The sequence below is a fragment of the Bacilliculturomica massiliensis genome, assembly GCF_900605495.1.
Classification (GTDB): Bacteria; Bacillota; Clostridia; order Peptostreptococcales; family Anaerovoracaceae; genus Bacilliculturomica; species Bacilliculturomica massiliensis.
Map to the genome: position 1 here is coordinate 497997 of NZ_LR027603.1, position 57671 is coordinate 555667.

Consider the following 57671-nt stretch of genomic DNA (forward strand, 5'->3'; position numbering starts at 1 on the left):
AGGACAATCATTAAAAAAAAAGGGGTTTCCGGCGGGCACGCGACCCGGTTCCCCATGCACCTTTCGGGGGGGGGGGTGCTGATTATCCCTCTGCTCAGGTCCTTCCTTTTATCCACGTTTGTCGGCGACACAGCGCCTGCCGGCGTGGTCGCGTTTGGTAGCGCGGCGGCGCCTGCCGGCGCAGTTTCGATTGTTGACGTGGTCATGCTTGCGGGAGCGGCGTCGGCAGAGCTCATACCGCCATAAGCGGATATGGGAAGAAGAAGCAGGCAGATCAGCGCCGCCAGACCGGCGGGGGAGTTCCGTTTCATCATATGTACCTCGTTTATCCAGAATGTGCACCGATCGACGCCGGAGAAAATCATTCTTTTGAAGTGATCAATATCCGATAACCGCGTCCGCGTATATATTCGATCGTCATGGGAGACAGATCGCGTCCCAGCTTAAGTTTTGCCCGAAGTCTGCTGATATGGACTTCCACCGTGCGGATATCTGCGCTCGTATTCATGCCCCAGACGCGGGAATAAAGCTCCTCCGCAGAGAGAAAGCGGTTCTTGCTGTGCAGCAGAGTCAGGAAGAGACGGTATTCTTTTGGATTTAACAGGAGATCCTCGCCGTCCCAATAAGCTCTCTGATTATTGGAGTCCAGCCTGAGTTTCGGGCTGACAGTCTGCATGTCCGATGCTTTAAACTGCTCCATGCGGCGAAGCTGGGCCTCGATGCGCGCCAGAAGTACGTCTATATTATAAGGTTTTGTAATATAGTCGTCTCCGCCGGCCCGCAGACTCTTTACGATCTGTTGCGATTCATTCAGGCTGGTGAGAAAAAGGATCGGGATCCTGGCTGAGGCGGCCAGCTCACGGCACAGTTCCAGGCCAGATCCGTCGGGCAGCATGATGTCCAGGACCACCAGGTCGGGGAATGTGGTTTTAAGGAGATCTCTGGCCTGACGGAGGGTCCGGGCGGTTAAGACCCGGTAGCCCTCCCGTTCCAGACACTTTTTATTATAGTCCAGAATGTCTTTTTCATCCTCCACAAGAAGGATGCTGTGTTTCATCAAATTCGATTCCTCCCGCGCAAATGTTGAATTTATTATGATCTTAGTCTCTGCTGCTTCAACGCTGCAGAGGGTGAAACGCAGTGGCGGAGCAGGACGTTAAATGCCGCAGGTCAGTAAGGATTACGGCAGTCTGCCTGCCGCCCGGGCGGATAAATGATCGGCGATGGCCCGCAGTTCCTCAATGTACTGTCCCATATCAGCGGCGCGCATATAGGAGGTGAGACCTGCCATGCTGATGCCGAAGATCGGTTTTTTCATCTGATTGACCACCACCATGCCCACACCCCGGATGCCAAGAAGACTTTCTTCATCATCCACAGCATAGCCCTGGTGACGTATTTTATGAAGCTCCCGCTTTAGGACGCTCTGATCGGTTATGCTGTTGGGCGTCAGGCCGCGGAGCGGGGACAGGCTCAGAAGCTGCTCCAACTCCTTCTCTGAGAGGGCGGCCAGAAAGGCTTTTCCTGATGAAGTACAGTTAGCTGGAGCTTTGGCTCCGATCACAGTGGAGGCCATCATGATCCCATAGGGAATCACACTTTCCACATATAGAATATCCATACCGCTCAGCATAGTGATATGGGTATTTTTTTTATACTTTTCTGAGAGCTTTCGAAGGGCGACCACTGCCTCTTGCTTCAGATTCATGCTGCTGTGCATGGAGCTGGCCAGCTCGATGACGGCCGGTCCCAGCCGGTATTTGCCGCTGACCGGGTCCTGCTCCAGAAAGCACTGGCTTTCAATGGTGGCGATCAGTCCGAAAGCGGTGGTCTTGGGCAGCGCCATCAATTCTGAAATTTCGTTCAGGCTGAGAGCCTCGTTATTTTGAAACAGCTTAAGAATGGAGAACGCCTTTTCAACGCTCAACACCCGGGCTTTTTTTGTGGTAATAAAAGTCACCTCCTGAAAAATAGTCAAAAAGACTAGATTGGCTGATTTGCATTCGGTATTTCCGAACGAAATGATGGGATAAGTATACCACATCCTTTGTCGATCTGTAAAGTATTCGATATTGCCGAACAAAAAACAGTTTTTCCTGACTAATTAGTAAAAAGAGATTGAAAAGTTTGAACCTTTCTTTTATTATTCGGTTATAAAGAATATCAATTCGTAATTGAAGAACGAAAGGAGAATCATTATGACTGCATTTATCAACTTGTCGCACCCTATTCACGAGGGAATGATCACGCCCCCCGCTCCCTGGCATCCCATCGTGGAGATCACACAGATGGGACGGCACTGTCTGGAGGGAAGGGAGAGCTATAAGCTGAGCTTCGGAACCCATACGGGCACTCATATCGACACGCCGCCTCACATGGTACCCAACTCGGGGCCGCGGGTAGATGAGATCCCGCTGACGACGCTGATCGGTCCGGCAAAGATGCTGCGGATTCCCAAAGGTCCTTATGGAAAGATCACAGTGGAAGATCTGGAAGGCTGCGGCGTGGAGATTGGTAAGGGCGACCGCATTGTGATCAACACAGGATGGTACAAAACGTGGCTGACCCAGAGCTTTTTCCGGGAGTATCCCTGCTTTACTCCGGAGGCGGCTCAATGGCTGGTGGACAGAGGGATCATCTACATTCTCATGGATATGCCCTCCCCTGACGATCCCACGGAAAAGCTGGTGGCCGGTCAGCCAAACCCCATCCATTACGCATTCCTGAGCAAAGGAATATTCATCTCCGAGTACGTGACCAATCTGGACGAAATTCCCGGAGTCGAATTCGATCTCATCGCATTGCCTCTGCTGGTGAAGGGGATGGACGGTTGTCCTACCAGAATCGTGGCAGCGGTGGAGGAATGATACGTCTGAATAACAGATAATGGAATGTTGTAGTGCCCGCTATGGTATGACATAATGAAGGAGAGAGAAAATGGTAACAGGCAATAATCAGGGAAGTTTATTTGAGACAGAACTGCTGAAGGAGATCCGGGAAAAGTTCTGCGACGTGGAGCAGGATCCCATCTTTGGCTGTGATCGGCTGTTTTTCGACAATGCGGGAGGTTCCTTCCGCTTAAAAGCAGCGTCAGAGGCGTTTCAGAAGGCGGACAGCATACCGGACTGCCCGGAACATCGCCAGAAACAGGCGCTGTGGCTTCAGGAGGTGCAGCGCAAAGGAACAGAGGACATCAAGATGATGTTCAACGCGCCGGAGGAGAGCAGCGTGGCTACGAACCTGACCGCGTCCATGATGATGTTTGAAATGACGCGGGCCATCGCCGAGGGCGTGCCGGGGACCAATGTGGTTACCACTGCGCTGGAGCATCCGTCGGCCTTCGATTCCGCCAAATATTTTGCTGAACGGACCGGAAAGGAACTGCGGGTGGCGCAGACCAACCGAGTGACAGGCGGCGTGGACGTGGAGGAGATCGTACGGCTCGTGGATCAGGACACCAGCTTCATCAGTGTGATCTATGGGTCCAACATCTCCGGCGCAGTGATCGATATGGAGGCCGTGGTGCGGGAATGCAGGCGAATCAAGCCGGATCTGTTCATCATCTGCGACGCGGTGCAGCATACGCCTCACGCGGCTATCGATCTGAGCAGGACGCCGGTGGACGCCGTCAATTTTGCGCCGTACAAGTTTTTCGGCGTAAGGGGTATGGGATTTGCGATTCTGTCTCCGCGGGCGGCGAAGCTCTCTCACAATCAGCTGCTGGCAAAACCCGCCGGCGACTGGGAGCTGGGCAGTCCGGCAGCGGGACATTTCGCTTCCGTCTCCGCAGTGGCGGATTATGTCTGTTGGATCGGTGAAAAGTTTATCGGCGCTGCAGACCGCAGAGCGCTCTATGAGGAGGGCATGAAGCAGATCAACCTGCACGAAAGAGCCTTGCTTTACCGCATGCTTGAGGGCGGCGGAGCGGTGCCGGGGCTCAGGCACATGCCCGGCGTCTCTGTCTATCTGGATTATGAGGATCTGAGCACGCGAGATTTTATCCTGGCCATAGGGATCGACGGACTGGATTATATTAAAGCGGTGGAGGAGTATGAGAAGGAAGGGGTCATCGTCTTTGAACGGGTGGCTTCCAGTCATTTCTCCGTGCGTATGCTGCATTCTTTCGGAATGGAAGGGGCTATTCGCGTGTCGCCGCTGCACTGTCATACAGTGGAAGAAATAGATCGATTCCTTCAGATTACTCAGAAGCTTGCATAAAGAGGAGGAACTCCGATGGAAAAACGATCACTCAGGGACAGACTCAAGAATATGGGACCGGCGGCCGTTATAGCTGCGGCAGTCATCGGTCCTGGATCCGTAACAGCCTGCGGGCTGGCTGGCTACCAGTACGGTCAGGTTTTGGGGTGGGCGATCCTGTTCGCGGTGGTCGCCGCCGTGGCGGTGCAGTCCATCACTTCAAGGATCGCGGTGGTGACGCGGCAGGGGCTGTCGGAAAACATCCGGACCATCTTTGCCAACTCGTGGATCAAGTGGCCTGTGGCTGTCAGTCTGATGCTGACGGTGGGCGTGGGAAACATCGCCTATGAGGCGGGCAACATCGTTGGAGCGGCCACTGGAGCCGGTATTTTTCTCGGAGATCACAGGGCGGCGACCTGTATAGGTATCTGTGTCGTGGCGGCGATCTTCCTCTTTTCCGGTAGCATGAAATATGTGCAGAATTTCCTGACAGCACTGATTATCCTCATGGCGGTGATCTTCACTGTCACAGCTGTTATCGTGCAGCCTGACGTCGGAGAGGTGCTTTCCGGCATGGTGATTCCAAGGGTCCCGGCGGGCGGACAGATCGTAGCCATGGGGTTGATCGGGACGACACTGGCGACCACGAATATCTTCCTGTATACTGCCTCCTGTGCGCTGGTGGCGAAGGAGAAGGCGAAGGATGAGCGGGCAGTGGATATTCTTTTGGAAGACAATAAGCTGGATATCGGTATAAATGGCTTTTTTACGGCGTTAATTTCCATCTCTATCATTACAGTAGGGGCCAGTTTGGCGCTTCGCGGCGTCAGCGTGACAGCTGTGGCTGATCTGGCGCAGGGGTTGGAGCCGTTGGCCGGATCTTTCGCAAAGGTTATCTTCGCCACAGGTATTCTCTCCGCGGGCATCTCGTCGGCGGTGACCTGTCCCATGGGCGCAGCCTATGTGATCACGGGGCTCATGGGCTGGTCCACGGATCTGGGGGATAAAAAATTTCGTATCATTTTAGGGATCGAACTGGCGCTGGGCTGCGTGCTGGCGATCTTTGGAGGAGCGCCTACCAATCTGATCATTATGGCGCAGTCCTGCAATGGTATTTTTCTGCCCATCATTATCATCGTGCTGATGGCAATCATTAACAAGAAAGAGGTGTTCGGCAGGCACGCGAACCGGCTTCCCATGAACCTGTTCGGAGCGGCGGTGCTGATTATCACTCTGCTCATGTCAGTCAATACATTTTATAAAATCTTTTTTGTATAGAGTCGCCGTACAGTTCTTTCCCGCGGAGACAGTGTTTCCGGTCATGATCGGAACTCTGTTTCAACAGGTCCTGGCCGCCTTCGGCGGCATATACGTGAACCGAAGAAAAAGCAGGCGGAACCTGGGGGAAAAGGTGGAGCCGCAACCCCCGATCCTATGAGGTTTTGCGCTTCTTTTAGAGGTATTGCAAATAAAGCAGCAGCGCCTTATACTGATAAGGCGCTGCTTGATCCCGGTCCATACTCTCTTCTATCATCCAGCAGACAGGAATTCGTGCTGCTGATCTAACCATATCGCTGTTCAAATATATTTTTTGGTATTGGAATAATACAAAAAGGATGACCTGAAGTATCTGTCATAACTTTCCAATTGTCAGAGAATTGGTTTTCCATCATTTTTGCTCCGCACTTAACTGCGTGTTCGATCGTACTTTCATACTCATCCATGCTGACGTAAAAATCCAAATGTATCATTTGCTGCTGTTCTTCTTTGCTTGATGGCCATTTGGGGCATTTATATTCGGGGTTTTCCTGAAATACTAAAGGCGTTTCACTGTAATCCTCTTTTGCTACGGTGATCCACTTTTCTCCATCCTGGACCTGGCTGTTTTTTGTCCATCCCAACATTCTTGCGTAAAAATCAGACAATTCTTCGATATTATCACTATCTAATACGATTGCACCTAATTTCATTTTGATCCCTCCATGTCAACATTACTTTTCTGCATTCTGATCGACTGTCCGATAAATATAACAGATCTCACGCAGCTCTTTTCCACCGATGTTATCATCTAAATAATCATCAGTCATTAAAAATCCAGCTTTTTCATAAAAGTGTCTGGCTTTTAAGTTTTCTTCAAGAACCCACAGAAAAAGATTTTCATGACCCATTTTCCTCATTTCAACAATAACGGAGTCCAAAAGAGCCTTGCCAAGACCTTTTCCCATATAGTCCGTCAGTAAGTATATGGAAATTATCTCTCCCCACCCGGGAAACTGCTGAAAGCGGGATCTGGAGAAACTACTCGTTCCCACGATCTTTTCATCCTCAATACAAACCAGCGTGCTCCAATCTGAATTCTCCAGATTTGTTATCCAACGTCCTTCTTGAATCGAGTCGAGATAATCCTGCGGTATCATGCCTTTATATGCATATTTCCAACTTTCTTCATATACCTTGCTGATTGATCCTCTGTCATCGGCAGGCGTAATATACCGGATTTTCATTCTATTCATCTCCTGTGTCGATTTAACGTTATACCCTACATTCTAAAGAAAAATAAACGCAGCGTCAACCTGTCCTGAAGGCAGAGTGACCACTGCGGGCGGAGCCGGACGGCGACGAAAACGATAAAAACACTTTGACACAGAGCGTATTTGGGGTATAATAAAGATACAAGAGTGCTGCCGGTAGACGGCTAGCCGCATGTGGTCAAAAAATAACCGCAACTGGCAAGAGTGAGCGGTTATTTTTTATGATTCCAATTCAGGATTGCAAGGATCAGTCCGGCAACGCCGAGGATGACCATGAATTCTTCATATGTACTCATAAGCCTCACCTCCTTTAAAGCGCGATTGGGATGAAACCCTCCTGCGGCGATAACGAGTGTGCGGCTGACCGCCTGCCGTGTCTCTGGCAGCACCATTTACAGTTTAAGGAAAAATAAACGCAGTGTCAACCAGCCTGAAAGGCGGGGCGACACTGCGTTTTTAAGTTGGCATTGAACTTGCGTATTACAGCGCGGGCCGCAGCGAGCTGAAAGTCGTTCAGCCGCAGCGGCGAAATATTATTTTTGGGTTACAGTATGAAATCCGGTTCGGCCAGTGTCAGGCTGCGGCCTCCTTGCGGAGCCCGACTCCGTATCCGCAGTTGATCTCACATCTGCGGGTATTCTACGTGGAGCCGGCCGGCGACGAAAAGGATAAAAACACTTTGACACAGAGCGTATTTGGGGTATAATGAAGTTACAAAAGTGCTGCCGGTAGACGGTTAGCCGTGGTTGGTTAAAAAATAACCGCACCGTGCTAGGGTTGAGCGGTTATTTTTTATGATTCCAATTCAGGATTGCAAGGATCAGTCCGGCAACGCCGAGGATGACCATGAATTCTTCATATGTACTCATAAGCCTCACCTCCTTTAAAGCGCGATTGGGATGAAACCCTCCTGCGGCAATAACGAGTGTGCGGCTAACCGCCTGCCGTGTCTCTGACAGCACCATTTACAGTTTAAGGAAAAACAAACGCAGTGTCAACCAGCCTGAAAGGCGGGGCGACACTGCGTTTTTAAGTTGGCATTGAATTTGCGTATTACAGCGCGGGCCGCAGCGAGCCGAAAGTCGTTCAGCCGCAGCGGCGAAATATTATTTTTGGGTTACAGCAGAAAAGCTGGTCCGGCCGATGCCCGGTCAATGCCGGCCGATGTCCGACCTGATGGATCAGGCCGGGTCAGCACCGCGTTTTTTGCCTGACGGCCGTTACGCGTCGCGCTCCTTCTGCGGGTATTCCACGTGGAGCAGGTGGTGGATGTCCTTGGGACGAATATCCTCGTAGATGGCGGACACCTGTGGATTTTCATCGGAATATTTCAGCTGGGCGATGCCGTCGGCGTCGTAGATGCTTTCCGCACGCTTTTCTCTGATCTCCATGTTTTTCATGACAGGCTGTCCGGCGCCCACGATGCAGCCGCCGGGGCAGGCCATGACTTCCACGAAATCGTAATAGATCTGACCGGCCTTCATCTGTTTGATCAGAGCGTCGGCGTTGGCCAGACCGTGGACCACGGCGATGCGCAGTTCTTTGTCTCCCAGCTCGACCACGGCTTCCTTGATGCCCTCCAGGCCGCGGACGCCGCAGTAGGAGATGGACTGGAGCGCTTCGGATGTCTTTTCACCCACGCATTTTCTGATAACGGCTTCCGTTACGCCGCCCGTTACGCCGAAGAGCAGTCCGGACCCTGAGGCCAGACCGAAGGGCATGTCGGGGGATTCCGGCGGCAGGTTGGGCAGGTCGATACCCGCTTCCTTGATCATGCACGCCAGTTCCTGAGTGGTGATGACGATATCCACGTCGCGTTTGCCGTTGTGGATGAACTCGGCCCTGGCCGCCTCAGCTTTCTTGGCGGTGCAGGGCATGACGGCTACCATAATGGTCTCCTTATCTTTGAACTTCGGCTTTTCCCAATATTTTCTTGAGACCGCTCCCAGCATCTGCATGGGCGATTTGCAGGTGGAGATATTGTCCAGCAGATCCGGATGCTTTTCTTCCACGAATTTGACCCAGGCGGGGCAGCAGGAGGTGAACATGGGGAAGGGACCGCCGTCCTCCAGTCTCTTGGTGAATTCATTGGCTTCTTCCACGACGGTCAGGTCGGCGGAGAGGCTGGTGTCGTACACGAAGTCGAAACCCATGCGGTTCAGGGCCGCAAAGGTCCGGCCTGTGACCAGGGAACCGGCTTCCAGTCCGAATTCCTCGCCCAGAGCCACGCGGACAGCGGGGGCCATCTGGCAGACCACGCGCTTGTCAGGGTCCATGAGGGCGTCCCAAACCAGCTGCGTCTCGTCTTTGATGGTCAGAGCTGCGGTGGGACATACGGCGGAACACTGACCGCAGGAAACACAGTTCGTTTCGCTGATGGGCTTGTGGAAGGCCGGCGTCACCACGATATCGGCTCCGCGGTGGGCGAAGTCGAGAACGCCCATGCCCTGCACTTCGGCGCAGACCCGAACGCAGTCGCCGCAGAGGATACATTTGCCGGGGTCGCGGATGATGGAGGGGCTGGAGGCGTCCACCGGACGCACGGGACGGCAGTCGTCGAAGCGCACGCTGGTGATCCCCAGACGGGAGGCCAGGGCCCGCAGTTCGCAGTCCTTGTTTTCCGCGCAGGTAGTGCAGTCTCTGCAGTGGTTCGCAAGCAGCAGTTCCATGATCATTCTCCTGTGCTTCAGGAGCTTTTTCGTGTTTGTTCTGATGGACATTCCGTCTCTGGGCAGCGTGGAGCAGGCGGCCATAACGCTGCCTCTCTCATCCTCCACCACGCACATACGGCAGGCGCCATATGTGGAGAGGGAAGAGTGGTAACAGAAGGTGGGAAGATTGATTCCCGTTTTGCGGATGACGTCCAGAATGTTCTTCTCGCCTTCCAGCTTTACTTTCAGGCCGTCGATCCACATGTATTTTGCGTTGTTGTTCGTCGCTATTTGCATTGTACTATTCCTCCCCTATGGCGTTGAAGCTGCAGGCGTCTCTGCAGGCTCCACACTTGATGCACTTGGCCTGGTCGATCACGTGGGGCTCTTTGACTGTGCCCGATATCGCGCCCACGGGGCAGTTTCTCGCGCACTTGGTGCAGCCCTTGCACTTTTCCGGATCGATGACCAGGGCGGTGAGGGCTTTGCAGACCTTGGTGGGACATTTTTTGTCCACCACGTGGGCCAGGTATTCGTCCCTGAAATATTTCAGCGTGCTGACGACAGGCAGGGAAGCCGTCTTTCCCAGACCGCAGAGGGCGGTGTCGGTGATGGTCTCCGCCAGTTCCTGCAGCATATCCAGATCTTCAAGAGTTCCCTTGCCCTGAGTGATCTTTTCCAGGATCTTCAGCATGCGCAGGGTGCCTTCGCGGCAGGGAACGCATTTGCCGCAGGATTCTCTCTGGGTAAAGCTCATGAAGAAACGGGCGACCTCGACCATGCAGGTGTCTTCGTCCATGACCACCAGACCGCCGGAGCCGATCATGGCGCCGGCCGCTTTCAGGGAGTCAAAGTCCAGGGGCAGGTCCAGGTGTTCGTGATCCAGACAGAGACATCCGCCGGAGGGACCGCCGATCTGAACGGCCTTGAACTTCTTCCCGTCTTTGATGCCGCCGCCGATATCGTAGATGATCTCCTTCAGGTTGGTGCCCATGGGGACCTCGATGAGACCCGTGTTGTTTACGTTTCCGGTGAGGGCGAAGGCTTTGGTTCCCGGGCTGCCCGGCGTGCCCATGGAACGGAACCAGTCCGCGCCGTTCTGGATGATCTTCGGCAGATTGGCGAAGGTCTCCACATTATTCAGGATAGTGGGCTTGCTGAACAGCCCCTGCTCTACAGTTCTGGGAGGCTTGACCCGGGGCATTCCCCGGTCTCCCTCGATGGAAGCCGTCAGAGCGCTGCCTTCTCCGCAGACGAAAGCGCCGGCCCCCTGATTGATGTGGATCTTGAAGCTGAAATCGGAGCCCAGGATATTATCTCCCAGCAGTCCCCATTCCTCGGCCTGCTTGATGGCGTTTTTCAGCCTTGTGACGGCCAGCGGGTACTCCGCCCGGACGTAGATGAAGCCGTTCTGGGCGCGGACCGCCACAGCGGCGATCAGCATGCCCTCCAGCATGCGGTGAGGGTCGCCTTCCATGACGCTTCTGTCCATGAAAGCGCCCGGGTCGCCTTCGTCGCCGTTGCAGACCACATAGCGTTCTTTTTCAGCCTGGCCGGCCACCTGCTGCCACTTCTTTCCGGTGGGGAAGCCGCCGCCTCCTCTGCCGCGCAGCTTAGAGAGGACCACCTCGTTGATGACTTCGTCGGAAGACATCTGGAAGAGCGCTTTTGTGAAAGCGCTGTAGCCGCCGATCCCTATGTACTCTGCAATGGATTCCGCGTCGATGAGTCCGCAGTGTTCGAGGACTTCCCGGCGCTGTTTTTTATAGAAAGGAATGTCTTTTTCCGTGGTGTGCGATTTGCCTTCGAATTGATAGAGAAGACGTTTTACCGGTTTGCCTTTGATGATGGTGGTCTCAAAGATCTCATCCACGTCCTCCGGTTTTACTTTTACATACAGGATGCCGTAGGGCTCGATGCGGACCAGGGGTCCCATCTCGCAGAAACCGTGGCAGCCGCTCTTCTTGACGGCCACATGGGGTTCTTCCTCTTTTTCCAGCTCCACGTCCACGAAGGTGTAACCGCCCGCCTTGATGCGCTCCTGAAAGGCGGCGAAGATATCCAGGGAGCCGCCGGCTACGCAGCCGGTCCCTCCGCAGACCAGGATCTTCTTGTGCTCCAGCTTCAGCGTTTTGGCGCATTCCATCTGTCGTTTCTGAAACGCGGCAAGGGATGACATTTTCATATTACTTGTCTCCTTTCAGCTCGTTTAAGAGGGCGGTGGTCTTTTCCGGCGTCATGGCCGGATAGACCTTATCGTTTACGGTGAGAACGGGAGCCAGACCGCAGGCGCCCAGACATGATACGATGTCCACCGTGAATTCCATGTCATCCGTGGTGTGCTTCTGATCGCTGAGACCCAGCTCTTTTCTCAGGGTCGCCAGGATCGGACCGGATTTTCTGACGTGACAGGCAGTGCCGTCGCAGACTTTGATGAGGTATTTGCCCTTGGGCTCCAGCGAGAAATTGTCGTAGAAGGTGGCCACGCTGTAGATCTTCGCTTCGCTCAGGCCGAGCTTCTCCGCCACATAGGTCAGCACGTCGGCGGGCAGGTAGCGATAGTACTTCTGAACATCCTGTAAGATCGAGATGACGGAGGATTGATCGGAACCGTATGACTGGAGAATCTGATCTACCTCGGGATAGGCGTCCTTTTTAGGCATGTTTCTTTGTCCTTTCTTTTGAGATGTGACAGCCGCGGATCATATCGATCTGTGCGGCGAAAGATGAGTGTATGCTGTTTTCACTGCCCGGGGATCCCCGGGTTTTGTAACGTCCAATTGCTGAAGATCAACTGCACGTTACACTAGTATAGGATAAGTATATATATAGGTAAAACTCTTGTCAAAGGAAAATGTGAAATAAAAGACAAAAAACAAATAATACCACATTTTCAGCTCGAAAACATGGTATTATAATGAATAATTTTGGAGATATAATCAAAAAAGAGATTTTTCTTCTGACATATATCCTGCTGCAAATGCGCCACAGACTGCGGTTTTTTTTCGTTTCGACCGCAGGGATTACAGAACGGGACCATGCCCGATCTATTCTATGGAGCTGATCCTGCGCACGATAAAGAGCTTGAGAATGGCTGCGATGGGCACCGCCAGAAGCATGCCCACGATGCCGAAATAAGCCCCGCCTACGGTCACTGCAAGCAGGACGAACACCGGGTGGAGTCCGATGCTGTCGCCTACGATCCTGGGGGCGATCAGCGTGCTGTCCGCCTGCTGGATCACGAAGAGGACCACCACCGCAAGCACGGCCTGCATGGGATTGCCCGCCAGCAGCCCGACGACGGCCGCTGGCACCATGCCCATGATGGGGCCGAAGTAGGGGATGATGTTGCATATTCCGGCGAAGCAGCCGATGAAGACGGCGAAGTCAAGATTGATCAGCGTCAGGCCCACAGAGGAGAGGACGGCGACGATGAGTCCGTCCAGCAGCTGGCCCCGGAGAAACTTGGCGATCACGATGTTCACGTCGTGGAGGTTTTCCGACAGACGGGCGTTTTTTTCCATGGGCAGCAGCAGGTGCAGAGTCTTTCGCCAGAGCCCCAGGAAAAAATCCCGGTCGATGAGGACGTAGATGCAGACCACCACGCCCAGCACCACGTTCAGCACGCTGCCGCCGAAGCCCGCTACCCGGTCGATGACGGCGCCGGCGTTGAAGTTGTCGCTGAGCCAGCCCGTGACCGTCTGAATGATCTCCTGCAGCTTGAGCTCAAGACCGCTGTTGGGCAGCTGTCTGATAATATCGCTGAGCATCTGCTCGTATTCTTTAAAATACATGACGATGCTGCCTACCATGCGGTCCATGCTGGTGAAGACCAGCTGGCCCATGATCAGCACGAAGAAGGCGTAGATCACCAGCCCCAGGACTGCAAGGATCAGCAGAAAGGTCAGCAGAATGGAGAGGGTCCGGACCTGCTTTTCCCGCTTCGCCTGCTTCAGAGGGTCGGCGTGCTCCACGTTGATGAGCCGCTTCATAACCCGGCGGTTTACGATATCCACCAGCGGACTGAGGAGGTAGGCGAGGATCAGACCGATCCACAGGGGAGACAGGGTGGCGGCCAGCCCGCCGATGATGCCGCCGGCGGTTCCCAGCACGGCGCCCAGATTGGCCAGAATCAGATAGACCGCGTAAAGCATTACCGCGGTGATGATGACGAACAGGCTTGTCTTTATGTATTTTTCATCGTCCAGAAGTTCTTTCAGTTTTCTCATTTGGAGGCGGATCCCCTTTCTGCTGCACCGGTTTACACGGATCTGTGCGGCGCGGTCCGGCGGCGGCCGGGACAAAGCTGCGGCGCCGCTGAAAATGCGTGTTGCACATTCCCCGAAAAAGATAGTATTATTATAATCAATAAGCAGAAAGTTAGCAATTTTTTTCGTGCGACAAAGACAAAGGAGCCGGCGGACCCGGCCGTCATTGCTGACGGCGGTCCGGCGGTTGCGGGCGCAGCCACCGCCCGCAGCTGGGACGCACTGCGGCTGAGAGGAGGAACGCGGCTTGAGCGCGATGGGTTATATCAATGTTTCTCTTGAAATATGGGGCTGTGTGCTGTCTCTTGTGGTGGCCGTGTGTCTCGTCGTGGGCCAACGGCCGCGGGCCGTGCTCGATCGTCTTTTTTTGAGACTGCTGGCGTGCAACGCAGTCATTTTACTGTGCGACGCGGCCGCCTGGCTGTTCAAGGGACGGCTGGATCCGGTCAGCTGGTGGGGCGTGCGGATATCGAATTTCTGTGTGTTTGCTCTGGGCTATGTGCTGCTGGCCTTTTTTACCCATTACCTCACCGTGTATCTCGGCCGGCGTGCCCGCGTTTCCACAGTTCCGCTCCGGCTGATCTGCATCATGTGTGTGATCTCCCTCGTCCTGGTGATCCTGTCCCAATTCAAACACTTCTTTTATATGATCGACGATCAGAATGTCTACTGCCGGCAGGAATGGTTCTGGCTTTCCCAGGTAGGCGGGATCTTTGGCATGTGCATAAACGCCGGGCTTCTGATCCGATACCGCAGTGCGGTGGATCATCGGGAGGCGGCTGCGCTGTGGTCCTATATCCTGCTGCCCATACTGGCCATGTGCGTTCAGATCTTTGTATACGGCGTAGCCCTGCTCAATTTATCCACCACCATTTCCATTTTAGTGATCTTTTTATTTATTCAGGTGGAGCAGTCCCGGCGCACGAGGGAGCGCGAGCTGGAGCTGACCCAGATGCGTATTTCGGTCATGCTCAGCCAGATACAGCCGCACTTCCTTTATAATGTGCTGTCGGCGATCAAAGGGCTGTGCGTCACCGATCCGTGCCGTGCTGAAAAAGCGGTGGACAGCTTTTCAGCGTTTCTCCGGGGCAATATGAATTCGCTGGCCGCTCAGGAGCTGATCCCCTTTTCCCAGGAACTGAAGCATTGTCAAACGTATCTGGAGCTGGAACAGCTGCGCTTCGGCGAGCGGGTAAAGGCGGAATGGGATCTGCAGGCGACGGATTTTATGATTCCCACGCTGACCCTGCAGCCCATTGTGGAAAATGCCGTGCGTCACGGTCTGACAAAAAGCAGAAAGGGCGGGACCGTGAGGATCCGCACCGAGGACGGGGGCGGGGGATGGAGGATCACGGTGACCGACGACGGGGTCGGTTTCGATCCGCAGAAGAAGTGCGATGACGGCCGGCGCCACACGGGGATCGAAAATGTGCGCATGCGGCTGAACGGCCAGTGCGGCGGCGCTCTGACCATACGGAGCGCGCCGGGCGAAGGAACCAGCGCGGAGATATATATTCCAAAGGAGATGACGAAAACGTGAGCATGACGATAATGGCCGTAGATGATGAGCCCATCGCTCTTGACGTGCTGTGCCGGGCGATCCTTGAGACTGAGCCTGACTGTTCGCTGTTCCCTTTTACCGATCCGTGGACCGCGCTGGAAGAGGTGCGCCGGGGATCCTTTTATCCGGACGTGGCCTTTTTGGATGTGGAGATGTTCGACATGACTGGGCTGGAACTGGCCAAGCGTCTCAAAGATATCCACGGCGGCGTGAATATCGTGTTCGCCACAGGATATCCGGAGTACATGGGGGAAGCCTTCCACATGCACGCGTCAGGTTATATTTTAAAACCCGCGGCGCCGGAAAATGTCCGTCGGGAGCTGGACGACCTGCGGCGCCCGGTAAAGCGTCAGGACGACGGGCGTCTGCGGGTGCAGTGCTTCGGCAATTTTGAAGTGTTTTTCCGCGGCCGGCCGCTGAACTTTTCCCGCAGCAAAACGAAGGAACTGTTGGCGTATCTTGTGAATCGCCGCGGTGCGGTGTGCACCGTGCGTGAACTGGCCGCCGTGCTTTGGGAGGACAAACCCAATTCCCCTGCGCTGCAGAGCCATCTGCGGCAGTTGGTCAAGGATCTCACCGATACGCTGGCGGCTGCGGATGTTCACGGAGTACTGCTTAAGAGACGCGGCCGTCTGGCCGTGATGCCGGACGCCTTTTCCTGCGACTATTATGACTTCATTCACGGGGACGTGCGGATGGTAAACGCCTATATGGGCGAATATATGGCCCAGTACAGCTGGGCGGAATTCGTCGTCGGCTATCTGGATCGGCGCTGAAGCCCATCCTGCTCGCTTTTTTTGGTCCGGCCTTATCTTTTTCAGGATAGGCCGGTTTTTTGTTACGCTTTTGTTACGGTAAAGGAGCTATGCTGAGACCAGATAAACCCATGTTTCATCGGAAACAGGCGGTAAGCGAAAAAGGAGACGCGTCATGAATATTTTGGTGATCGACAACGATCCGGCGGAGCTGGAACGGCTGACGGCGTGTCTGCAGGAGAAGGGGGCGGACGTAAAGGTGACGGCCTTTACCGATCCGCTGCTGGCCGTAAAGTACGGGTACAACAACCCTGTGGATGTGGTATACGCAAAGACCGACATGCGGGGACTGGGCGGAGAGGACGTGGCGCGGCTGCTGCGGAACATTCACCCGGACATTCGGATCGAACTGCAGGACACGTAATAAGGAGGAGAGGAAACTCCATGAAATCCATTCAAACCAAGTTTATAGCACTCATACTGAGCTGTGTGCTGCTTTCCTCCGTGGTGATCGGAGGAGCCGGCGTTCGCATTGCTCATACGGTGGTGGACCGGGATTCCGCCCAGATCATGAATCTGCTCTGCAGCGAAAAAGCCTGCGAGCTGGACGCCCTGTTTTCCCGGATCGAGCAGTCGGTGAAAACGCTGGCGCTTTATACTGCGGATCACATGGAGAGTCTGGAACGGTTGAAAACAGACGAGGCCTATATGCAAGAGTACACGTCGGATCTGAAGTCCGTGGCCGTTACCGCGGCCAACAATACCGACGGGGCGCTGGCGGTCTACGTCCGGTTCAATCCGGACTTCACCTCGCCTACTTCCGGCCTTTTCTGGAGCAGGACCACGCGCAACGGCAGCTTTCAGGAGCTGACGCCCACGGATTTCTCCACCTACAGCCCCTCTGACTCGGAGCATGTGGGCTGGTACTATATCCCGGTGAACAACGGCGCTGCCACGTGGATGGCGCCTTATTTCAATCAAAACATCGGCGTTGAGATGGTCTCCTACGTCATCCCCATCTACAAGGACAACGAGACGGCAGGGGTAGTGGGAATGGATATTGATTTCAGCATCATCGAGGATGTGGTAAACGGCACCCGGGTCTACGACAGCGGATACGCTTTTCTGGCGGATTCAGAGGGCCAGGTGGTATGCCACAGGGAGATACCCATGGGAACGCCCATGGCAAACGTGGACGCAAGCCTTATCCCGGTGGCCGCCGAGCTGGAAAACGGGACTACGGGCAGCAGTCTGTTCAGCTATAGCTGGAAGGGAAAAAAGAAGGAACTGTCCTTTCGAACCCTGCGAAATGAGATGCATCTGGCTGTCACTGCGCCTGTCTCAGAGATCGACGCGGCGAGAAACAGTCTGATCCTGCACATTCTCACGGCGCTGGCGCTGATCTCGGCCTTGTCCGTAGCGCTGACGGTGCTGTTCACGCGCCGTCTCATCCGGCCCCTGAAGGAACTCAATGAGGCGGCGAAGAAAATTGCAGAAGGCGATCTCAGCGTGACCATCAGCAATCAGACGAAAGACGAGGTGGGCACTCTGGCGGACAGCTTCCAGAAGACAGTAGACAGCCTGCAGAAATACATCACTTATATCAACGGGCTGGCCTATCGGGATCCTTTGACCGGCGTGAAGAATAAGACCGCTTATCTGGAGGCTGAACGGCAGATGGAAGAGCGGATGCGCACGGGTCAGCCGGAATTCGCCGTGGTAGTGATGGATATCAACGGCCTGAAAAAGGTGAACGATACCTGCGGTCACGATTTCGGCGATATCCTGATCATGAACGCCTGCAAACTGATCTGCAGGACCTTTAAACGCAGCGCCGTCTATCGGGTGGGCGGAGACGAATTCGTAGTCATTCTGGAAAACTCCGATCTGGAGCATTACGCCGAACTGCTGGAGGCCTTTTCCCGGGAGATCGAAGAAAGCTGCAGCGCCGGGGGCAGCGACGCGCTGTCCATCGCCCGGGGCATCGCCATCTATGACAGAGAGACAGATCTGGTGTTCGCCAACGTGTTTAAGCGGGCCGACGACGCCATGTACCAGAATAAAGCGGCGATGAAGGCTCAGCGGAAAGGAACGGTATGAATCAAGGGACAAAAAGGACAATAAGAAGACGGTCGGTCAGCCTTCTGTTGTGCCTGTGCATGGCGCTGACCCTGCCGGCGAGCTTATCGTTCGCGGAGGAGAATGTTGTGACCGGCGTGATTTCAGGAAACGCAACGTGGGGCGATGTGACGCTGGCCGGGGACATCGCGCTGGACCCCGGCGTCACCGTTCGACTGGCGGGGACGGTGACCGTCAGCGGGGCCGTGACGCTGCGCGGAGGTACGCTGATCCGAGAGACGGGCAACGAGAAAATTTTGTTTTCCATCGAAAGAAACGGCAGCCTGATCCTTGAAAACGTCACTTTGGACGGAGGCGGTGAGAAGAACGGCGGTCTGTGGAGCGGCCAGGGCGGAAACAGTATTCTGGCTGTGAAGGCCGGCGGCGTGCTGACGCTGAACAATGGAGCGGTGGTGGGCAACCACTTTGCCCCCTCGGGCATGACGCTGGGCGGCTTTGATTCCGGAGCGGCGGTCCACGTCTATAAAGGCGGCACGCTGACCATGAACGATGGAAGCGCGCTTCAAAATGGACGCAATGAGGCCGGCGGATGGGGCGCGGGCGTCAGCAACTGGGGTGACTTCTCCATGAATGGCGGCGCGATCTCGGGATTCACGGCGGAGGCCACGTATACGTCGGTGGGCCCTATCGGTGAAACAAAAACGGTGACCGGAGGAGACGGCGGCGGTGTGTTTAACGCCGGTTACTTCGCCATGCGCGGAGGAGAGATTTTCGGAAACGCTGCGGCGGAGTTCGGCGGCGGCGTGGCAAATTATGCTGTTGGAAATTCCCCTGCCTTCGATCTATATGACGGCGCCCAGATCAGGGGAAATATCATTACCGCCGGCGCCCTTAGCATCGTGGGCGGCGGAGGCGTATACAGCAATAAAGGAGCCGTTTTTACCATGCACGGCGGCAGGATCGCGGACAATAATATGGCGTCCATAGCCACCGGAGGATATGATGTCTATGGGGGCGGCGGCATTTTCCTGCATGACGGGAAGTTCACAATGGAAGGCGGCGCGGTCTCCGGCAATCACGCGGAGGAATATGGCGGCGGCATATTTGTTTACGGCAGAAATGCGGAGACGGAGATCAAGGGCGGGACCATTTCCAGAAACAACGCTGAAAAGTATGGCGGCGGCATTCATGATTATCTGGGCGCAGTCACCCTGGATCCGCAGACCGACGGCGATCTGGTGATCTCCGGCAACAGCGCATCGAACGGCGGCGGCCTGTGTGTTGAGGCAGGCGCGGTTGCCATGAACGGCGGCGCTGTCACCGCAAATACCGCCGCGGGAACCTCTGGGGGCGGCGTGCTTATTACGGGAGGAACTTTCACCATGAACGGCGGAACAGTGTCCAAAAACGCGGCCGCCCAGGGCGGCGGGATCTGCCATTACGGAGGGGATTTCGTCCTGAGCGGCGGCGCTGTCGCTCAGAATAATGCTGATTACGGCGACGGCGTTGTGACCCGTGCGCCTTCCAAACTGCTGGGCGGAGCGATCTCCGACAACAGTGCGGCCCTGTCCGGCAGTAATGTGTACGTGGCCGCATCCTGTTATATCGGAGGCGGTATTCAGGCCCCCTCAGGGCTGTACATTGCCAGAAACAAGGGCCTCGTGGTTCTCGATCCCCTGACCTCGGAGGCGGCGCTGGGCGTGATCCTGGAGGCCCCGCCCACAGTCCCGGGGGAGAAGGTGCGGGTGGCGGTGAATTCTGTAAACGACGGCAGACTGACGGCCGGCGATCTGGCCCGTTTTACCTATGACGGCAGATCCTGTGCCCTTGGACTGGACGGCGGCGACGGCAAAATTTACGCCTATGTTTCCGCGACCCAGCCTGCCGTCCGCATTGACTACGAAAGGGAAACGCTGCTGGATCTGCCTGATTCCGGCACCTATACCATCGACGGGGTGGAATATACAGCGGGCAGCGGCGGCCCCTCCGGGATCGAGACGGGCTGGTTTGGAACGACGCTGAAGATCGTCAGGAAAGGCGGAGGAGCGGTGCTGGACAGCCAGCCGCAGTATCTGACCGTCCCGGAACGGCCTGCGGCGCCCTCACTGACCGTGACCCACGGCAGCCGTGCGGACTGGAAGGACGGCCGGATCTCCGGCGTGGCGGATAACATGGAGTACAGCGCCGACGGCGGCGCCACCTGGAAAGACGTGCCGTCGGACGAGCTGAGCGGGCTGGGCGCAGGCAGTTATCTGGCGCGGGTCAAGGCCAGCAACGCCGATGAGAACTTCCGTTCCGCCACTGCGTCCGCCGTGATCTATACCGCTCCCTACGCCGTGACCGACGTGCCCCTTGGCATTACTTCTTCCTCTGCGATCCTGGGGGGAAGGGTCCTCAAGGGAACGGAGAACTACACAGCCTCTTTCCGCTACTGTGCAGCGGGAACGAATCGCTGGGTGGATGTGGCTGGAGATGGAACGGTCCATTCTGGAGATATCTCCTTTGGATCCACTACGATCTCCGGACTGACGCCGAACACCGAGTATGAAGTCTGCCTCACCGCCGAGGCTGAGTCCGGCGGTCTCAGCCACAGCGCCCGCATCTTCTTCCGCACGTCACCCTCCAGCCAGCCATCGGGCGGCAGGATCGACGCGGAGGTGACGGGGAGCACATCGCCGCAGAGCGTGACGGTTTCCGTCCAGCTGGGCGATACGGTGCTGGCCAGCGCTTCTGGAGAGGTATCGGACGGAGCGCCGTTTCGAACCTTCTTCCCCGGTCTTCCCGACGGAGTGTACAGTGTAGTCTGCGTCAGCGGCCACTTCATCGAGACCCGCAGCGTGACCGTGGAGAAGGGCGTCGTCTCAGAAAATCCTGAGTTTACCATTCCCTCAGGGATCATCAACACCGTGCTGAAGCAGGTGGGCGACGAGACGCCTCCGGCGGCGGTTCGGGGACTGCCGGAATTGGTCACGGACGATGATAAAAGGGCTGCGGCGAAAGGCATTGAGATCGAATATAAGTTGACCATAGCGAAAAACGATGAAGGAAGCGCGGCCGGAGCAGCTGATTTGAAACTTCTGGCGGCAAAAGAGGGAAAGTCAGAAAAACTGTATTATCTGGATATCACTCTGACAAGGACCACCGTCGCCACAGACAGAGCGGTGGAAGTGAAAGCGATAACCGATGGGAGCCTGATCCTGGAGATAGCGTTTCCCGTTCCGAAGGAATTGTCCGGCAGGAAAAATATCGTTGTGATCCGCCATCACGATGGAACCGCGGCCACGCTGGCGGCTTTTGACAGCCGCCAGCCGGGGAAGGTCTTCCCCGGCGAGGGCTTCTTTGTGGATAGCGGCATGGGATATGCGTTTATCTATGCAAAGAAATTTTCAACCTATGCGCTGGCATATGAGGAAGCGCCGCCCATAGGCGGCAACGGTTCCCACGGCGGCTCATCGGGCGGTTCCGCCCGCTATACGCTGACCTATGTATTAAACGGAGGGACAGGCGTTTCCAATGAACAGTACAACGGCGGCACGACGGTGCAGCTGGGCAAAACGCCTGTGCGGGAAGGCTGGGTCTTCACCGGCTGGTTTGCCGACGAGGGACTGACGGAGAAGATCAGTGAAATCACCATGACCTCGGGCAAAACCATTTACGCGGGCTGGCGGCGTGCCGGTCTGCCCGCCGTGCCGGAAATGCTCAACGGAGAGGAACATTTCGCTTACATGTCCGGCTATCCTGACGGTACGGTGCGTCCGGAAGCTCCGATCGCGCGGATGGAAGTGGCCATGATCTTCTATCGTCTGCTGCGGGACGATGTGCGCGATCAGTACGAAACGACGCACAATGATTTTTCCGACGTGAGCCCTTCGGACTGGTATGGCAAAGCGGTGTCCACTCTGGCCAATATGGGCGTGCTCTCCGGACGTGGCGGCGGAACTTTCAGCCCTGATTCGCCCATCACCCGGGCGGAGTTTGCAGCGGTGGCGGCGAAGTTTTGCGACGAGTATTACTCGGGCGCCGATGCGTTCTCCGATATAGGGGGACATTGGGCGAGACGCCAGATCAATCTGGCCGCGTCCGCCGGTTGGATCAGCGGGCTTGGGGACGGAACTTTCGCTCCGGAGCGGCATATCACCCGGGCGGAGGCGGTCACCCTGATCAACCGCATGCTGATGCGCCTGCCCCAGACGCCGGAGGCTCTGCTCGACGGCATGCGGACGTGGCCGGATAATCAGGATACGGAAAAGTGGTACTATCTTGCCGTTCAGGAGGCCACAAACGGCCACGGTTACAGTCGTGATGAGGACGGCCTTTATGAGCGGTGGACGAAATTGTACTGATATTCCGGCGAAAGTCCGCAGCCCGAATGGAGATAAAAAACAGGACTGCACACAAGCCGGAATGAAATATAAAATAGTGAGTTTCTGAGCCGTCTGATCTGACAAGCCGGGCTCCGCACGGGGCCCGCGGAATATCATTCATGTATGAGTAACAGGAAACTGAGCCTCAATAAAAACGTCCGGAAGATCTTTCTGATAGCAAAGAGATTCCGGATGTTTTTATTTGTCACAGGTTCATTTCATTTTCAGGAGCTTTATTGTTTCCGTTCAGTTTGTTAAAATGGCCGCGTGGCCGCAGAATTTAACAGAAAAGATTTTTTTAGATTTTAACAAGATGTGTTAAAATGAATGGAAATTGACGATTTTCCCGGGGCTTGATATAATACCATATCAACGATCCGGGGGGCCGGGGGCGTCGCGCGGGGGTCCCTTTCCACGGGGCGCACACGAAATATAAATGAGACAGAAGATCAATACAATAGAAAAGTACGTAAAAACAGGAGAAAACACATATGAATCGAATTCCGGAATTATTGGCGCCGGTGGGTGGACCGCGGCAGCTTCGGGCCGCTGTGGAGAACGGGGCGGACGCCGTCTACATGGGAGGCAGGCTGTTCAATGCCAGAATGAACGCGGACAATTTTACGGAGGAATCTATGGCGGAGGCTGTGGAATACGCTCACATGCGGGGCGTGGATATCCACGTGACCATGAACACGCTGCTGCGGGACGACGAGCTGCCGGCGGCCGTTGAGCAGGCCGCGAAGCTGTACGAGGCAGGGGCCGACGCCTTTATCATTCAGGATCTGGGCTTCGCGGCTCTGCTGCGAAAGCATTTCCCGGAGATGACGCTGCACTTGAGCACTCAGGGCACGATCTACAATCTGTCGGGTGTGAGACAGGCGGCGGAGCTGGGCTTTTCCCGGGTGGTTCTGGCCAGAGAACTGTCGCTGGAGGAGATACGCGCCGTCACGGCGGGGGCCGGCGTGGAGATCGAGGTCTTCGTACACGGCGCGCTCTGCATGTGTTATTCCGGTCAGTGCCAGATGAGCCGGATCATCGGGGGACGCAGCGGGAACCGGGGGGAGTGCGCCCAGCCCTGCCGGCTGGCCTATGAGATATACCGGCAGGAGGCCGGACTCTCCGTTTCCGCTGACAGCGCCGGCGCGTTTCGGGCGGAATGCGCCGGCCGGCCGGCGGAGCCCTGGGGACTTCGAAAGATGGGCGAGGGATATCTGCTCAGTCCCAGGGATATCTGCACGGTGGATCATCTGGGCCAGCTGTCGGAGGCAGGGGTGGCGTCGCTGAAGATCGAGGGCAGGATGAAATCACCGGAGTACGTGGCCGTGGTGACCGGGATCTACCGCAGATATCTGGATGAATACGCCCGAAACGGAGCATACCGGGTGTCGGAGGAAGATCGTCTGGCCCTGCATCAGATCTTCAGCCGCGGCGCCTTCACTGCCGGTTATCTGACGGGCAATCCGGGAAAAGATCTGCTGTCCGGCGATCTGCCCAAGCATCAGGGCGTGCGCATCGGAAAGGTGGTCTCCTATCATCCCGGAAAGCGGACCGCCGTGGTGCGTATCGACAAAACGGGGCGGGAGGCCGGAAAGGGAACTGCAGGAAAAGGCGAGGCCGCCGTTCTTTCCATCGGCGACGGCGTGGAGATCCGCAGCGCCGAGCTGACCGGCAACGTCATCACCTATATAAAAGGAAACGAGATCGGATACCTGACCGGACGGATCGAGCCCGGCGACGCCGTCTACAAGATCACGGACAAGGCGCTCATGGAAAAGGCCCGGGCCAGTTACGAGATGAAAAGCGGAAGCGAACAGAAAAATTCGCGCAAACGCGATATATTAATGAAGCTGTACGCGAGACCGGGTGAACATGTGGCGCTGACCGCGTGGGACGCGGAGCCTGCCGCAGGGACGGAAGGGGACGGGAAGGCCGGCGGCGAGGAAGGGAAAGCGGGCAATGCAGCGGCGGACAGAAACGAGACCGCTGCGGCGGCGGAAGCGCGGTCCGAAGCGAAGGCTGAGCCTGCGCTGAACCGGCCCCTGGATCGGGAGACCGTTTTGAAGCAGTTGGAGAAAACAGGCGGGACGCCTTTCCGGTTGGCCGGTCTAGAGCTGGATCTGGGTACGGAGCCGGTGTCTGTCCGTCTCTCCGTGCTGAACGAACTCAGAAGGAGCGTGTTGGAGGAGCTGGAGCGTCGGCTGAACCGCCAGGCACGGACCGGCCGCCGCCTGGCAGAAGAGCGGGTGTCCCAGGCCGTTGCCGCTGCCGCCCCGGGGAAAGCAGCGGAGCTTTCGCGCCCATGGGACTCCCCGGACGGGTCGGCCCCCATGGATCCACCGCAGCCGCGGCGGATCCCGAAGATATGCTATTATTTATTTGAGGCCGGCGTGGAGATGCTGGAGCTGGCGAAGACGGCGGAACGGGAGATACCGGGATGGGGCCGTCTGCCCGTGAGCCGGTATTATCTGCCCTACGAGATGTTTCTGGATCCCGAAGCCGCGGATGTTCTGGAAGAACTGCGGAGAGCGGGGAAGGAGACCGTTCCCTTCATTCCGGCGGTCACTCGGGGGCGGGAGGACGCGTTTATAGAGGAGAATCGGGAGAAAATCGTGGGCATCGCCCTTCAGTACGGCATATCTGTGGGAAATCCTGCGCACATTCGGATCTTCGCAGAGACCGGCGCCAGGGTGTACGGCGATTTTGGACTGAATTTTTATAATAGGGCCGATCTGAGGCTTGGGGCGGAGCTGGGATTGGCGGGAACAGTCCTTTCCAACGAGACGCTGACAGGAGCCGGAGCCGCCGGCGCGGAACGGAGCCGCAGCAGATCCGGCAGCCCGGGTTTTGACGGACAAAAGGGTTTTGACTACGCGGCGGCCGGAAAAGAAGCCCGGGATCTGGGCATGGAACTGGAGGCCGCAGCCGGAGGCTGGATCCCGCTCATGATCAGCGCTCACTGCCCGGTGGGAGATGTGGGAAAAGGCTGCGGCCGCTTCCGCTCCCTGGCCGGTCAGACCAGAGCGGCCAGGGCTGAGGCCCATGGAGATGGGGAGGACTTTTTCTGCGGCGAAAAGGACAGTTTTGCGCCAAAAAAGGACCGTTTCTACATGGAAAAGGGTCTATGCGACGCCGGACGGTATTACCTGAGAGACAGGAAAAGCCAGTTTTATCCGATTCTGACAAGGAAGAGGGATTGCCAGGTGTTAATATTTCGAGATAAAGATATAAACGATAGGGAAATTACTGGCGAAATCGCATCATCTGGGTTAGCAAACCTTAGATTTTACGGAATTGACAAAAAAATATTTTGCGAAGCCCCATAAACTTGATATTTTTGGACGTCCGTACTATAATAGACCCGTATGTATGTGTTCGTTTTGCTGTGAAAACGGCTGACATAATGAACCAACCATAGTTAGGTATACAAATACTTTCGGCCGGCAGAGGCATACACGAAAGCGTCTCTGCGCGCGGATATGTTCCGGCCGGCTGACAGTGGGTATATCGGTAGAGTCTAAATGTTAAAAGGAGAGAGTAACATGGGCAAAAAAATGAAAACCATGGATGGAAACAGTGCTGCGGGATATATATCCTATGCGTTTACGGACGTAGCGGCAATCTATCCGATTACACCTTCTTCCCCGATGGCGGAGGTTGTGGACGACATGGCTGCACATGGCGAGAAGAATCTTTTCGGCCAGGAAGTCAGAGTTGTCGAGATGCAGTCTGAGGCCGGCGCGGCGGGTACCGTCCACGGATCTCTGGCGGCCGGCGCCCTGACCACCACGTACACGGCGTCTCAGGGTCTTCTTCTGATGATTCCGAATATGTACAAGATCGCCGGCGAATTGCTGCCCGGCGTGTTCCATGTGTCCGCGAGAGCCCTGGCGACTCACGCTCTGTCTATTTTCGGCGATCACTCCGACGTAATGGCCACCAGACAGACCGGTTTCGCGCTGCTGTGCTCCAACTCCGTTCAGGAAGTAATGGATCTGGGCGCGGTCGCTCACCTGTGCGCGATCAAGGGAAGAGTGCCTTTCCTCCACTTCTTCGACGGTTTCAGAACATCTCACGAGATCCAGAAGATCGAACTGATCGACCACGAAGATCTGAGATCCATCATCGACATGGAAGCGGTTCAGAAATTCAGAGACAACGCCCTGAATCCGGAGCATCCGGTCATCAGAGGTACGGCTCAGAATCCGGATATCTTCTTCCAGGCTAAAGAAGCCAGCAATACCTATTACAATAATCTGCCGGCGATCGTCGACGAGTATATGCAGAAAGTCGCCAAGATCACCGGAAGAGAGCATAAACTGTTCGAGTACGTGGGAGCTCCCGACGCTGAGAATATCATCGTCGCCATGGGTTCCGTCTGCGAGACCATCGAAGAGACGATGAACGTTCTGATGGCTCAGGGCGAGAAGGTCGGCCTGATCAAGGTCAGACTTTACAGACCGTGGGCTCCGGAATACCTGAAGGCAGTCATGCCCAAGACGGTAAAGAAGATCGCGGTTCTGGACAGAACGAAAGAGCCGGGCGCTCAGGGCGATCCGCTCTACATGGACATCAAGACTATGTACTACGACGAGGAGAACGCGCCCAAGATCTACGGCGGAAGATACGGCCTGGGTTCCAAGGACACCACGCCGGGACAGATCGTCGCTGTGTTCAATAATCTGAAGGAAGCGTCCCCGAAGAATCAGTTCACCATCGGTATCGTGGACGACGTGACCGACAGCTCCCTGCCCACCGTGGACATCGCCACCGAGCCGGAAGGCACCGTTAGATGCAAGTTCTGGGGTCTGGGTTCCGACGGAACCGTAGGCGCCAACAAGCAGGCGATCAAGATCATCGGAGACAAGACCGACATGTACGCGCAGGGCTACTTCGCTTATGACTCCAAGAAGTCCGGCGGCGTCACCATTTCTCACCTGAGATTCGGAAAGAACAAGATCCAGTCCACTTACCTGATCACAGAGGCTGACTTCGTGGCCTGCCACAATCAGGCTTACGTACATCAGTACAATCTGGTGAAGGGTCTGAAGAAGGGCGGAAACTTCGTTCTGAACTGCATCTGGAACGACGAGCAGCTGGATGCAAACCTGCCTGCTTACATGAAGCGCTACATCGCTAAGAATGATATCAACTTCTACACCATCGATGCTACGAAGGTTGCGGAAGAGATCGGCCTGGGCAACAGGATCAACATGATCATGCAGTCCGCTTTCTTCAAACTGGCCAATGTTATTCCAGTAGAAGACGCGGTGAACTATCTGAAGGAGTCCATCGTCAAGACCTACGGCAAGAAGGGCGAGAAGATCGTCAAGATGAATCAGGATGCTGTAGATCAGGGCGTAAACGGCCTGCACAAGGTAGAAGTTCCCGCTTCCTGGGCGGATGCAGTGGACAAGGACGGCGGAAAGAAAGAGCTGCCTGAGTTTATCGCAGAGGTACTGGTACCGATGAACAGACAGGAAGGCGACGATCTGCCGGTGAGCACCTTCAAGGATATCGCTGACGGAACATTCCCCTCCGGAACTGCCGCTTTCGAGAAGAGAGGCGTTGCAGTGAACGTTCCGGAATGGATCCCGGAGAACTGTATCCAGTGTAATCAGTGCTCCTTCGTATGTCCCCATGCTACCATCAGACCGATCCTGGTGAACAAGGACGAAAAGGCTGCGGCTCCCGCCGGCTTCAATACCATTAAGGCCACCGGCAAGGGATTTGAGGAATATGAATTCAGAATGCAGGTCTCCCCGCTGGATTGTCTGGGCTGCGGAAACTGTGCGGATATTTGTCCGTCCAAGAACAAGGCTCTGGTCATGAAGCCGCTGTCCACACAGGAAGCGGAGGCGGAGAATTGGGAATATGCCATGAAGATGCCGATCAGAGACGATCTGACCTCCAAGACATCCGTAAAGGGCAGCCAGTTTGCCAAGCCGTATATCGAGTTCTCCGGCGCCTGCGCAGGCTGCGGCGAGACTCCGTATATCAAGCTGGTCACTCAGCTGTTCGGCGACAGAATGATGATCGCCAACGCTACGGGATGTTCCTCCATCTGGGGCGGATCCGCTCCGTCCATGCCGTACTGCAAGGACGAGAACGGCAGAGGTCCCTCCTGGGCCAACTCCCTGTTCGAGGACAACGCGGAATACGGTCTGGGCATGGCCACCGGCGTAAAGCAGATGAGAGAGAAACTCAAGTCTTCTATGGAAGCTCTGATCGAGAAGAATCTCTCCGCTGACCTGAACGCTGCTCTGGAAGCATGGATCGCCGGAATGAATGACGGTGAGAAGTCCAGAGAGCTGTCCGACGCCGTGGTTGCCGCTATCGAGGCGACTACCTTCGGATGCGCGGAGTGCAAGGCTCTGGCTGACGAGATCATGGCCAAGAAAGACTTCCTGGTGAAGAAGTCCGTCTGGTGTCTGGGCGGAGACGGCTGGTCCTACGACATCGGTTACGGCGGCGTAGATCACGTGCTGGCTTCCGGTGAAGACATCAACATTCTGGTATTTGATACGGAGGTATACTCCAACACCGGCGGACAGTCCTCCAAGGCTACCCCCACCGCTGCCATCGCCAAGTTTGCCGCTTCCGGCAAGAAGATCAAGAAAAAGGATCTGGGCATGATGGCCATGAGCTATGGCTACGTTTATGTGGCACAGTGCGGTATGGGCGCAGACAAGAACCAGTTCATGAAGGCTGTTGTGGAAGCTGAAAAGTATCACGGACCTTCCCTGATCATCTGCTATGCACCCTGCATCAACCACGGTATGAAGAAGGGCATGGGCAAAACTCAGGAGAACACGAAGGACGCTGTTGCATGCGGCTACTGGCAGCTGTACAGATACAATCCGGAGCTGAAGGAACAGGGCAAGAATCCGTTCACGCTGGATTCCAAGGAGCCCACCGAGAGCTTCAGAGACTTTATCATGGATCAGGTGAGATACAACTCCCTGGCCAAGGAATTCCCGGAAACGGCAGAAGAGCTGTTCCAGATGGCCGAGCAGAATGCGAAGGACAGACTGGAAGGCTACAAGAAGCTGGCTCAGGGCTAGTCTCTGCACATTCACGGAAACCGCGCGCCGCGGCCAGCGGCCCGGCGCGCCCAATATAAGATCCCTTCACGGAAGGGTCCGGGAAAGAGCAGTATTTACCGATGAGAAACGGCTTGATATGACATCATATCAAGCCGTTTTTAGATCAGGATCGCGGGCCTGAAGAGAAAAGGAGTATACGTTTATGAAATATCTCAAACAATTGCTGATCATTTTCCTGGCGACCTGTATCGGCGAGATGATGAGATTCTTTATTCCGCTGCCCATTCCGGCCGGCATCTACGGCATGGTGATCATGCTGCTTGCGCTGATCACGGGGATCGTCAAGCTGGAAAACGTGAAAGAGACTGGAGAATTTTTGATCGAGATCATGCCGGTAATGTTTATCCCTCCGGCCGTAGGGCTCATCGACACGTGGGGACTGTTGTCGGACATATTTGTTCCCGTGATCGTGATCACGGTGATATCCACCTTTGTGGTCATGATCGTGACGGGAAAACTCACGGATCTCCTGCTCTCCAGGTCGAAAGGCGGTGCGGATATTGAATGATATTATACTGAGTTCCGCCACCATAGGGGTGGTCATCAGTCTGCTTGCCTATGAACTGGGAGCCTGGATGAAGAAGAAGTTCCGGTCCGGGATCTTTAACCCACTGATGATATCCATCGTGCTGACGATCATTTTTCTTCTGGCTTTTGGCATCGAATATGAAAATTACAATGCCGGTGCAAAATATCTGAGTTACCTGCTGACACCGGCTACGGTAAGTCTTTCGATCCCGCTGTACATGAAGCTGGATCTGCTGAAAAAACATCTTTGGGCTATTCTGGGAGGCATCCTGTCCGGCGTTCTCTCCGGTATGGTGTGCATTCTGGCTTTGGCCGCGGCGTTCGGACTGTCTCATGAGCAGTATGTGACCCTGCTTCCCAAATCCATCACGACGGCGATCGGGATCGGTATCGCGGAAGAGTACGGCGGCGTGGCGGCGATCACCGTGGCGGTGATCATCATCACCGGCGTGCTGGGAAATATGACAGCGGAGTTTGTCTGCAGGACCTTTGGCATCAAATACGCCGTTTCCAGAGGCCTGGCCATCGGCACCGCGTCCCACGCCATCGGCACCGGCAAAGCCATTGAGATGGGAGAGACGGAAGGCGCCATGAGCGGCCTGGCCATCGCCGTGGCCGGTTTGATGACGGTAGCGGCCGCAGGGGTCTTTTCCGCGTTTTTATAGTATTTTGTGATACGGAAAAGACCGCCTCATTCTAAGGCGATCTTTACAACTTAAGGTACGATATATGGAGGGTCATTCCGTCATGCCTTCCGGGGCGGACACAGTGGGAAGGCTGCTCAGATTGTTGTTCTGCGACCCGTCCGGTATGGACTTCAGGTACTCGGTCTCTCCGCGGTGAGCGATGCCCACGCCGGAAATGCCTCCCTGTCTGGCCAGAGAAATACATTCATCCTTTGTCAGGATCGTGTTGTCGGACAGCCGGTAGCCGGCGATGCGGCCGCTTTTTCTCACCAGTCCCGTGATCGTCCGGGCATTGCCGTCGGGCGTGGGAATGACGTCCAGCGTATTCTGGGCGAGAGCGGAATTCAAAATATTGTTGTTTTCCATAAGAGTTCTCCTCGCATAATCTCATATGCTCTTCTGTTCTGGATGTATTTTATAAGTTTGATCTCACTTGTCGAAGCAAGTTTATTTTGCGCGGCTGTCTTTATATTATTAAGGTATATTTTTCATAACACAGAAATTTTAGCTGCGATGTTTTCAAACAGGTCCCCGGCAAGAAAAATATAAAAAGCGAGGTTGAAATGTCTTATTTTCTTTTTCGCCTCACTCCTGTATAATGATATAAGATAAGCGGCGGAAACTCGCGGCGGGCACGGCCTGAGCCGCCTGGGGAAAGAGAACAAGGGAGAAAAGTATGAGCTATAAAAAAGAATTTATTGAATTCATGGTACGCTCCGGTGTGCTGACGTTCGGGGACTTTACCACTAAGAGCGGGAGAAAAACACCGTATTTTGTGAACACGGGAAATTATAAAACAGGAGCGCAGGCGGCCAGGCTGGGCAGTTTTTACGCACGCTGCATTGAGGAAAACATCGGGCAGGGAAAGATCAGCGGCCAGGTTACGGCGCTCTTCGGCCCGGCGTACAAAGGGATTCCGCTGGCGGTGGCGGCGTCCATCGCTCTGGCCACGGAGCACGGCAGAAACGTGAATTATTGTTTCAACAGAAAGGAAGCGAAGGACCACGGCGAGGGAGGCACCATGGTGGGCTACAAGCTGCAGGACGGCGATCGGGTGCTGATCACCGAGGACGTCATTACGGCCGGAACGGCGGTACGGGAGTGTTTTCCCATACTGAAAGCTGCGGCCGACGTGACGGTGGAGGGACTGATCATCTCCGTGGACCGCATGGAACGCGGCCAGGGAGAGCTCACAGCGATCCAGGAGATCGAGAAAGAATTCGGGATCAAGACCTACCCCATCGTCACCGTACGCGAGATCATCGACGCGATCCACAATGTTCCCATCGACGGGAAGATCGTCATCGACGATGAAATGAGGGCAAAGATGGAGGCTTATCTGCAGCAGTACTGCGTAAAATAGGGGCCGGCGCGCCGTCCGGCTTACCGGGAAGTCTTGCATGTGCATGAATAGGCAGGGATAAGCAGGGATATGCAGAGACAAGCAGGGATAGGCAGGGATAAGCAGAGATATGCGGGCCTGAACTGAAGACGTGACAGAATAAAAAAAACTCTTTTCGCCAAAGCTATTTTAAGGAAAACAGCCGGTGAAAGGAGTTTTTTTATGAAGGAAACGGAGCAGGAAAGAAAGAGATCGTTTTTTGAGGAGGCGACGGCGTTCATGAAGCGGTACTTACCCGTGGATAAGAGCTTCGATGTGATCGAACGCGTCGTTGAGGTGGGAGGCCGCGCCACACATCTTTATTTCATAGATGGATTTATAAAGGATGAGCTGATGCAGCGGATCCTGACGGATTTCTTTAAGACCGCGCCGGCGGACATGGACAACATGCCCGCGGCAGGGGATTTCAGCAGGCTGAAGATACCTTACGTTGAAGTAGCGTTGGAGCCTGAACCAAAGAAGGCGGCGGATGCGGTGCTGTCAGGTCAGACAGCCATGCTGATCCAGGGTTATGAAGAGGTCATACTCATGGATCTGCGGACCTACCCCACCCGCGGGGTGGAGGAACCGGAGAAAGAAAAGACGCTGCGCGGTTCCAGGGACGGACTGGTGGAGACCATCGTGTTCAATACCGCGCTCATCCGCCGGCGTGTGCGCGATTCCGCCCTCATCTTCGACATGCATTCTGTGGGGAAGGTATCCAGGACAGACGTCTGTATCGGCTATATGGAGGGATTGGTGGATGAAAAGCTGGTGAAACAGCTGAAGGAGCAGCTGTCAAAACTGGATATGAAGAGCCTCACTGTGGGGGACCAGAGTCTGGTGGAAGCGCTGGGGTCGCTGCAGCAGGGGCGGAAAAGGAACCGCTCGGCAGGAAGCTTCTGGAATCCATTTCCCAAAGTGCGCTACACGGAACGGCCCGACGTTGTAGCCGCCCATTTGACGGAAGGAAAATTTGTTATTCTGGTGGACAACAGTCCCACAGCCATGATCCTGCCCACAGGGCTTTTCGATTTTCTTCAGGATGTGGACGATTATTATTTTCCCATCGTGACGGGCAACTATTTCCGGTTCATCCGCAATATCACCATGCTGGTGACAGCCTTTATCACGCCGGTCTATCTGATGATCGCCATGGGCGATATTCCGCTTCCTGACGGGCTTTTGTTCATCCTGCCGCAGGAAGCGTACAACATCCCACTGTTCTGGCAGTTCCTGCTGCTGGAACTGGCCGTGGACGGGCTGAAACTGGCATCGCTGAATACGCCCAGTGCGCTGGGCATGTCCCTTTCCGTCATCGGCGCGCTGATCCTGGGAGACTTCTCCGTCACCGCAGGGTGGTTTATACCTCAGTCGATCCTGCTCATGGCCACAGTGGCGCTGGCGGGCTTTTCCCAGCCCAGCATCGAATTGAACTACGCGATCAAATTCATGCGCATGGGAATGCTGGTGGGCGTAGCCGCAGGCGGAAGTCTGGGATTTGCGGCGGCGGTGCTGCTGGAACTCGTCATGCTGTGCACGACCAAAACGATAACTGGGACTTCGTACCTGTACCCGCTGATCCCGTGGAACTGGACAAAGCTGAAAGGGCTGATTTTCCGGACCAGGTAAGGGCCGAAGGGGGATATCAGTGCGAAAAGGGATGGAACAGGCGGTGGAGTTTTGCAGGGCGCATGGTGCCGGTCTGCTATCGGGGTGGAGAAGGGCCGTGGCGGGTGTATGGCGCCGGTCCGCGTCTGGGGGGAGTTGGTGTGGGCCGGCAGCGCCGATCCGCGTCGGGGGCTTGGTGTGGGCCGACAGCGGTGTGGGGCCGACAGCCGGTCCGCATCGGGGCGGCTGTGAGAGCGGTTCATGGCGCAGGTCGGACATGAAGGTTTATGGCGCCGGTCGGAGTGTGGGCCGGGGATCGGTCGGGCATCGGTCGGGCATCGGTCGGGCATCGGTCGTTGAACGTCTAATGGGTGAAAACAGTAAAAAAAATCAAATTTCACCTATATTTCAGCGAAAACAGGTGGGATTATCCAATAAATTACAGCAAAATAGGTGAAAAGCATTTAAATAATGTTTTTTCACCTATTTTTGTGCCTTATTTATGCGAAACAAAGAAAAAATATGATATTTCACCCATCACTGGCTGAGGTTGCCGCAGCAGGCTTGTACTGTGGCTCAAAGAAAATGGGAGAGCTGCAATTACTATTTGCAGCTCTCCCATCGTAAGACCGGATGTCTCTATATTGATCTGCTGCAAAACACAGTGTCAAGGTAGTCATTTGTTTTGAGGATGTCATTATGAGAACCCTGTGTTTTGCAGCGGTATGGCTGTTATATTTGATCCGTTTCCGCAGATGCCGAACCGCCGGCCGTCGGCGGTTCTGACGGAACAGCCGACGGAGATGGAACCCGCGGCAGCAACAGAACCCGCGGCAGCAACAGAACCCGCGGCAGCCGTGGAACGGCCGAAGACGAACAGCTGCAGCCGCGAAACGACCCACAGAGACGGAACCTCCGCCGGCCGTGGAATGCCCGGCAGCTGTGAAACGCCCGCCAGCAACAGAACCCGCGGCAGCAACAGAACCCGCGGCAGCCGTGGAACGGCCGAAGACGAACAGCTGCAGCCACGGAACGACCCACAGAGACGGAACCTCCGCCGGCCGTGGAATGCCCGGCAGCCGGGGATCAAAGGCGGCGATTCACGGGATACAGCCGGCGCCTAGGCCAGCTCGGCAAGCCCTTTGAACACGGTGACTGCGGTCTCGATGATCTCATCGCGGAAGTCAAACTCCACCGTGTGCACCTGCGGATAGTCCTCGCCGTTTCCTATGAAGCAGATCGCGCCTCTGGTCTGTTTGAGATAGTGGCCAAAGTCTTCCGATCCGCGGAAGGGTTCTTCCATGATAATGCTCTTGATCCCCTGTTGTTCGCAGACCTTCAGGATCTCGTCCACGCTCTGCTGGTCGTTCGAGGTCATGGGGAAGCAGTCGCAGTAGGAGAAGCTGCACTTGAGTCCGTACAGTTCTGCCTGATGCCGGGCGATCTCTTCCAGATTCTGCTGAAGCCGGTCCAGTTCATCCTCGTATACGGCGCGGATGGTGAGCAGCAGGTCGCCGTTGCTGGCGGATACGCCGAAGGCGCGCTCTCCCACGTCGATCTGGATCACCGTGCAGAGTACCATACCTTTATTGTTTTCCGGGGAGGTCAGCTCCGGGATGGCGTCCACCAGCTTGGCGATAGCGAAAGCGGGATTGACGCCGAACTCGGGCTGGCTGGCGTGTGTGGGAACGCCCTCCATGTGGATGGTCATGCCGCGGGAAGCGCAGTTGGTGGTACCTACGCGCAGGTTGACTGATTTGAATTCCATGCCGCTCATGTTGTGGAAGGCATAGATAGCGGAGATATTGTTCTCTTTGATGAATACGGCGGCCTGCTCCGCTCCGTCGCCTGTCTCTTCTGCGTGCTGGAACAGGAAATAGATATTTTTGTCTGCGCCTGTTTCGTTGATCTCCAACGCGAAGCAGGCCAGACTGGCGCTGTGTCCGTCGTGGCCGCATTTATGGCCTACGCCGGGGAACTGGGACTGATAGGGCGCGTCGATCTCATCGGCGATGGGAACGGCGTCGAAATCAGCGCGGAAAGCGATGCTGTCTTTGTTTTCTCCCGCGCGGTAGACAGCGTAGAACCACAGACCGCGGTCCACGATCTCCAGGGTGGTGTGCTCCTTGAGAAAATCGATCAGATGCTGTTTGGTCCAGCTCTCATGGTTGGACAGTTCAGGATGCCGGTGCAGCTCGTGGCGGAGCTGCGTGGCCAATTCAAGATGTTTTCGATTCATAACGCTATTATCCTTTTCTGAAGCTTCAATTCTGTAATGCAATTCCTTGCATACGTTCCGATCAATGCATATGTGTTAAATGCAGATATGTTTTTCCACATGCGTTCAGCCTGCATGTGCCAGGTCACATTGCCAGGTCACATTGCCAGGTCACATTGCCAGGTCACATTGCCAGGTCACATTGCCAAGTCACATTGCCAGGTCCACATGCGCTAGGTCTACATTGCCAGGTCCACATGCGTTCCACTCTAATACTTTGTGTTTACATACAATGCGTACACATATGCTCCATTTACATACACTCCGCTGGCTGCAGGCCAGCGTTCCGCTTACCTCGATGTTTTGACCCCGTTGACGATCTGCGCTTTGTCGTATTCTCCATTCAGGAAGTGAAGGACGTTCTGCGCCGCTTCGATCCGGCCGTCCCGGACGGATTCCTGAGAGAACCAGGCAATGTGGGGCGTCAGGATCACGTCGTCTCTGCTGGCAAAGGGGTGGTTGGTAATGTCCGGGAATTCCGCTTCCACTACATCCGCCGCGTAATAACGGATCTTGCCGGAATCCAGAGCGTCGATCACGGCCTCTTCGTCCACCAGGGAGCCGCGGGCGGAATTGATGAAGATGGTGTTGCCCTTTAGCATGTCGAGGTGTTTCTTATTCATTATTTTGACCGTGTCGTCGTTCAGGGGCAGATGGATACTCACGATATCCGCAGTGGACAGAACTTCTTCCATGCTCACCAGCTCTGCTCCCAGTTCCGCAGCGGTCTGAGGGCTCACATAGGGATCGTAGGCGATGACTCTGGGGCCGAAGGGCTTCAGTCTCTGCGTGATCAGCCGCGGAATGTTGCCGAAACCCAGGAGACCTACGGTCTGCGATCCAAAACGCCGCATTTCGGGGAAGAGATCGTACTGCCACTGCTTGTCGATATGTACGCTGTTGTTGAACTGCTGGATCCTGCGGTTCAGGCTCAGCATGGTTCCCACTGCGTAGTCGGCCACCTCCTGCGTACAGTATTTGGAAATATGAGAAACAGCCACGCCTTTTTCGCGGGCGTAATCCACGTCGGCGAAGTTGAAGCCGATAGTCTTGAAAGCCACCAGTTTCAGATTGGGGAGACTGTCCAGGACCCGCTTTGTGATGGGATCGTATCCGATAATGATCGCATCGGCATCCTGACAGTTTTTGATGACCTGATCTTCATCCTGATTACATTCCCGAAGCTCGACGTCGGCTACTCCTTTCAGGACTTCCTGTTCTAATGTGACGCCCTCTTGAAACGTAAAAGTTCTGACTACTTTGTACATGATACTCAATCCTCCGTTTTCTTTAAAAACTAAAAAGCACCCGTTTACTTCCGGTACTTTGCCTAATACGCAAATTCAGTGCCAACGTCAAAATAAAAGGATCCGCTGTTTTTTCTTACATTATATTAACACGTTTGTCGGGAAAACGGCCTGCGGACGTGAACAGCTGATCGTCGTTTCGATCGTAAAATGATGCAATAATTTTACCCGCGGGTAAAGCAGGATTTTATCGCGGCGGCCGCCTTTGTGAAAACTACAGGATTTCCAGTTAATGGACAAATGCGCAGTCAATTTTTTACCCGCCGTAAAATGCTGTTTTACGGCGGCGGATGGGTCTGTTACGGAGAAAGAACTGCGGCATGGACCACGGAAACCTTTCCGGCAGAGAAATTAAAAAATTTGAAACCATTTGAATTCTCACTGTGGGCGCACTTTTTACGTGATTTTTTTCGGTGATAAAATCCGCGATGGCACGGAACATGCGTTAAGGAAAATTGCCAGTGAGGGCGGGGCGTCATCCCGCACCGCAGAGCGATAAGCGATGATAGAAGAATCAGGAGGAAGATAAGATGAGAGAATTTTTAAGCGAGAGACTGACGGGCGGAGTAAAGGTAAAGGGATTGTTTGAAATTTATGCAATGGCGTTAGAAAGACAGCGTCAGGGCCAGGATGTGATTCATATGGAGATCGGCAGGCCGGATTTCGACACACCGGTCAGGATCAAAGAGAAGGCGAAGGAAGCGCTGGATCAAGGTCTTGTCTTCTACTCTGAGCCGGCGGGTCTTCTGGAGCTGAGAAAAGCGATCACCGACCACACGGAAAAGCAGCTTGGGCTTAAATATAATCCCAGTACACAGGCCATCGTGACGGTGGGAGCCAGCGAAGCGCTGGATCTGATCTGGGAAGCCTTTTTAGATCCTGAGGATGAGGTTATTCTCCCCAGCCCCTACTACGGAGCCTACAGTTTTCAGCTCGAATATCAAGGGAAAAAATATGTAAAAGTACCTATCCTGAAAGAGGGAGGCAAGGTAGAATATCGTAGGGAGGATTTTGAAGCGGCCGTCACGCCGAATACCAAAATGATCCTGATCAACTCCCCCAACAATCCCACAGGGTATGTCATGACGCCGGATGAGATCAAAATGATCGCGGACTTTGCCAAAGAACACGATCTTCTGGTAGTCACAGACGACTGTTACGACCAGTTTGTATTTGAAGGCGAGTATCTGAACATCGCTACGCTGCCGGGAATGAAGGAACGGACGCTGATCGTCAATTCCACGTCAAAGGCTTATGCCATGACCGGATGGCGCGTAGGATATGTGCTTGGAAATCCCGAATACATTGATGCGCTGGTAAGGATCCACGGGCAGACGGCCGTTTGTCCCACCGTGTTTGCGCAGGCGGGAGCCATCAGCGCTTATACGGAGGAGCTTCCGGAGACAGAGATCATGCTAGAAGCGTTTAAAGAGAGAAAACAGTATATTGCGGAATTCCTCAGGACCATCGACGGGATCAGCTATGTTGAACCAAAAGGAGCGTTTTACATCTTCATGGATATCAGCATCCTGAACATGGAGGGAGCGGACTTCTGCGAGGAGCTGATCAAGTCCAAGGGGGTCACCTTGTCTCCGGGAAATAATTTTGGTCTGGAGTGGGGACCCTATGTGCGGATCTCCTATGCCAGCTCTATGGAGGATATCAAGGAAGCCATGGTCAGGATCCGCGACTTTATTGCGGAGAAGCGCGCCAAATAACTGTTGACATAAAGAAGAGAAATCAGAGAGGTTGATAGATATGTCAAATAAAGTACGCAAGGGTATCAACGTACCCCATGTTTATGTCATCCTGTTTATGGTAATGGTCATCGTGACGATCCTGTCGTTCATCGTGCCCAGCGGAGAATATATCCGCTCTGTCGGTGAGAACGGGCAGACCTTTGTGGACCCGGACAGCTTTAAATACATAGAACCTGTAGAGCAGATCACGCTGGTTTCGTTCTTCCAGGCGTTTTACGAGGGTATGATCAAGGCCTCCAGTGTAATTTTCATTCTGCTGATCTGCGCCGGGCCGCTGGAACTGCTGGACTATTCCGGCGCCATTGAGGGAGGGATCAACAAGCTGGTAGGCGCCATGCGGGGAAAAGAAGCGCTGCTTCCCCCCGCGCTGACCATCGTTTTCACGATCCTGGGCATGATCGGTTTCCAGGAGGGAGCACTGCCGTTCTATCCGCTGGCTGTGGCCATGGTAGTGGCCCTGGGTTACGACCGGGTCGCAGGCGTGGGAACAGCTGCCTTGGGGATCGCGGCCGGATTTACAGGGGGCGCGCTGAATCTTTTCACCACAGGTATCTCTCAGCAGATCATCGGACTGCCGCTGTATTCCGGCCTGGGCTTCCGTATGATCGGAGTGGCGGTATTCGGAGGTCTGGCGGCTGCCTATGTCCATTTCTACTGCGCAAAGATCAAAAAGGACCCGACCAAGAGCGTCATTGCCGCGGAATATATGGAGCAGCTGGAAAAGCAAAAAGAACCGGATGACGGCAGCGAGAAAACACAACTGACAGGCATGCGCGTCTTATGCCTTCTGGGACTTTTGGCAACCATCGTACTGCAGGGCTACGGCTCCATCAATCTGGGATGGGGAATGCCGGAGATCTCTGCCATGTGGATGATGCTCACCTTTTTTATCATCATCGTATTTCGCATCGGACCCAGCCAGGCGTGTCTTATTTTCGCCAAGGGCGCGCAGAAGATGCTGCCCGCCGCGCTGACGCTGGGCGTGGCCAACGCAGTCATGGTGCTGATGGAAAAAGCGCAGATCATCGATACGGCGATCCATGCGCTGGTTCAGGGATTCGACGGAAAAAGCCCGGTCATTATCGTGCTGATCCTCTATCTCGCAATCATATTCTTCAATTCATTCGTAACCACCGGAAGCGGAAAAGCGATGATCCTGATGCCGATCCTGGCGCCTTTTGCGCAGATCATCAACATTCCCAAACAGGTAGTGGTACTGATCTTCCAGTACGGCGACGGACCCACCAATTACTTTTTCCCCACATCCGGCGTGCTGATGGCAGGACTCAGTATGTGCGGAGTCGATTACAAGGCGTGGGCTAAATTCAGCTGGAAGATCATACTTCTCATACAGACGGCGGGATTCATTCTGCTGATCGCGTCTTTGAAAGTCTTCGCTTAAATAAGCTGACATCATCAAGACATATAATAGATCTTTTCCATGAAATGCAAAATGTCCTGCCGAAAACGGCGGGACATTTTGCTGTCGCTGATCAGAAATTGATCTTCAGATCGTATTTCTTTATTTTATGATTGAGCAGCTGCTTTGAGATGTGCAGCCGGTCTGCCAGATGGACCATAGAATCGCAGCCTCTGGCCCGGGACAGAATATACTCTTTTTCAAAATTGTCCACAGCTTCCCGCAGAGGAAGATCGCCGTCCGGTGAATGTCCCTGCTCATCCTCGCCGTCCCAATAGGGGGACTCCTCGCCGTCCAGAAGTTTTTCTTCCCATATGTAATCGGGCAGATCTTCCGGCATGATAATAGGGCCTTCGGCGAAGTTGAACGCTGTCTCCATGACGTTTTTCAGCTCGCGGATATTGCCGGGCCAGTCGTATTTATTCAGAAGGCTGAGTATCTGCGGACTCACGTCCTGAATATTTCGTCCCATTTTGCGGTTGTATTCGCCGATAAAATATTTGATCAGAAGGGGAAGGTCCTCCATCCGTTCCGACAGGGCGGGCAGGCGCAGCTGCAGTGTGGAAAGACGGTAATACAGGTCCCGGCGCAGGAGTCCCTTGGCCAGGCATACCTTGGGCGGCTGATTGGTAGCGGAGATAATGCGCACATCTACGCGGACAGGTGTTTTTCCGCCCAGCCGGACGATGGTCTGGTCTTCCAGCACTCGAAGGATCTTTGACTGCAGCGCGATGTCCATGGAGTTGACCTCGTCCAGAAAAACCGTGCCGCCGTCGGCCTGTTCGAAAATACCGGGGCTGTCCGTAGCTCCGGTGAAGCTGCCCTTAGTGGTTCCGAAAAAAAGACTTTCGAGCAGAGTAGCGGGAATAGCTGCGCAGTTCTGCACGATAAAGGGCTTGTGGTTGCGTTTGCTGTGGCTGTGAATGGACTGGGCCACCAGCTCTTTGCCCGTACCTGTCTGCCCTACGATCATCACGTTGGATGAGGTTTCCGAGATCTTGAGGATATTGGACTTCAGCCGCTGAATGCTGGGGGATTCGCCGACGATGTCGTTGACCGTTGACAGCTTGCCGGCTTTGACGCCCAGCAGGGGGGCGATGCCGGGCGGTACCTCGATGCAGTTGGTGGCGTGATTGTTATTGATCGCCTGGGAAGCTGAGACCGCGCCGATGATCTGACCTTCCTTTTTCACAGGATAGACGGTGTTTACCGTCCACAGCTCCTCGCCGTTGTAGAAACGCAGCTTCATCAGTTTATTGATGCTGAATTCGCCGTATCGCAGCGCGCGGTAAAGGGGCGAAGTATCCAGATCGTAGTCCAGAAATATCTCTTCCAGCTTTTTTCCGACGGTTTCAGACTCCTTTATTTTCAGCTTGGAACCGGGAAACATCTTGTGAAATATCACCCGGCCTTCCGTATCTATAAAAATAAGACCGTCCATGAAGTTTTCAAGCACGGAAATCTCATCAAAAAACGTTTTTTGCATGTCTGTACCTCCGACGATATTTTACGCTCATGGATCCGGAACCCGATCGGCGGCTTCTGAAATGCAGCGGCCGGTACTTTTCATTGTAACCTGTTTTATAGAAATGTTCAATTGCCAAAATGGGACGGCATATGCCAAAAAACAGAAAAGGCGCCTGCCGCGGCACGCTGTCCGCTGGGCGCCTTTTCTGTTTTTTTGACTGCTTAATTGTGGAAATCGACGAATTTGATGCTGTAGAAATCGCAGGCGATGACTTCGCGGGTGGCCAGATCCTGTAAAAGGATGTAGTTCAGCCCCACGCCGATCAGCGTGCCGGTGCGCATTTCTGTGGAATTGCTTCCGATCAGGAACTGGACATCGCAGTTTCTGCCGATCTGGGTACGCAGAAAACCGTTCAGATACTGCAGACTGTCGTAGCTCAGAACTTCCTGATACTCCGGCGGCAGAAGGGGATTGGAGGGTACGGAAAAGAGAGGGGCCTCGGGGATCACCTCCGGCATCAGGGGATTTCCGGGCGTCATGGGAACCGTCGGGTTGACGCGTGCGGGCTGGTTGATGGATTCGGTCGTATTGTCGTAATTGGGGCTGTTGCCGCCGGTCTGACTGCTTTCGTTCCGCTGGTTCGGCGCGGCGGGAACTGTGGGAGCTGTGGGAGCTGTGGGAGCCGGCGGGTCGTAGGGGACTGCAGGGACCGCCGGCGCAGTGGGCACAGGCATGATCGGATTGATGGGGGAGTTGGGCATGATCACGTCGGGCATGGAGGGCATGGGTCTCTCCATCTTTCGGAATTGCGGTGCATAACCGCTGCATTTGCTAAACATAAAGAACCTCTCATTTTATTTTCAGATTTTAGCAGGACACAGATCAGGTCATGGCGTATCGGACGGTAGGAATATAAAAACAGTGTTCTCCTACGCGGTTATGTATGACGCCGATATCTGTTGGAAAATAATTGGGACAGCTGCTGCTGTAAGGGTTGAAGAAAAACAGGGAGTGGTCCACTCCCGGAAGTATTCCTCCGTTGATCGCCCAGTCTGCGATGGCGTAATGCTCGTCGGTGGGCGTCATGTTGTAGATATTCTGCGGGTTATAGCTTCCGCCGACGGACTCGCGTGCGCACACGAACTGCCCGGGCTGCAGGATGATGTTGCGGACATTGCCGCCCTCGCTGACCCTGGAAAACTCGCCTTCCGCCGCCCTCGCGCGGTTCATCACCACGGTGGCGACCGCCCGCATGCCGTCTTCTCCCTCGCCGCCGGCCTCGCACTGTATCAGACGGGCAAACAATTCTCTGTTGCTGAAGGGCATGGTCTCACCTCATATGTACCGGAATTCCGCATTTTCCGCGCGGGATCCGGCAAGTTTTTGTTAGCTTTGAAACTATTACAGTATATGCAGATATTAAAAAATGTGATCGCGGATCCAATGATGGATGCAAAAAGGGACGAAAAAAGAGACGGCAAAAAGCGAAGCGGAAAATTCGTTGACAGCGTATCGGCTCTTCGGTATAATGATCTCGTACATCGGGGATCAAAAAACCCTGAAATTGAGACGGGAATGGAGTTGAAAAGATGCGTAACCTTACTTGCTAAGATTTTTAACAGGACGCGGGAGACGGCGCCGTGCAGGCGGCGGTCTTGTTTTCGTGTCCGCGCAAGAAGGTTTCTCATCGGGATCAGCTTTTATATGGGGCGTGAATAAGCAGGGCGCTGCTGCCGGGAGTTTTATGTTTTACCGATCCGGAAGCGGTGGCCTGTGCGCAGATTATGCCTATTGAGCCGTGAGGATCTTCCTTGCGGCTTTTTTGCGTGCATGGGAGGTGCTTATTTATGTCATTGATACACGTATCCAATCTGACCTTCGCTTATGAAGGGAGTTATGAAAACATTTTTGAACAGGTCTCCTTCGATATCGACACCAGCTGGAAGCTGGGCTTTACAGGGAGAAACGGCAGGGGAAAGACCACTTTTTTAAAACTGCTGGCGGGAGAGTATGAGTACGGCGGCGTCATATCCGCTTCTGTATCCTTTGACTATTTCCCCTTTCCGGTGGAACATCCGGAGACAGTGACCCGCAAGATCGTGGAACCGATCCTGGCGGAACTTGGCGAGTACGAAGGATGGCGTCTGGAGCGGGAGCTTTCGCTGCTGGAACTTTCCGAGAGCGTGCTGGACCGGCCTTTCTCCACGCTTTCCAACGGCGAGCAGACTAAGGTGCTGCTGGCGGCGCTTTTTCTGAGAGAGAATCATTTTCTGCTCATCGACGAACCCACCAACCATCTGGACATGGAAGGGAGAAGGCTGGTGAGCCGCTATCTCAGAGGGAAAAAAGGATTTATTCTCGTCTCCCATGACCGGGACTTTCTCGACGGCTGTGTGGATCACATCTTATCCATCAACCGCAGCGGCATCGAGGTGCAGAAGGGGAATTTTTCTTCCTGGCAGGAGAACAGAAAACGCCGGGATCAGTTTGAACTTTCGGAGAACGAGAAGCGGAAAAAGGAGATCCGCCAGCTGGCCGAGGCGGCGAAACGGACCGAGCGGTGGTCGGACAAGATCGAGAAGACCAAAAGCGGGAAGACGCGGGCCGGACAGGCCGGCGTAAAACCGGACAAGGGATTTATCGGCGCACAGTCGGCCAGGATGATGAAGCGTTCAAAGGCGCTGGAAAACAGACAGCAAAGCGCCGTGGAGGAAAAACAGAAACTGCTGAAAGATCTGGAAACAGCAGCGGATCTGTCACTGTCTCCGCTGCATTATCACGGGCAGCGGCTGATCGAAGTCAACGGACTGTCCCTGTTTTACGGAGAACGTCAGATCACGGAAGACGTGAGCTTTACAGTAGAACGGGGCGAGAGGATCGCGCTGACGGGGGGCAATGGATGCGGGAAATCCAGTATTCTGAAGCTGATCATGGGTGAGGATATCGCGCACAGCGGGACGGTGCGCAGGGGAACGCAGATGACCGTGTCCTACATTCCCCAGGACACTTCTGGGCTGTCCGGCGGATTGAAAGACTTTGCATATCTGAAGGGGCTGGACGAAAGCCTGTTCAAGGCGCTTCTCCGAAAACTGGATTTTTCCCGGACACAGTTTGAGAAGGATATGAGCGAATTCAGCGCCGGGCAGAAGAAAAAAGTGCTGCTGGCGGCCAGTCTCTGCCAGCCGGCCCACCTCTATATCTGGGACGAACCGCTGAATTACATCGACGTGCTGTCCCGCATGCAGATCGAGGAGGCCATATCCAGATCCCAGCCTACCATGATCTTTGTAGAGCATGACAGCGCTTTCTGTCACAGAGCCGCCACGAAAATACTTCGGCTCCCGGGCTGCGGAAAGAGATAAGGCGTTCGCCGCCGGGCGGGCAGGGACGACGGCCCGCAGCGATCCAGGAGTGAGACAGCCCCACGGGGTCCTGCGGTGCCCATGGAAGAGGAAGCCCATTCTGTTAAAAAAAATGTCACAGAGCGGCAGATCCGCAGTCTAATCTATTGGAGGTGAAAAAATGAGTAATTCCGATAATGAGAAAGAATTGATCGAAAAGGCGGTATCGGGCAGTCGGGAAGCGCTTCAGACACTTTTGGGAAGCGTACAGGACATGGTCTTCAACTTATCCCTGCGTATGCTTGGAACGATCCCGGACGCGGAGGACGCCACGCAGGAGATACTGATCCGTGTGATGACGCACCTGTCTTCTTTTCGAAAGGAGAGCAGTCTGACTACGTGGGTGTTCCGGATCGCGGTAAACTATCTGCGCAGCTGCCGGAAAGGCATGTTCGCGGAATATCCGCTGAGCTTCGAGGCCTACGGGGCGGATATCGCGTCCGGCAGAGAACGGGATGTTCCGGACATGACAGCCGGCGTGGATGAGACCCTGCTGGAGCGGGAACTGAAGTTGTCCTGCTCCAACGTAATGCTTCAGTGCCTGGACCCGGAAAGCCGCTGCATCTATGTTCTTGGGACGATGTTCCGGCTGGACAGCCGGATCGCGGCGGAGATCTTAGAGACGACGCCCGAGGCTTACCGTCAGAAACTGTCCCGCATCCGCAAAAAGATGGCGTCCTTTCTCTCAGAATACTGCGGGCTGAGCGGCACGGGAGTCTGTTCCTGCAAACGGCGGATCAACTACGCCATCGCCAGCCGCCGCATCGGCCCCGCCCATCTGGATTTTCAGTCCATGGACCGGTGCGCCTATGAGGAGATCGTCAGCTGCACGGACGCCATGGAACAGTTGGACGACCTGTCCCAGATATTCGCTGGTTTTCCGGCGTATCGCGCAAGGGAAAAAACAACGGAGTGGATCCGGAATCTGCTGGCTTCCCAGAATTTTTCCGCGGTGATAGACAGGGAGGTGTTGTCATGAGCATGCAGACGGTATTGGAATATCTGGCCGCGCTGGAACAGAACAACGACCGGGAATGGTATCATGAACACAGATCTCTTCGTACGGCAGCCAATCAGGATTTTGAGGAATTTCTGCGCCGGCTCATTTTGGAGATCAGAGAGTTTGACGAGACCATTCCCCTGCTGGAACCCAGGGAACTGACTTTTAAACTGGTGCGGGACACCCGGTTCAGTCACGACAAATCGCCCTACAATCCTGCCTTTCGGGCTCACATATCCGCTAAGGGAAAACTGCCGATCCCGGTGGGCTACTATATTATGATAAGACCGGGCGGAAAATCTTTTCTTGGCGGCGGCTTGTTTGCGGACATGTTTAAGGACGCTACCGCCATGGTTCGGGATCATATCGCCGCACACGGCGGTCAGTGGCAGAAGATCATTACTGATCCCGGGTTCACCAGACGATTTACAGTGGGAGGAACGGCGTTGAAAAATGTGCCCAGGGGCTACGATCCGGGCCATCCACAGGCGGAATATTTGAAAAACAAAAGCTGGTATCTGGAATATCCGGTCAGCGATAAGCAGGTCTGGGATGAAGACTTTGTCAGCTTTGCCGCAAGTGTTTTCAGCGACATGCGCCCCTTCAACGATTATTTGAATCAGGCTCTGGAAGGTTTTCAGATGCCGTGATCGTTTCCGGGACCGCATGGGATCTCAGCGGGAGGATGGACGATGGAAATGCAGGGGAACTGAGATCGCCAGACACTAACGACCTCCGGATGGATCCGGAGGTCGTTATCGTCTGCGGCTGAATACGCCGGGATGACGGCGGCGGGCAGATCGCTGCCGGGGCTTGGCTGCTGAATGGCGGCGGGCAGATCGCAGCCGGGGTCTGACCACTCAATGGAGACAGACAGAAACTGCCAGCGGGCCTGAGCGCCGGTCACGGCGCAGAAATGTTCTTCCGACGGCATCTGATCGACGGTCAAGGCAAGCGGCTGCCAGCCTGATGACATAATGTATGAGGGATGGGTGAACTCAACATTTTTTTCTGGAAATCGCCTAAAAAGATACTCAAGTTGGGCCAGATTCCTTGAAAAAAAGAGTTTTCACCTATTTGACGTAAAAATACGGGACATTTAGGTCCGTTTTTGCGTGAAAATAGGTGAAAATCAAATTTTTCTGCCATATTCGCCTATGCATGCGGACCGGCTGAGCGTTATAAAAGCGCTATAAAGCTGAGCAAGCTGAGCGCTCCCGCCTGAATCCATCAGAAGAGTCCAGCCTCTTACACATCGGCCAGATTTCTGATGATGCCGCAGGCAGTGTAATTGGTGAGGGGATATTCCTCCACCGGCACCTGGCGCTCGTGGGCCAGCCGCAGTAGGTGATTCAGCCGGGGATCCTTCCGGCGTCCCTGGGCGATCAGCAGACGCCAGGGGACACGCCGCAGGAGGACCCGTGTGGCTTCGCCGATACCGGGTTTGATGAAGTTGATGTCGGCGATGCCGTAGCGGGATGCGATCTCCTCCACTTCTTCGAGGCCGGTGCGGCCCCGGGGCAGAGCCGGCGCGTCGATATCAAAACGAAAACAGGCTTCTACGCTGTGTATAAAATCGTAGGAAACATCTTCGCCGGCCAGTTCGCCATAGTACGCCGCCCCGTGAAAATCTTCGGGACCGATGATATCCGGCCGCAAAAATGTCCGGCTTACCAGACCGGACACCGTACTGTTCAGGCAGGAACTGGGGATCAGAATATCCTCGTGGGTGCCGCACAGATCAGTTAGGCCGGCGGGATCAGAGAGCACCGCCAGCTCCGGGGAAACTCCGGGATAGGACTCCAACGCGGCGGAAAGCTGACGGGTGATCGCGCCTTTTCCCGTCCAGCCGTCCACGAATTGCAGCGATTCCGCGGGATAGCGGGCCAACAGATAGTCCATGGCGTTTCGGTCGATGCCACGACCTCTGATGATGGACACGGCGTAATGCGGCGCGTCCGTATCGTATTTTCTCTTCAGATAATGTTTGATCAGGATGGCGGCGGGTACGCCTGCGCGGGCCAGAGAGACCAGAACCACCCCGGCTCCCTTCCGCGCGTAGATCTTTTCTGCCGCGCGGCAGACTGCGTCCGCAGTACTCTGCGAATAGTGGAACAGAGCTTCCCGGTAAGCGTCCATGTATAGGGACGTGGGCCGGTACTCCAGAGGCAGCATTTCACTGTAGTGGATCCCCGACTGTATCCGCTGTTCTCGTTGGGAAGCCGGCAGCGGTTCCACCAGGCCGGTGATATCTTTCAGAAGAAAGGTGACGTCATCGGTCAGATAGGAGCTTCTCATCGTGCACCTCCCTGGGGATAGGCCGTGTCTTCCTCCGTCCAGCGCAGGATGGAAATATCCTGACAGCCTTTCCGGATCAGCACCGAACAGAGGTCTGACAGACCCGGAGCAAAATCTGAGGGAGAGTCGTGAAGGATGACCACTTTATCGTAGCGATTCAAATTGTAGATGAATGTAGAGCGCAGGGGATCGTAGACGCTGCGCAGGCCGTATCGAGAGGTAATGGGGTAATCCTCTCTGCCGCAGGGCAGGATCGGACTTCTGGTGGTGGCGTGAAAGCGCACCGACCGGCAGCCGCAGTGAGTCTCCAGATAAGCGGCCAGCATGAGAGGCGGAAACATGAATTCTTCTGTGCCAAGAACAAGCACGTCCTTGCCCTGCAGCGCATTGCCGGACGGAGCGCAGAGCCGTTCCGCAGCGCTCTCAGCCATAGAGCGGCAGCTATCAAGAAACGTTTTCATGCCCACGCCCAGCCGGGGATTGCAGTATCCTCCCAGTGGCGAACCGCCCTGAACGGCTGAACGAAAAACTTCCTGGTGTTCGGGCTGCTCCGTCACGGACCCGTCGGGCAGAAAGCAGAGAGCAGGATCGTATTCGAATTGGTCCAGATGTTCTTTGTAGCCGTCGTTTTGCAGCCGGAGCAGCCAGGCGCAGGAAATGTTCTCGCTGTGAAAACGTTCCAGATGTTCTTCCGTCATCCCGTTCAGGATGGAGACGACGCCGAATTTCAGGTCCAGGGAAGCGTACTCTCTGCGGATCGCGGCCACGGCGTTGAGGATGGTACTGCCGGTGGTGACCTCGTCTTCCGCGAAGATCACCCGGTCCGCGGCGGAGAGCAGCTCCGACAGCCTGTTTTTCGTCAGCCGCTGCTCGGTGGCGTGGCTGTGAGATTCGGAAAAATAGAGATAATCCGCCCCGGGAATGTTCTCGCGGGTGGTCTGAATGTAGCCTGTCCGATGGGGAGAGCAGGCGGCCACCGCAGCGCCGATGGCGGTGGCGGTCTCCGCGAAGCCCACGATCAGGAGACGTTCGCCCCGGCAGGAATCGTAAAGCCGGTCCGCAAGGGCCTCGAAGAGACGAAGCGCCCCGGCGGGGCTGCAGGGGATATGCTTGCCCTGCAGAGGGTTGACCAGCAGGAAAGGCCGTTTGTTATTGTTGTCCCTTTTCGCCAGCCGGACCAGATCCCGGCGGCAGTAGGTAATTCGTTCTGTTCTGATTTTATCTGTCATAAACCCGTCCTTGTTTTTTATACTTTTGGCAGCGTACTGTGGTTCCCGGTTCTCGGTCGCTTTCAGTTTTGCTTGCAGTCATGTTTTCGGTCCTGTGTTCAGTCCTGTTCTGCGATACCGTAGACATCGGCCAGCGTCATGATCTTTTGGGCCCATCTCGTGTGCACCCGCACTTCGTTCATGCGTTCTCCGGAACGATTTTTTTCCACCAGATCGCAGTTTTCCGGCGACCAGTTCAGGATGCTGACCGCATCGTCATAGTCCTTGCGGCTGACCCGCAGGGATTCGTTGACCACGGGGATCTGGTTGGGGTGGATGACGGTCTTTCCGATAAAACCGTTGAGCCTGTCCAGCTTCAGCTCCCGCCTGAGTCCGCGTTTCCACTGGTCGTCATCTCCCGAGAAATATTCCCATACCGGTCCGGAGACCACGTAATCAGGAGCAAATACGGTCAGAATATCCGCCAGGATACGGCTGACTGCCAGATTGTCGTAGATGGTCTCGTCCACGCTGCGCCGCACGCCGAAGGCGCTGCAGATGTCGTTTCCTCCCACCCGGATATTCAAAATATAATCGGAGATCAGGTCCACCTGATCCCGCAGATACTGCAGCGTATCGCTTCTTCCCTGCAGCCGGACGATGTCGCCGCTCTCCAGAGTCGGCATCATATAGACCGGCGCTGGGGAATGGCTGTTTACCTCCAGGATGCTGCGATTGTAGAGCTCCGAGCAGGCCGGAGAATACTTGGGAGCCACAAAACCGGTGAGGAGCCGGGCGCTGTCTCCCAGCCGCCGGTACAGATCAGGGATCTGTTCGGGCCGCCGCACGCGGATGAAGAGCCTGGGCAGATACATCTCAGGATTTTTATCCAGCGCCCTACTGATCTCCGCAAAATCCTTCAGAATGTTCAATTCAGCGCCGGATACCGACGAATCGCTGATGGAGTCCTCCAGGCACAGCGAGGCGGAATAAGGTCCTTCCACAGACTGCTGCAGGATAAAACGCACTATTTTATCGTTGGTAGCGGGCGCATATAGGAGCGCGCCCACAGAATAAGCTGGTTTCAATTTTCTAATCCCCCTTGATCTGCTGACTGGCCGCCGATACAATAAGATCCCGCATGATCTGTGCGGGATCAGGTAACCGCTGCCACGGCATATTATATCATTAATTGTCAGAAAAGAATATGCGAAAAAAGGGATGTGTGGTAAGATGAATTATAAAAATATGTGTGCGGAGGCGCTCTTATGATGGAAAGTGAAGTGCTGAAAGTTCGTGTCAACCCTATGCAGATCAGTTCTCTGACAGCGTTTGCAAGTCTCAGCGGACGCTGCCGGAACGATCAGAAGGATGCGTATTTTGTCCGCTATATCGGATATGAGGATGAAAAAAAATACATAGAAGAAATCAGCGCCGCGGACAAGCGGCTGGAATCAGCGGACCGTTCAGGCAGAGGCGGATATTTTCGTTCGGGCAAGCTGGAGTTTCGTCCCGACCCTCAGGAAGCGGCGCGGTATGCGGCGGCGTACGACCGCATGCAGGAAGCCGTTCGGGATGGGAGCGGAGCGGAGGCGGAGAGCAGCGGCGCGGCCGGGTGGAGCGGAGAGAGCCCCAGCGGAAACTGCTGGGACAGAAACGGCAGCGGCGATGAAAACTGTCTGGCCAGGGTAACAGAGCGGCTGTTGAATAAGCCGTACGCCCGTTCGGCTTTCGACGGTGCGCTGAAGCTCTACGCGGCTTCGGGCAATGGGATCAGCCAGTCTATGATACGAAATTTTGGCATCAAGCTCCTGTTCTGGTGCGATGCATATCTGCCGGGCCTTTTCCCGGACAGGACGGCGGCGGGGATGTTTCCGAAATTTATTCTTTCCGGGGATATCAAGGTACAGGAGTATCTGTTCCTCTATTTTCTCGTGCATCTGGGCTGTGATGTTCTTTATCTGAATCCGGAGCGAGACGCGGCGGTAAGCCCTGCTCTGCTGGCGCAGTCCTCCCTGTGTGGGGAGGAGAAGCGAGGGCCGGTGAGGATCCCGCCCTACGAGCCCGGAGTGGAAAGAGACCGTGGGCCGTCGGCGTCCGTGTCTGGCGGAGCTTCGGCGCCTGCTGCGTCCGCACAGGGAGCGTCGGGGGAGAAAGCCGGAGCGTGGAGCGCGGACAGTGGAACGTCCAGCGGCCCAGGCGGCGGAACCCGCGGCGGTTCAGACAGCGGAGCAGGCGGCGCGTTTGGGGCAGGGTGCGGGGATCCTGCGGCAGGCGTGGGAGTCGCGGGAAGAGATGTGTATAAAGGACAGGGCCCGGACAGGGAGGAGGCCCGCCGTCTGCAGGCGGCGGTACAGCTGGGGTCAGCGGCGGAGCGGCTGCTGGGGGAGGCATTTCCCGGGGAACAGGCGCGGCCTCCGGATTGGCGGCGGGCAGGCGGCAGCTGGAATACGAGGAGCTGGCGCAGCTGTCTCCGGGGATCGTGATGATCTCCGTTTTCGACAAGACAGGCAAATGCTTTAAAACCGGATCAGGAGTGGTCATCAGCGAGAAAGGCTATATTCTGACCAATTTCCACGTGGCCTGCGAGGGCGCCTACTACGGCATTCGATTTGAGGAAGAGGACCGGCCCTACGAGACGGATGAGCTGATCAAATATAATCAGTTCCACGATCTGGCGATCATAAGGATCGAACGGCGCTGTACGCCCATCTCTGTATACCGCGGTGAAAAGGAGCTGGTCAGAGGGCAGAAAGTGGTGGCCATCGGAAGTCCTCTGGGATTATTTAATTCTGTGTCCGACGGGATCATATCGGGATTTCGGATGATCGACGAGACGTCGATGATCCAGTTCACCGCGCCTATCTCTCACGGCAGTTCCGGCGGAGCGCTGCTGAATCTGTACGGCGAGCTGGTGGGGATCATTACGGCGGGATTTGACGACGGCCAGAATATCAATCTGGCGGTGGATTATAAAACTGTCCGTTCCTTCGCTTCAGGATTTCTCTAAAGAAGGAAGGGGCAGGCCATCCCCCAATGGGTGAGAAAAGGCTATCCCGCAATGGACGGGGCAGGGCCTTTCGCAATGGCCGGAAGTCTGCGGCGGAGGCCGTCGGATGGATGCTGCGAATACGCCGTGAATTGTATACCGGCAGGATTTGCGCGAACAGTTGCAAAATCGGCAAAAAAAGTGATATAATATCATCGTGTCAAAATACAGTGCGGCGTTTTGGCCGGGAAACTTTGAATCGGTTTCGAAATGGCTTTGGATCGGCTTTGAAACTGCTTTGGAAGAGCGGCATTCGCCGGACAGGGGAACGAAGGAGAGACGGCTGCGCGCGCGGGGGGTGCGGGCAGAAAAAGGCTCATTGTGTCGGAATGGGATTGTGGGGGACCAATGTTTGAGTGTACAGCGATAAAGGACAGGGAAGATTACTTTAAAAGCTGTTCCGCCAGGGGAGGCGGAAGCGTATTTTTCGGACGGTTGAATGGATTCAGCCCTGAGATCAGGACGTTTCTGCAGAAGTATCTGGATGAGATAAAGCGCCGGGGCGTTTTTATCAGCGAGCGCATCCAGAATCCCACAGGGCAGCAGCTGCAATATTTTGAGGAGATCATGGGCCTGGATTTCAGACAGGAAGCAGGCTTTTTTGACGCGGCGCTGAAAAAGTGGCTGCCTCGTTTAAACGGGCGTCAGCGCGAGAGCGTCGCCGGCTGTATGAAACTGGTCCTGGAAGAGATGGAGGCGTCCGGCAAGAACGAAAATATCCGGAAAAACGGATACATCAAGTTCATGTGCTGGCTTTACTATAAATTTGAGCGGATCTTGAATCTGCTGGGACAGGAAGAACTGCCCCGGATCTTGTTTGAGGGGTATGTCAACGATTATGAACTGCGGATGCTTCGCATTCTGGCCTGCGCCGGATGCGATATTCTGCTGCTCCAATATCAGGGCGACGAAGGCTATCGGAAGGTGGACCCGGATTCCCGGTTTTCCGCCGTCGTGCCCGTGGAAAATCCCCAGGCGTTTCCGCAGGGATTTTCTGTTGTCGCTATGGTGAGAGAGACGGAACAGGCGCAATTGCTTCCCGAGATCCATCTGGAGGAACCGGATCGACAAGTCAGCACGAATACGTGGCTGACGGGCGATCTGTTTGACGACTCGCTGAAAGAGCCGTCGGCCAGAGGGCGGGAAGCTTTTTATTACAACATGTTCGTTCGGATCAGGGGTGTGGAAGACGCGGCCGTCTGGGAGAGCGAACTGGTAAAGTGGAAGCTGAAGCTGGAGAGTCAGGGCAGAAAGGTGCTGCTGGCGGAGGAAGTGATCCGCGTGCCCGGGGTGGACGAGACGCGGAAGATACCGCGCAAGAATTACCGCAGTCCGGAGCAGCTCATCGGCGATCTGGCAAGTTATATCTCCTTTCCGAAGAGCCGGGAACTGGAGAAGCTTTCCAGAAAGGCCTTTGCGGGCGTTCTTCAGGAAGAGAGCGCAAAGGAAAATTCCAATATGACGCGGCTGACCAACCGGGCGATCTGCCTGCTGTGCTGGGTGAACCGGTATGTGCCGGAGCTGTTTGCCGACTGGCGCATCGCGGCGCCGCCGGTGTTTCTGCTCTACGGAGTGTGCAGCAACGAAAACGAAGCGGTACTGCTGCGTTTTCTGTCCCGTATACCGGTGGATGTGTTTGAGATCTGCCCCGACCTGAGTCTCTCCTGCCGGCTGGCGGACCGGTTCCTGTTCGACAGGACCTACGGAAACTCCCTGCCTCTTGGCAAGTTTCCCGCGGAAGTGGACAGCGTACGCTTCAAAACGGCGGCCTACGGCGCGGAGCGGGAGCTGGACACGCTGATGTATCAGAACACGGGACTCTACCGGAACCGCCAGTTTAAAAAGGCCATACCCGTTCAGCTGCAGACCACTTATGAGGAGATCGCCATTCTGTGGGATCAGGAGGCCAAGTACCGGCCCAATTTCGAGGTCCTGTCCGACCGGGTCATGGTCCCCGTCATCTGTGCGAAGATCTCCGGAGTGCCGGGGAGCAATGCGTATGAGTACTGGCAGACCATCGCTTCGCTGGCGGTGGAGGATACGGCGGTCATCTATAAACTTCCTTACATCGAGGAGTTTGAGGACAACCCGGTCCGTCCCCACGTGACGAAGTTCATCAGGGGCGAAAAGCTGCTGTTCGATAAGATCAAGGATCACCACGCGTACCAGTACGGCTTCCTGCGGGAGGATATGCAGGACTACATGCTGGACAAGCTGCAGGAACTGCTGGACAGGCGGCTGATCGAGGGCACCTTCACCAGGGGAACGGAGTTTACGATCCTGTCCACGGCGCTGAACCTCAACAAGGGTTTTCTGCGCATGATACAGAAGTTCGATTTTACGAAAAAGATCCCGAAGCTGATCGTTATCAGCACCGGAGAAGTGATGTGCACGCTGGGCGACAGCATTCTGGTGGCGTATCTCAGTCTTCTGGGCTTCGACGTGGCGATCTTTACGCCCACGGGCTACCAGAACGTGGAGATGAATTTTACGCAGCAGGTCCTGACGGAGCATCAGGTGGGAGATTATATGTACGATCTCCAGGCTCCGAATTTGAAAAACGTGTCTAAAAGCTCTCAGAGGGAGAGCTTGAGAGATAGATTGTTTAGGAGGGCAAAATAATGGGTTTGGATTTAAAAAATAGAACGGGGCAGCCGGCGGCTGCGGCCATGGCGCCGCAGGAGCCGAAGGAAACCATGGAGGTGGTTCCCTACGATATTCGGGACGACCGGGCCGCCATGACGAAGGAACTGACAAGTTCGCCGGAGGTGGACGCTCTGGTGAGCACCATCGACGTGTACAACGCGGAGACCATCGTGACCTTTGGGGGTAAAGTGGCTGAGGATATTTCCCGCTGCTCTGACACGGTCCTGAACAGCATGAATATGGAACAGATCAACGACACCGGTCAGATGCTGGAGCTGCTGGGAAAGATCATGGATAAATTCGATATTGGGGAACTGGAGGACAATCGGGGATTTTTCCAGAAGATGTTCGGCAATATGAAGAAGCAGCTGGACAAGATTCTCGACAAGTACCACACCATGGGCGAAGAGGTGGACAAGATCTACATTCAGCTGAAGCAGTATGAGGCGGAGATCAAGGAGTCCAACCGGAAGCTGGAAAGCATGTTTCAGACCAATGTGAATTCCTATCACGAACTGGTAAAATATATCCTGGCAGGAGAACAGGGCATATCGGAGCTGGACGCTTTTATCGCGCAGAAACAGCAGGAGCTGGAGCAGACGGGAGACAACTCCATTCAGTTCGATCTGACCACGCTGACTCAGGCGAAGATGATGCTGGAACAGCGGACGCAGGATCTGCGCATCGCGGAGAACGTGGCCATGCAGTCCATTCCCATGCTGAAGACCATGCAGTTTTCCAATATGAATCTGGTGCGCAAGATCAATTCTGCCTTCATCATCACGCTGCCGGTATTCAAGCAGGCCCTCTCTCAGGCGATCCTGCTGAAGCGTCAGCGCATCCAGGCGGAAGCCATGTCGGCGCTGGATGAGAAGACCAACGAAATGCTCATCAAAAACGCTCAGAACACGGCGGCGCAGTCCAAACTGACCGCGGAGCTGGCCTCCGGAAGCTCAGTTAAGATCGAGACGCTGGAGACCACGTGGAAGACCATCGTTCAGGGGATCGAGGAGACCAGACAGATCCAGAACGATCTGAGCAAGCAGCGCAAGGAGGATCAGGTCCGTCTGGAGGCCATCAAGAACGAGTTCAATCAGATGTTCAACCAGGGACGGCCCAGCAACTAGGCGGTTCCGGCGCGACATATATTACAGGTATTACAGGAGATTTCATAGTAAAAAGGAGGATTTAGAGATGCCCATCAGTTTACAGAAGGGACAGAAAGTGGATCTGACGAAGGGAAATCCGGGCTTGAAGCATCTGCTCATCGGTTTGGGCTGGGATGTGAACAAGTATGACGGGGGCGGCGATTTCGATCTGGACGCCACGGTCTTTATGCTGGGAGAAAACGGGAAAGTTCCCTCTTCCGATGAGTTTGTGTTCTACGGAAATCTGGCCCATAAAAGCGGATCTGTTCAGCATATGGGGGACAATCTGACAGGCGAGGGCGAAGGGGACGACGAGCAGATAAAGGTGGATCTCTCCAAGGTGCCCGCGGAGGTCAAGAAGGTGGCGTTCGCTGTAACGATCTACGAATCAGAGACCAGAAAGCAGAATTTCGGTCAGGTGAGCAACGCCTTTATCCGCATCGTGGATGTGGACAAAAACGAAGAGCTGGTGCGCTACGATCTGGGAGAGGATTTCTCCATCGAGACGGCCGTCGTCGTAGGCGAGCTTTATAACCACAACAACGAGTGGAAGTTCAACGCCATCGGCAGCGGATTCCAGGGAGGACTGGCCGCGCTCTGCACCAACTTCGGCGTGGATCTGGGCTAGCATAAAGTCCGATAAGCAGGACAAAATACAGAGGTTATGTTATTTAAAGTAAAAGTTACATTGGGAAAGGAAGGTTTTTTATTATGGCGATCAGTTTACAGAAGGGTCAGAAAGTAGATCTAACCAAAGGAAATCCGGGACTGAAGCATCTGATGATCGGCCTGGGCTGGGATGTAAACCAGTTTGACGGCGCAGACTTCGATCTGGACGCCAGTGCGTTCATGCTGGGCGATAACGGCAAAGTTCCCACTCAGGATGAGTTTGTATTCTATGGAAACCTGAAGCACAAGAGCGAGGCTGTCATACATATGGGAGACAACCTGACTGGCGAGGGCGACGGAG

At 55.1% G+C, this 57671-nt stretch carries 45 protein-coding genes (1 of these 45 only partly in view); 27 read left to right on the forward strand and 18 right to left on the reverse strand.

Going from position 1 to position 57671, the window contains the following annotated elements:
• Positions 1-246 (forward strand): hypothetical protein (locus E0E37_RS18735; RefSeq protein WP_207302963.1); only part of this gene is annotated, 246 nt, incomplete at its 5' end.
• Positions 247-361: 115 nt separating this feature from the next.
• Here the strand turns inward: E0E37_RS18735 and E0E37_RS11745 are convergent.
• Both E0E37_RS11745 and E0E37_RS11750 read right to left on the reverse strand, forming a co-directional pair.
• On the reverse strand, positions 362-1057 hold the full coding sequence (locus E0E37_RS11745; protein WP_130863225.1) for a response regulator transcription factor: 696 nt from the start codon (positions 1055-1057) through the stop codon (positions 362-364).
• 123 nt (positions 1058-1180) lie between these two features.
• On the reverse strand, positions 1181-1927 hold the full coding sequence (locus E0E37_RS11750; RefSeq protein WP_165445334.1) for an IclR family transcriptional regulator: 747 nt from the start codon (positions 1925-1927) through the stop codon (positions 1181-1183).
• 271 nt (positions 1928-2198) lie between these two features.
• Between E0E37_RS11750 and E0E37_RS11755 the strand changes: the two genes are divergently transcribed.
• The 3 genes from E0E37_RS11755 (at position 2199) to E0E37_RS11765 (ending at position 5475) form a co-directional block, all read left to right on the forward strand.
• Positions 2199-2867 carry a cyclase family protein gene (locus tag E0E37_RS11755; RefSeq protein WP_130863227.1) on the forward strand — a complete coding sequence of 223 codons (669 nt, stop codon included), beginning with the start codon at positions 2199-2201 and terminating at the stop codon, positions 2865-2867.
• A 70-nt stretch (positions 2868-2937) separates the two neighbouring features.
• The gene (locus tag E0E37_RS11760; RefSeq protein WP_130863228.1) at positions 2938-4218 is read left to right on the forward strand and encodes an aminotransferase class V-fold PLP-dependent enzyme; all 1281 of its coding nucleotides are present in this window, start codon (positions 2938-2940) and stop codon (positions 4216-4218) included.
• A 15-nt stretch (positions 4219-4233) separates the two neighbouring features.
• Positions 4234-5475 (forward strand): NRAMP family divalent metal transporter, encoded by a 1242-nt coding sequence (locus E0E37_RS11765; RefSeq protein ID WP_130863229.1) that lies wholly within the window; start codon positions 4234-4236, stop codon positions 5473-5475.
• A 284-nt stretch (positions 5476-5759) separates the two neighbouring features.
• Here the strand turns inward: E0E37_RS11765 and E0E37_RS11770 are convergent, their stop codons facing one another.
• From E0E37_RS11770 to E0E37_RS11805, 6 genes are all read right to left on the reverse strand, one after another.
• Positions 5760-6167 carry a VOC family protein gene (locus E0E37_RS11770; protein WP_130863230.1) on the reverse strand — a complete coding sequence of 136 codons (408 nt, stop codon included), beginning with the start codon at positions 6165-6167 and terminating at the stop codon, positions 5760-5762.
• A gap of 21 nt (positions 6168-6188) precedes the next feature.
• Entirely contained in the window at positions 6189-6701 is a 513-nt protein-coding gene (locus tag E0E37_RS11775) for a GNAT family N-acetyltransferase (protein ID WP_130863231.1), read from the reverse strand.
• A gap of 1247 nt (positions 6702-7948) precedes the next feature.
• Positions 7949-9676, reverse strand: a complete 1728-nt coding sequence (locus E0E37_RS11790; RefSeq protein WP_130863234.1) for a [FeFe] hydrogenase, group A — start codon at positions 9674-9676, stop codon at positions 7949-7951.
• 4 nt (positions 9677-9680) lie between these two features.
• Positions 9681-11564 (reverse strand): NADH-quinone oxidoreductase subunit NuoF, encoded by a 1884-nt coding sequence (locus E0E37_RS11795; protein ID WP_130863235.1) that lies wholly within the window; start codon positions 11562-11564, stop codon positions 9681-9683.
• 1 nt (position 11565) lies between these two features.
• Positions 11566-12042: an NADH-quinone oxidoreductase subunit NuoE family protein gene (locus E0E37_RS11800; RefSeq protein WP_130863236.1), complete on the reverse strand. Its 477-nt coding sequence runs from the start codon at positions 12040-12042 to the stop codon at positions 11566-11568.
• A 384-nt stretch (positions 12043-12426) separates the two neighbouring features.
• Complete coding sequence (locus tag E0E37_RS11805) at positions 12427-13608, reverse strand: AI-2E family transporter (protein ID WP_130863237.1); 1182 nt, start codon at positions 13606-13608, stop codon at positions 12427-12429.
• 295 nt (positions 13609-13903) lie between these two features.
• On the opposite strand from E0E37_RS11805, the gene E0E37_RS11810 reads away from it, so the two are divergent.
• The 9 genes from E0E37_RS11810 to E0E37_RS11850 all read left to right on the forward strand — a co-directional run bounded on the left by E0E37_RS11810 (position 13904) and on the right by E0E37_RS11850 (position 30705).
• Positions 13904-15187 (forward strand): sensor histidine kinase, encoded by a 1284-nt coding sequence (locus E0E37_RS11810; RefSeq protein WP_130864456.1) that lies wholly within the window; start codon positions 13904-13906, stop codon positions 15185-15187.
• 2 nt (positions 15188-15189) lie between these two features.
• On the forward strand, positions 15190-15984 hold the full coding sequence (locus E0E37_RS11815) for a response regulator (RefSeq protein ID WP_130864457.1): 795 nt from the start codon (positions 15190-15192) through the stop codon (positions 15982-15984).
• Between the two features lie 154 nt (positions 15985-16138).
• The gene (locus tag E0E37_RS11820) at positions 16139-16387 is read left to right on the forward strand and encodes a response regulator (RefSeq protein WP_130863238.1); all 249 of its coding nucleotides are present in this window, start codon (positions 16139-16141) and stop codon (positions 16385-16387) included.
• A gap of 20 nt (positions 16388-16407) precedes the next feature.
• The gene (locus tag E0E37_RS11825) at positions 16408-18063 is read left to right on the forward strand and encodes a sensor domain-containing diguanylate cyclase (protein WP_130863239.1); all 1656 of its coding nucleotides are present in this window, start codon (positions 16408-16410) and stop codon (positions 18061-18063) included.
• A complete protein-coding gene (locus E0E37_RS11830; protein ID WP_130863240.1) occupies positions 18060-22385 on the forward strand; it encodes an S-layer homology domain-containing protein in 4326 nt (1441 codons plus the stop codon). Before E0E37_RS11825 ends, E0E37_RS11830 begins: the two co-directional genes overlap by 4 nt.
• A gap of 512 nt (positions 22386-22897) precedes the next feature.
• Entirely contained in the window at positions 22898-25732 is a 2835-nt protein-coding gene (locus E0E37_RS11835; protein WP_130863241.1) for a peptidase U32 family protein, read from the forward strand.
• Between the two features lie 216 nt (positions 25733-25948).
• Positions 25949-29470 (forward strand): pyruvate:ferredoxin (flavodoxin) oxidoreductase, encoded by a 3522-nt coding sequence (nifJ, locus tag E0E37_RS11840; RefSeq protein ID WP_130863242.1) that lies wholly within the window; start codon positions 25949-25951, stop codon positions 29468-29470.
• 184 nt (positions 29471-29654) lie between these two features.
• Positions 29655-30020: a CidA/LrgA family protein gene (locus tag E0E37_RS11845; protein WP_130863243.1), complete on the forward strand. Its 366-nt coding sequence runs from the start codon at positions 29655-29657 to the stop codon at positions 30018-30020.
• On the forward strand, positions 30013-30705 hold the full coding sequence (locus tag E0E37_RS11850) for an LrgB family protein (protein WP_207302964.1): 693 nt from the start codon (positions 30013-30015) through the stop codon (positions 30703-30705). Before E0E37_RS11845 ends, E0E37_RS11850 begins: the two co-directional genes overlap by 8 nt.
• A 72-nt stretch (positions 30706-30777) precedes the next feature.
• Here E0E37_RS11850 and E0E37_RS11855 read toward each other — a convergent pair whose 3' ends face one another.
• Complete coding sequence (locus E0E37_RS11855; RefSeq protein WP_130863244.1) at positions 30778-31092, reverse strand: DUF3892 domain-containing protein; 315 nt, start codon at positions 31090-31092, stop codon at positions 30778-30780.
• Between the two features lie 310 nt (positions 31093-31402).
• Here E0E37_RS11855 and pyrE point away from each other — a divergent pair, with 310 nt between their 5' ends.
• Positions 31403-32089 (forward strand): orotate phosphoribosyltransferase, encoded by a 687-nt coding sequence (gene pyrE, locus E0E37_RS11860; protein ID WP_130863245.1) that lies wholly within the window; start codon positions 31403-31405, stop codon positions 32087-32089.
• A 201-nt stretch (positions 32090-32290) separates the two neighbouring features.
• Entirely contained in the window at positions 32291-33739 is a 1449-nt protein-coding gene (locus tag E0E37_RS11865; RefSeq protein WP_330548577.1) for a spore germination protein, read from the forward strand.
• 1099 nt (positions 33740-34838) lie between these two features.
• On the opposite strand, the gene E0E37_RS11870 is transcribed toward E0E37_RS11865, so the two are convergent.
• On the reverse strand, positions 34839-35957 hold the full coding sequence (locus E0E37_RS11870; RefSeq protein ID WP_130863246.1) for a M20 metallopeptidase family protein: 1119 nt from the start codon (positions 35955-35957) through the stop codon (positions 34839-34841).
• Positions 35958-36286: 329 nt separating this feature from the next.
• Positions 36287-37264, reverse strand: a complete 978-nt coding sequence (locus E0E37_RS11875) for a C-terminal binding protein (RefSeq protein WP_130863247.1) — start codon at positions 37262-37264, stop codon at positions 36287-36289.
• Positions 37265-37510: 246 nt separating this feature from the next.
• Between E0E37_RS11875 and E0E37_RS11880 the strand changes: the two genes are divergently transcribed.
• From E0E37_RS11880 to E0E37_RS11890, 3 genes are all read left to right on the forward strand, one after another.
• A complete protein-coding gene (locus tag E0E37_RS11880; protein ID WP_130863248.1) occupies positions 37511-37720 on the forward strand; it encodes a hypothetical protein in 210 nt (69 codons plus the stop codon).
• 113 nt (positions 37721-37833) lie between these two features.
• Positions 37834-39021, forward strand: coding sequence for a pyridoxal phosphate-dependent aminotransferase (locus tag E0E37_RS11885; RefSeq protein WP_130863249.1), 1188 nt, complete (start codon positions 37834-37836; stop codon positions 39019-39021).
• A gap of 40 nt (positions 39022-39061) precedes the next feature.
• A complete protein-coding gene (locus E0E37_RS11890; protein ID WP_130863250.1) occupies positions 39062-40465 on the forward strand; it encodes a YfcC family protein in 1404 nt (467 codons plus the stop codon).
• 91 nt (positions 40466-40556) lie between these two features.
• Here E0E37_RS11890 and E0E37_RS11895 read toward each other — a convergent pair whose 3' ends face one another.
• The 3 genes from E0E37_RS11895 to E0E37_RS11905 all read right to left on the reverse strand — a co-directional run bounded on the left by E0E37_RS11895 (position 40557) and on the right by E0E37_RS11905 (position 43277).
• Positions 40557-41969, reverse strand: a complete 1413-nt coding sequence (locus tag E0E37_RS11895) for a sigma-54 interaction domain-containing protein (protein ID WP_130863251.1) — start codon at positions 41967-41969, stop codon at positions 40557-40559.
• 203 nt (positions 41970-42172) lie between these two features.
• Positions 42173-42790 (reverse strand): hypothetical protein, encoded by a 618-nt coding sequence (locus E0E37_RS11900; RefSeq protein ID WP_130863252.1) that lies wholly within the window; start codon positions 42788-42790, stop codon positions 42173-42175.
• Between the two features lie 43 nt (positions 42791-42833).
• Complete coding sequence (locus tag E0E37_RS11905; RefSeq protein ID WP_130863253.1) at positions 42834-43277, reverse strand: cell wall hydrolase; 444 nt, start codon at positions 43275-43277, stop codon at positions 42834-42836.
• Between the two features lie 521 nt (positions 43278-43798).
• On the opposite strand from E0E37_RS11905, the gene abc-f reads away from it, so the two are divergent.
• From abc-f to E0E37_RS11920, 3 genes are all read left to right on the forward strand, one after another.
• Entirely contained in the window at positions 43799-45313 is a 1515-nt protein-coding gene (gene abc-f / locus E0E37_RS11910) for a ribosomal protection-like ABC-F family protein (RefSeq protein WP_130863254.1), read from the forward strand.
• A 160-nt stretch (positions 45314-45473) separates the two neighbouring features.
• On the forward strand, positions 45474-46331 hold the full coding sequence (locus tag E0E37_RS11915; RefSeq protein ID WP_130863255.1) for an RNA polymerase sigma factor: 858 nt from the start codon (positions 45474-45476) through the stop codon (positions 46329-46331).
• Complete coding sequence (locus E0E37_RS11920) at positions 46328-47002, forward strand: DUF2461 domain-containing protein (protein WP_130863256.1); 675 nt, start codon at positions 46328-46330, stop codon at positions 47000-47002. The genes E0E37_RS11915 and E0E37_RS11920 overlap by 4 nt, the downstream gene beginning before the upstream one ends.
• On the opposite strand, the gene E0E37_RS11925 is transcribed toward E0E37_RS11920, so the two are convergent.
• The 4 genes from E0E37_RS11925 to E0E37_RS11940 all read right to left on the reverse strand — a co-directional run bounded on the left by E0E37_RS11925 (position 46990) and on the right by E0E37_RS11940 (position 50946).
• Positions 46990-47301, reverse strand: coding sequence for a hypothetical protein (locus E0E37_RS11925; RefSeq protein WP_130863257.1), 312 nt, complete (start codon positions 47299-47301; stop codon positions 46990-46992). The genes E0E37_RS11920 and E0E37_RS11925 overlap by 13 nt on opposite strands.
• A 299-nt stretch (positions 47302-47600) precedes the next feature.
• Entirely contained in the window at positions 47601-48650 is a 1050-nt protein-coding gene (locus E0E37_RS11930) for a cysteine protease StiP family protein (protein WP_130863258.1), read from the reverse strand.
• Positions 48647-49879, reverse strand: a complete 1233-nt coding sequence (locus E0E37_RS11935; RefSeq protein ID WP_130863259.1) for a phosphoribosyltransferase domain-containing protein — start codon at positions 49877-49879, stop codon at positions 48647-48649. Before E0E37_RS11935 ends, E0E37_RS11930 begins: the two co-directional genes overlap by 4 nt.
• 98 nt (positions 49880-49977) lie before the next feature.
• Complete coding sequence (locus tag E0E37_RS11940; RefSeq protein ID WP_165445336.1) at positions 49978-50946, reverse strand: HpcH/HpaI aldolase/citrate lyase family protein; 969 nt, start codon at positions 50944-50946, stop codon at positions 49978-49980.
• 180 nt (positions 50947-51126) lie between these two features.
• Between E0E37_RS11940 and E0E37_RS11945 the strand changes: the two genes are divergently transcribed.
• The 6 genes from E0E37_RS11945 to E0E37_RS11970 form a co-directional block, all read left to right on the forward strand.
• On the forward strand, positions 51127-52344 hold the full coding sequence (locus tag E0E37_RS11945) for a YceG family protein (RefSeq protein WP_130863261.1): 1218 nt from the start codon (positions 51127-51129) through the stop codon (positions 52342-52344).
• Positions 52281-52868, forward strand: coding sequence for a S1C family serine protease (locus tag E0E37_RS11950; RefSeq protein WP_246019715.1), 588 nt, complete (start codon positions 52281-52283; stop codon positions 52866-52868). Before E0E37_RS11945 ends, E0E37_RS11950 begins: the two co-directional genes overlap by 64 nt.
• Before the next feature lie 387 nt (positions 52869-53255).
• Positions 53256-55529: a YceG family protein gene (locus E0E37_RS11955; protein ID WP_130863262.1), complete on the forward strand. Its 2274-nt coding sequence runs from the start codon at positions 53256-53258 to the stop codon at positions 55527-55529.
• A complete protein-coding gene (locus tag E0E37_RS11960; RefSeq protein ID WP_130863263.1) occupies positions 55529-56680 on the forward strand; it encodes a toxic anion resistance protein in 1152 nt (383 codons plus the stop codon). The genes E0E37_RS11955 and E0E37_RS11960 overlap by 1 nt, the downstream gene beginning before the upstream one ends.
• Before the next feature lie 67 nt (positions 56681-56747).
• Positions 56748-57329, forward strand: coding sequence for a TerD family protein (locus E0E37_RS11965; protein ID WP_130863264.1), 582 nt, complete (start codon positions 56748-56750; stop codon positions 57327-57329).
• An 83-nt stretch (positions 57330-57412) separates the two neighbouring features.
• Positions 57413-57671: the start of a TerD family protein gene (locus E0E37_RS11970; protein ID WP_130863265.1), read on the forward strand. The gene runs 320 nt beyond the window's last position; 259 of the gene's 579 nt are visible here — the first part of the coding sequence; its start codon is at positions 57413-57415; its stop codon lies off the right edge, out of view.

Bases quoted from the DNA above. Each gene is read 5' to 3' on its own strand.
- E0E37_RS11745 (WP_130863225.1), bottom strand. From the start codon at position 1,057: ATGAAACACAGCATCCTTCTTGTGGAGGATGAAAAAGACATTCTGGAC.
- E0E37_RS11755 (WP_130863227.1), top strand. From the start codon at position 2,199: ATGACTGCATTTATCAACTTGTCGCACCCTATTCACGAGGGAATGATC.
- E0E37_RS11760 (WP_130863228.1), top strand. From the start codon at position 2,938: ATGGTAACAGGCAATAATCAGGGAAGTTTATTTGAGACAGAACTGCTG.
- E0E37_RS11765 (WP_130863229.1), top strand. From the start codon at position 4,234: ATGGAAAAACGATCACTCAGGGACAGACTCAAGAATATGGGACCGGCG.
- E0E37_RS11770 (WP_130863230.1), bottom strand. From the start codon at position 6,167: ATGAAATTAGGTGCAATCGTATTAGATAGTGATAATATCGAAGAATTG.
- E0E37_RS11775 (WP_130863231.1), bottom strand. From the start codon at position 6,701: ATGAAAATCCGGTATATTACGCCTGCCGATGACAGAGGATCAATCAGC.
- E0E37_RS11790 (WP_130863234.1), bottom strand. From the start codon at position 9,676: ATGCAAATAGCGACGAACAACAACGCAAAATACATGTGGATCGACGGC.
- E0E37_RS11795 (WP_130863235.1), bottom strand. From the start codon at position 11,564: ATGAAAATGTCATCCCTTGCCGCGTTTCAGAAACGACAGATGGAATGC.
- E0E37_RS11800 (WP_130863236.1), bottom strand. From the start codon at position 12,042: ATGCCTAAAAAGGACGCCTATCCCGAGGTAGATCAGATTCTCCAGTCA.
- E0E37_RS11805 (WP_130863237.1), bottom strand. From the start codon at position 13,608: ATGAGAAAACTGAAAGAACTTCTGGACGATGAAAAATACATAAAGACA.
- E0E37_RS11810 (WP_130864456.1), top strand. From the start codon at position 13,904: ATGGGTTATATCAATGTTTCTCTTGAAATATGGGGCTGTGTGCTGTCT.
- E0E37_RS11815 (WP_130864457.1), top strand. From the start codon at position 15,190: ATGACGATAATGGCCGTAGATGATGAGCCCATCGCTCTTGACGTGCTG.
- E0E37_RS11820 (WP_130863238.1), top strand. From the start codon at position 16,139: ATGAATATTTTGGTGATCGACAACGATCCGGCGGAGCTGGAACGGCTG.
- E0E37_RS11825 (WP_130863239.1), top strand. From the start codon at position 16,408: ATGAAATCCATTCAAACCAAGTTTATAGCACTCATACTGAGCTGTGTG.
- E0E37_RS11830 (WP_130863240.1), top strand. From the start codon at position 18,060: ATGAATCAAGGGACAAAAAGGACAATAAGAAGACGGTCGGTCAGCCTT.
- E0E37_RS11835 (WP_130863241.1), top strand. From the start codon at position 22,898: ATGAATCGAATTCCGGAATTATTGGCGCCGGTGGGTGGACCGCGGCAG.
- nifJ (WP_130863242.1), top strand. From the start codon at position 25,949: ATGGGCAAAAAAATGAAAACCATGGATGGAAACAGTGCTGCGGGATAT.
- E0E37_RS11845 (WP_130863243.1), top strand. From the start codon at position 29,655: ATGAAATATCTCAAACAATTGCTGATCATTTTCCTGGCGACCTGTATC.
- E0E37_RS11855 (WP_130863244.1), bottom strand. From the start codon at position 31,092: ATGGAAAACAACAATATTTTGAATTCCGCTCTCGCCCAGAATACGCTG.
- pyrE (WP_130863245.1), top strand. From the start codon at position 31,403: ATGAGCTATAAAAAAGAATTTATTGAATTCATGGTACGCTCCGGTGTG.
- E0E37_RS11865 (WP_330548577.1), top strand. From the start codon at position 32,291: ATGAAGGAAACGGAGCAGGAAAGAAAGAGATCGTTTTTTGAGGAGGCG.
- E0E37_RS11870 (WP_130863246.1), bottom strand. From the start codon at position 35,957: ATGAATCGAAAACATCTTGAATTGGCCACGCAGCTCCGCCACGAGCTG.
- E0E37_RS11875 (WP_130863247.1), bottom strand. From the start codon at position 37,264: ATGTACAAAGTAGTCAGAACTTTTACGTTTCAAGAGGGCGTCACATTA.
- E0E37_RS11885 (WP_130863249.1), top strand. From the start codon at position 37,834: ATGAGAGAATTTTTAAGCGAGAGACTGACGGGCGGAGTAAAGGTAAAG.
- E0E37_RS11890 (WP_130863250.1), top strand. From the start codon at position 39,062: ATGTCAAATAAAGTACGCAAGGGTATCAACGTACCCCATGTTTATGTC.
- E0E37_RS11895 (WP_130863251.1), bottom strand. From the start codon at position 41,969: ATGCAAAAAACGTTTTTTGATGAGATTTCCGTGCTTGAAAACTTCATG.
- E0E37_RS11900 (WP_130863252.1), bottom strand. From the start codon at position 42,790: ATGTTTAGCAAATGCAGCGGTTATGCACCGCAATTCCGAAAGATGGAG.
- E0E37_RS11905 (WP_130863253.1), bottom strand. From the start codon at position 43,277: ATGCCCTTCAGCAACAGAGAATTGTTTGCCCGTCTGATACAGTGCGAG.
- abc-f (WP_130863254.1), top strand. From the start codon at position 43,799: ATGTCATTGATACACGTATCCAATCTGACCTTCGCTTATGAAGGGAGT.
- E0E37_RS11915 (WP_130863255.1), top strand. From the start codon at position 45,474: ATGAGTAATTCCGATAATGAGAAAGAATTGATCGAAAAGGCGGTATCG.
- E0E37_RS11920 (WP_130863256.1), top strand. From the start codon at position 46,328: ATGAGCATGCAGACGGTATTGGAATATCTGGCCGCGCTGGAACAGAAC.
- E0E37_RS11930 (WP_130863258.1), bottom strand. From the start codon at position 48,650: ATGAGAAGCTCCTATCTGACCGATGACGTCACCTTTCTTCTGAAAGAT.
- E0E37_RS11935 (WP_130863259.1), bottom strand. From the start codon at position 49,879: ATGACAGATAAAATCAGAACAGAACGAATTACCTACTGCCGCCGGGAT.
- E0E37_RS11945 (WP_130863261.1), top strand. From the start codon at position 51,127: ATGATGGAAAGTGAAGTGCTGAAAGTTCGTGTCAACCCTATGCAGATC.
- E0E37_RS11955 (WP_130863262.1), top strand. From the start codon at position 53,256: ATGTTTGAGTGTACAGCGATAAAGGACAGGGAAGATTACTTTAAAAGC.
- E0E37_RS11960 (WP_130863263.1), top strand. From the start codon at position 55,529: ATGGGTTTGGATTTAAAAAATAGAACGGGGCAGCCGGCGGCTGCGGCC.
- E0E37_RS11965 (WP_130863264.1), top strand. From the start codon at position 56,748: ATGCCCATCAGTTTACAGAAGGGACAGAAAGTGGATCTGACGAAGGGA.